Annotated in this window: 38 protein-coding genes (1 of these 38 only partly in view); 18 read left to right on the top strand and 20 right to left on the bottom strand. The window is 40.3% G+C overall.

What is annotated here, in order from left to right; all coding sequences use genetic code 11:
- The first annotated feature begins 1,005 nt into the window (after positions 1 to 1,005).
- Positions 1,006 to 1,302, top strand: a complete 297-nt coding sequence (locus tag ACHFIY_RS06665; protein WP_410845319.1) for an aspartyl protease family protein — start codon at positions 1,006 to 1,008, stop codon at positions 1,300 to 1,302.
- 66 nt (positions 1,303 to 1,368) lie between these two features.
- Here ACHFIY_RS06665 and ACHFIY_RS06660 read toward each other — a convergent pair whose 3' ends face one another.
- Positions 1,369 to 4,263 carry a ligand-binding sensor domain-containing protein gene (locus ACHFIY_RS06660; RefSeq protein ID WP_410845290.1) on the bottom strand — a complete coding sequence of 965 codons (2,895 nt, stop codon included), beginning with the start codon at positions 4,261 to 4,263 and terminating at the stop codon, positions 1,369 to 1,371.
- Between the two features lie 368 nt (positions 4,264 to 4,631).
- Between ACHFIY_RS06660 and ACHFIY_RS06655 the strand changes: the two genes are divergently transcribed.
- On the top strand, positions 4,632 to 8,957 hold the full coding sequence (locus tag ACHFIY_RS06655; RefSeq protein ID WP_410845289.1) for an Ig-like domain-containing protein: 4,326 nt from the start codon (positions 4,632 to 4,634) through the stop codon (positions 8,955 to 8,957).
- 1,109 nt (positions 8,958 to 10,066) lie between these two features.
- Here the strand turns inward: ACHFIY_RS06655 and carB are convergent.
- Positions 10,067 to 11,713: a carbamoyl-phosphate synthase large subunit gene (carB, locus tag ACHFIY_RS06650; RefSeq protein WP_410845288.1), complete on the bottom strand. Its 1,647-nt coding sequence runs from the start codon at positions 11,711 to 11,713 to the stop codon at positions 10,067 to 10,069.
- Between the two features lie 448 nt (positions 11,714 to 12,161).
- On the opposite strand from carB, the gene ACHFIY_RS06645 reads away from it, so the two are divergent.
- On the top strand, positions 12,162 to 12,491 hold the full coding sequence (locus ACHFIY_RS06645) for a winged helix-turn-helix domain-containing protein (protein WP_410845287.1): 330 nt from the start codon (positions 12,162 to 12,164) through the stop codon (positions 12,489 to 12,491).
- Between the two features lie 100 nt (positions 12,492 to 12,591).
- Here ACHFIY_RS06645 and ACHFIY_RS06640 read toward each other — a convergent pair whose 3' ends face one another.
- Complete coding sequence (locus ACHFIY_RS06640) at positions 12,592 to 13,494, bottom strand: hypothetical protein (protein ID WP_410845286.1); 903 nt, start codon at positions 13,492 to 13,494, stop codon at positions 12,592 to 12,594.
- 1,270 nt (positions 13,495 to 14,764) lie between these two features.
- Here ACHFIY_RS06640 and ACHFIY_RS06635 point away from each other — a divergent pair.
- Positions 14,765 to 17,335, top strand: a complete 2,571-nt coding sequence (locus ACHFIY_RS06635) for a TonB-dependent receptor (RefSeq protein WP_410845285.1) — start codon at positions 14,765 to 14,767, stop codon at positions 17,333 to 17,335.
- A 381-nt stretch (positions 17,336 to 17,716) separates the two neighbouring features.
- Here the strand turns inward: ACHFIY_RS06635 and ACHFIY_RS06630 are convergent, their stop codons facing one another.
- The 4 genes from ACHFIY_RS06630 to ACHFIY_RS06615 all read right to left on the bottom strand — a co-directional run bounded on the left by ACHFIY_RS06630 (position 17,717) and on the right by ACHFIY_RS06615 (position 19,319).
- Entirely contained in the window at positions 17,717 to 17,983 is a 267-nt protein-coding gene (locus ACHFIY_RS06630) for a PIN domain-containing protein (protein ID WP_410845318.1), read from the bottom strand.
- Positions 17,984 to 18,101: 118 nt separating this feature from the next.
- Positions 18,102 to 18,353, bottom strand: a complete 252-nt coding sequence (locus tag ACHFIY_RS06625; RefSeq protein ID WP_410845284.1) for a hypothetical protein — start codon at positions 18,351 to 18,353, stop codon at positions 18,102 to 18,104.
- Between the two features lie 326 nt (positions 18,354 to 18,679).
- Positions 18,680 to 19,081, bottom strand: coding sequence for a putative toxin-antitoxin system toxin component, PIN family (locus tag ACHFIY_RS06620; RefSeq protein ID WP_410845283.1), 402 nt, complete (start codon positions 19,079 to 19,081; stop codon positions 18,680 to 18,682).
- A complete protein-coding gene (locus ACHFIY_RS06615; RefSeq protein ID WP_410845282.1) occupies positions 19,059 to 19,319 on the bottom strand; it encodes a hypothetical protein in 261 nt (86 codons plus the stop codon). Before ACHFIY_RS06615 ends, ACHFIY_RS06620 begins: the two co-directional genes overlap by 23 nt.
- Before the next feature lie 200 nt (positions 19,320 to 19,519).
- Here ACHFIY_RS06615 and mqnC point away from each other — a divergent pair, with 200 nt between their 5' ends.
- Complete coding sequence (gene mqnC, locus ACHFIY_RS06610; protein ID WP_410845281.1) at positions 19,520 to 20,644, top strand: cyclic dehypoxanthinyl futalosine synthase; 1,125 nt, start codon at positions 19,520 to 19,522, stop codon at positions 20,642 to 20,644.
- Between the two features lie 65 nt (positions 20,645 to 20,709).
- Here mqnC and ACHFIY_RS06605 read toward each other — a convergent pair whose 3' ends face one another.
- Positions 20,710 to 22,779, bottom strand: coding sequence for a T9SS type A sorting domain-containing protein (locus ACHFIY_RS06605; RefSeq protein WP_410845280.1), 2,070 nt, complete (start codon positions 22,777 to 22,779; stop codon positions 20,710 to 20,712).
- Positions 22,780 to 23,463: 684 nt separating this feature from the next.
- On the opposite strand from ACHFIY_RS06605, the gene ACHFIY_RS06600 reads away from it, so the two are divergent.
- Positions 23,464 to 25,146 carry an NAD+ synthase gene (locus ACHFIY_RS06600; protein WP_410845279.1) on the top strand — a complete coding sequence of 561 codons (1,683 nt, stop codon included), beginning with the start codon at positions 23,464 to 23,466 and terminating at the stop codon, positions 25,144 to 25,146.
- Positions 25,147 to 25,184: 38 nt separating this feature from the next.
- Here ACHFIY_RS06600 and hscA read toward each other — a convergent pair whose 3' ends face one another.
- The 5 genes from hscA to ACHFIY_RS06575 all read right to left on the bottom strand — a co-directional run bounded on the left by hscA (position 25,185) and on the right by ACHFIY_RS06575 (position 35,044).
- Positions 25,185 to 27,080, bottom strand: coding sequence for a Fe-S protein assembly chaperone HscA (gene hscA / locus ACHFIY_RS06595; RefSeq protein ID WP_410845278.1), 1,896 nt, complete (start codon positions 27,078 to 27,080; stop codon positions 25,185 to 25,187).
- 101 nt (positions 27,081 to 27,181) lie between these two features.
- On the bottom strand, positions 27,182 to 27,559 hold the full coding sequence (locus ACHFIY_RS06590; RefSeq protein WP_410845277.1) for an RDD family protein: 378 nt from the start codon (positions 27,557 to 27,559) through the stop codon (positions 27,182 to 27,184).
- A gap of 9 nt (positions 27,560 to 27,568) precedes the next feature.
- The gene (gene porU2, locus ACHFIY_RS06585) at positions 27,569 to 32,662 is read right to left on the bottom strand and encodes a putative type IX secretion system sortase PorU2 (protein ID WP_410845276.1); all 5,094 of its coding nucleotides are present in this window, start codon (positions 32,660 to 32,662) and stop codon (positions 27,569 to 27,571) included.
- Between the two features lie 97 nt (positions 32,663 to 32,759).
- Positions 32,760 to 33,866 carry a putative type IX sorting system protein PorV2 gene (locus ACHFIY_RS06580; RefSeq protein ID WP_410845275.1) on the bottom strand — a complete coding sequence of 369 codons (1,107 nt, stop codon included), beginning with the start codon at positions 33,864 to 33,866 and terminating at the stop codon, positions 32,760 to 32,762.
- 95 nt (positions 33,867 to 33,961) lie between these two features.
- The gene (locus tag ACHFIY_RS06575; RefSeq protein ID WP_410845274.1) at positions 33,962 to 35,044 is read right to left on the bottom strand and encodes an acyltransferase family protein; all 1,083 of its coding nucleotides are present in this window, start codon (positions 35,042 to 35,044) and stop codon (positions 33,962 to 33,964) included.
- Between the two features lie 807 nt (positions 35,045 to 35,851).
- Here ACHFIY_RS06575 and tyrS point away from each other — a divergent pair.
- Positions 35,852 to 37,135, top strand: coding sequence for a tyrosine--tRNA ligase (gene tyrS, locus ACHFIY_RS06570; protein WP_410845273.1), 1,284 nt, complete (start codon positions 35,852 to 35,854; stop codon positions 37,133 to 37,135).
- A 289-nt stretch (positions 37,136 to 37,424) separates the two neighbouring features.
- On the opposite strand, the gene ACHFIY_RS06565 is transcribed toward tyrS, so the two are convergent.
- Both ACHFIY_RS06565 and bcp read right to left on the bottom strand, forming a co-directional pair.
- Positions 37,425 to 38,630 (bottom strand): GAF domain-containing sensor histidine kinase, encoded by a 1,206-nt coding sequence (locus ACHFIY_RS06565; RefSeq protein ID WP_410845272.1) that lies wholly within the window; start codon positions 38,628 to 38,630, stop codon positions 37,425 to 37,427.
- 308 nt (positions 38,631 to 38,938) lie between these two features.
- Positions 38,939 to 39,406: a thioredoxin-dependent thiol peroxidase gene (gene bcp / locus ACHFIY_RS06560; RefSeq protein WP_410845271.1), complete on the bottom strand. Its 468-nt coding sequence runs from the start codon at positions 39,404 to 39,406 to the stop codon at positions 38,939 to 38,941.
- 422 nt (positions 39,407 to 39,828) lie between these two features.
- Between bcp and ACHFIY_RS06555 the strand changes: the two genes are divergently transcribed.
- From ACHFIY_RS06555 to ACHFIY_RS06520, 8 genes are all read left to right on the top strand, one after another.
- Positions 39,829 to 40,320, top strand: a complete 492-nt coding sequence (locus ACHFIY_RS06555) for a hypothetical protein (RefSeq protein ID WP_410845270.1) — start codon at positions 39,829 to 39,831, stop codon at positions 40,318 to 40,320.
- 35 nt (positions 40,321 to 40,355) lie between these two features.
- Positions 40,356 to 43,325: a T9SS type A sorting domain-containing protein gene (locus ACHFIY_RS06550; protein WP_410845269.1), complete on the top strand. Its 2,970-nt coding sequence runs from the start codon at positions 40,356 to 40,358 to the stop codon at positions 43,323 to 43,325.
- An 894-nt stretch (positions 43,326 to 44,219) separates the two neighbouring features.
- Complete coding sequence (gene upp / locus ACHFIY_RS06545; protein WP_410845268.1) at positions 44,220 to 44,873, top strand: uracil phosphoribosyltransferase; 654 nt, start codon at positions 44,220 to 44,222, stop codon at positions 44,871 to 44,873.
- 242 nt (positions 44,874 to 45,115) lie between these two features.
- Positions 45,116 to 46,123 (top strand): PorP/SprF family type IX secretion system membrane protein, encoded by a 1,008-nt coding sequence (locus tag ACHFIY_RS06540; RefSeq protein WP_410845267.1) that lies wholly within the window; start codon positions 45,116 to 45,118, stop codon positions 46,121 to 46,123.
- A gap of 192 nt (positions 46,124 to 46,315) precedes the next feature.
- Positions 46,316 to 47,014 (top strand): ClpP family protease, encoded by a 699-nt coding sequence (locus ACHFIY_RS06535; protein ID WP_410845266.1) that lies wholly within the window; start codon positions 46,316 to 46,318, stop codon positions 47,012 to 47,014.
- Positions 47,015 to 47,132: 118 nt separating this feature from the next.
- A complete protein-coding gene (locus tag ACHFIY_RS06530; RefSeq protein WP_410845265.1) occupies positions 47,133 to 47,765 on the top strand; it encodes a ClpP family protease in 633 nt (210 codons plus the stop codon).
- 134 nt (positions 47,766 to 47,899) lie between these two features.
- Positions 47,900 to 49,156 (top strand): ATP-dependent Clp protease ATP-binding subunit ClpX, encoded by a 1,257-nt coding sequence (clpX, locus tag ACHFIY_RS06525; RefSeq protein ID WP_410845264.1) that lies wholly within the window; start codon positions 47,900 to 47,902, stop codon positions 49,154 to 49,156.
- Positions 49,157 to 49,217: 61 nt separating this feature from the next.
- On the top strand, positions 49,218 to 49,367 hold the full coding sequence (locus ACHFIY_RS06520) for a hypothetical protein (RefSeq protein WP_410845263.1): 150 nt from the start codon (positions 49,218 to 49,220) through the stop codon (positions 49,365 to 49,367).
- Positions 49,368 to 49,521: 154 nt separating this feature from the next.
- On the opposite strand, the gene ACHFIY_RS06515 is transcribed toward ACHFIY_RS06520, so the two are convergent.
- The gene (locus ACHFIY_RS06515) at positions 49,522 to 50,121 is read right to left on the bottom strand and encodes a riboflavin synthase (protein WP_410845262.1); all 600 of its coding nucleotides are present in this window, start codon (positions 50,119 to 50,121) and stop codon (positions 49,522 to 49,524) included.
- 223 nt (positions 50,122 to 50,344) lie between these two features.
- Between ACHFIY_RS06515 and ACHFIY_RS06510 the strand changes: the two genes are divergently transcribed.
- The 3 genes from ACHFIY_RS06510 (at position 50,345) to tpiA (ending at position 53,502) form a co-directional block, all read left to right on the top strand.
- Positions 50,345 to 51,334 (top strand): class 1 isoprenoid biosynthesis enzyme, encoded by a 990-nt coding sequence (locus ACHFIY_RS06510; protein WP_410845261.1) that lies wholly within the window; start codon positions 50,345 to 50,347, stop codon positions 51,332 to 51,334.
- Between the two features lie 49 nt (positions 51,335 to 51,383).
- The gene (locus tag ACHFIY_RS06505) at positions 51,384 to 52,547 is read left to right on the top strand and encodes a putative sugar nucleotidyl transferase (RefSeq protein WP_410845260.1); all 1,164 of its coding nucleotides are present in this window, start codon (positions 51,384 to 51,386) and stop codon (positions 52,545 to 52,547) included.
- A gap of 199 nt (positions 52,548 to 52,746) precedes the next feature.
- Positions 52,747 to 53,502, top strand: a complete 756-nt coding sequence (gene tpiA, locus ACHFIY_RS06500; protein ID WP_410845259.1) for a triose-phosphate isomerase — start codon at positions 52,747 to 52,749, stop codon at positions 53,500 to 53,502.
- Positions 53,503 to 53,557: 55 nt separating this feature from the next.
- On the opposite strand, the gene ACHFIY_RS06495 is transcribed toward tpiA, so the two are convergent.
- The 4 genes from ACHFIY_RS06495 to ACHFIY_RS06480 all read right to left on the bottom strand — a co-directional run.
- A complete protein-coding gene (locus tag ACHFIY_RS06495; protein WP_410845258.1) occupies positions 53,558 to 54,154 on the bottom strand; it encodes a hypothetical protein in 597 nt (198 codons plus the stop codon).
- A gap of 53 nt (positions 54,155 to 54,207) precedes the next feature.
- Positions 54,208 to 55,725: a hypothetical protein gene (locus ACHFIY_RS06490; RefSeq protein ID WP_410845257.1), complete on the bottom strand. Its 1,518-nt coding sequence runs from the start codon at positions 55,723 to 55,725 to the stop codon at positions 54,208 to 54,210.
- Between the two features lie 861 nt (positions 55,726 to 56,586).
- The gene (gene lptB / locus ACHFIY_RS06485) at positions 56,587 to 57,396 is read right to left on the bottom strand and encodes an LPS export ABC transporter ATP-binding protein (RefSeq protein WP_410845256.1); all 810 of its coding nucleotides are present in this window, start codon (positions 57,394 to 57,396) and stop codon (positions 56,587 to 56,589) included.
- Between the two features lie 117 nt (positions 57,397 to 57,513).
- On the bottom strand, positions 57,514 to 57,671 hold the 3' portion of the coding sequence (locus tag ACHFIY_RS06480; protein WP_410845255.1) for a type II toxin-antitoxin system ParD family antitoxin. It continues 91 nt past the right edge of the window; 158 of the gene's 249 nt are visible here — the last part of the coding sequence; its start codon lies off the right edge, out of view — the gene reads right to left on this strand; it ends in the stop codon at positions 57,514 to 57,516.

Below are 57,671 nucleotides of genomic sequence, written 5' to 3'. Positions count from 1 at the left end.
AAATAAGTTAAGGCACGTCTTCACTACATCAAAAAGTTTAAATAAGCCAGATGTAGGCTTTAAACACTACATCAACACTACATCATACCCTTTTTTTGATGACGGACACCTACTCAATACAGCAGGAATAAGTGGAAATGGCACTACAAGGCTATAATAATGGGCTGCAAAATCCGGGTTTAACCCGGATTTTGCAGTTGACTTCGTAATGAAAGGCTCAAATGCAATAAAGACAAGTATTTGAGCCGAATTTTTGGTCGAAAACATAGTGTACTATGGCAAGGCCAAAAAATCAAGCAAATGCTTGTGTTTGAAGTATTTGGGGCTTGCAATAGATTTCAACTGCAAAATCCGGGTTAAAACAACATCGTAAAATAGGAATATGAAAAAGGATATGAAAATTTTTTCGGGTGTATAAAACTTTTTCGCTTTATCATGATACCCCTCAATCTCTAAAAATCTTATCTTTGTGGTAGAAATGCACTTGATACAAACTACTTACAAAACCAGTGTCTTGGCATTCTAATCCTAGTTCTTTTTTTACTAATATTAAGATAGTTGTAGTCTCAAAATTTGGTCTTGTATGTATGACTGTAAAATACGCGAAAATCAGGCACAAAATGAGCATAAAATATGCACAAACCAAGCATAAATTAAGCATAAAATAAGCACAAAATACGCACAAAACAAGCACAAAAATTTGATGTTATTGTTGATAATCAATGACTTAAAAGCGCACTAACGATTTTTGAAAAACGAAACATCGTAAAAATTCCACAAAAATGGCAAAACTGAAACTATTTTAATATAAAATTAGGAGATATTTGCATTATTAAAAATATACATATATTGTCCTCTTGCCTTGTTCCTGCTACCTTTCCCTTTGGGTAACTTGTCCCATTCTTTCGGGGGGGGTGAAGGTGGGCTAGGTTGATTTTTTAATAAAATGCGAAAAACTTTTATGCGCCTTTTTTTTCCTTCGACCTTCAAACTGATGAAGATGTTATCATTGTAAATGCTTCCATCGAAAGAAAATATAAGTTTCGCCTTGCTCTTGACACGGCCGCAACACATACAACAATTGACAGTAACGTTTTATACTTTTCAGGCTACGAACTTAAGAATAACAAAGGCGAACAAGAAATAGAAACTTCTAATGGAATTATAGTTGTTGAAACTTATGACATTGAGGAATTGGAATGTTTAGGGAATATTAAAACCAGTTTTGAAGTACAGGTTTATGACTTCTTAGCGCATGGAATTACCTCTGATTATGACGGTGTAATTGGACTAAATTTTTAAAAGAGCATAAATTTTGCATCGACATTTTGAAAGGCGAAATCAGTGTTGACATTGTACAATAAATATTTACCCCTTTGTTTTAATACCACTCAAGTAATCGAACAGTGACATTTCAGATTGTATGGCTAGCTTTTTCCGTAGGCGGTATCGGCCTATCTCTACCCCCCTTACAGAAATATTCATCAACTGGGCTATTTCTTTGGTGGTTAAGTTCATGCGCAGGTAAGCAGAAAGCTTTAATTCATTAGCGGTAATTCCAGGGTGCAGTTCTTTTAGTTCGCTTAAAAAATCACTATGTACTTTATCAAAATGATTGGTAAAGTTTTCCCATTCTTCATCCATGTGTTCATCCTCGCTCAGGGTTTTGATCATTTTCTTCAGGGCAGCGATGGCATGTTGGTTATCTATTTCTTTCATTATTTGTGCAAGCTCCCCTTTCATTTTAGACAATAGCTCTCCCTTCTTTAGCAAGTGCATTGCAGAAGATGCGAGTTCAGAGTTTTTGAAATTAATATCCGACTCCAGTTTTTCATTCCGCAAGCCAATGAGTTCGCTATCGGTTTTTGCTTTTTCCAATTCGTAGATATACAGCAGTCTTTCCTGTTCTTTCTCGTACTTTGCTTTTTGTTGCCTAAACTTATTTTTCAGGAATAAGAATAACCCATAATTGAATAGTACAAAAGCTACTAGGCATAAAAGATAAGCCCAAATGGTTTGATACCATGGAGGCAGCATTTTAAAAGCGTAAGTAGCTACTGGCGACTCTTTTCCTAAGTTGTTCCGCACTTTCATTTCAAACGTATAGCTTCCTTGGGGCAGGTTGGTATATTCCTTTTCTGTACGTTTTGTCCATTCACTCCAGTTATTGTCAAACCCTTTTAGGTGAAAGCTATATTCTATGTTAGTTTCATAACCAAATAAGGATGCCGAATATTCAAACCTGATAGTTTTCCAATTGTGGGTTACTTCGGGGATGGCATTTGCGTTTTGCGTTTGTACTTCGTTCACTTCCTTAAAATATCCGCCGAACAACAAGCTGTCTGTTTTATCTGCAATGCGTACTTCCCTTATTTGCACCCTTAAATCGGGCATATTCTTTTTATATTTTTCATAGTTCAGGTGAAACATCCCTTTATTCCCGCCAATGAAAATATTGTTTTGGTTTACAGGATAAATAAACTCGAACCCGCTTAACAATTTATCATGGAATTCTGGCAGGTAAATTACCGTAGGTTCCTTGCCAGTAAAGTCAATCACCCCTAATGTTTTTTCATGGATAAACCAAATATTGCCCGCCACATCTTCTTTTAAGTAGCGTATGCTTTGCGTGCCCAATAAACCATTATAAAAAGCTGATGGCTCAAGTTTGTTTGCTTGTGCATTATAATTATAAATACCCTTTTCAGTGGCAAAAACAACCTCGTTCTTTACTTTAAACACATGATTATTAAGTTGGGATGGCAAGCCAGCATTTCCTTTGTATGCTACAGAAGTATAACTGCCATTTGGCTTTTTATAAATCTTGAATACCCCATGGTAAGGATGGGACACCCAGATATTGTCATATTTATCTATTGCCATAAACCGGGAAGACTCATTGAACCCTGGCACATCAGTTAACTTTGTAAATTGTTGGTTGCTAGCATTAAAAAAAGTTAGCCCATTATAATTGCCTCCTACCATTTCTGCCGAAGGGAATGTATTGGACAATGGCAGGAAATTCCAATAGCCAGGATAATTTACTACTGGCACCGCAGTGTTATCCTTTACTACAAATGCACCTTCGTGGGTTGATAGTAACAACTGATTATTGATAGTAGTAAGCCCCCACACCTGCCCGCTTGCATTGCCTACTGGCACAAAATCGCCTTTGCTAAAACTCAAGTCAGTACTTTGCTGCAAAGCCACGCTAAACAACCCGCTTGATGTACCAATGTACAGTTTGTTGTTGAATATAGTAGCCGTATAGCCCGATGCATCCTGCATGAGGGGGTATATCTGTTTAATGGCACTGTTGTAATTAATTAAATCAACCCCATTATCCAGCCCTAGCCACAAATTGCTTTGCTTGTCTAGGTATATGCTTAATACATTGTTATTCTGCAACCCAAAGGTTTTGGAAAAGCTTTGGATAATATCGCCTTTGGTGTCTATAATATAAACCCCGCTATTACTGGTAGCCAATGCCACCCATTCATCATTAATTTTTGTGGCTGCGTAAATGCGGGCATTTTGAAACAATAGGTTATTGGATGATGCTATTTTGGTTATGCCTTTTGCAGAAAGCATAAATAGGCCGTGCTTTAGCGTAGTTATCAATGCACTATCCTGGTGCAAGGGAAGAATAGCGGTAACAGGATCGTTAATGAGCAGTTGATTGGTAGGAAACAGCGGCGACCATGCACCATTTTCGTACCGTTTCAAGCCTGTTCTTTCATCATGTGCATACAAGGTGCCGTTACAAGCTGTTAAGCAAGTCCATTCAGACGAAGCATTATAGGTTTCTACGGCTTCGTTGGTTAGCTTGAATATTTTACTGGTAGACCGGAAGAAAATGTCTTTGTGAAAAGATACAATATCCCATACATCCCCAAAGGACCTGTCTTTGGGTAAAATAAACTTTGTAAGTGAATAATATTGAAGGTATCCATTAGCAGCAGGGGCAAAATAACCCAATTCATCCTGCCCACCTACATATATTCTATTATCTGTGCCTATTTCTACAGACCGTACAATGGTTTTGTTGGGCAAAGGATAGAGTTGCCAGTTTTTTCCATTAAAAGAAAGCAGCCCTTCATTATTGGCAAAGTAGACAATGCCATTATTGTCCTGCTTAATATCCCAGTTTTGCAACCCTGCACTATAAGTTTGTTTTGAATAATTAACTATATCGGGGAAACCAATGGTGTTTTGGCAAAATGACCAAAATGGCAAACAAATAAACAGCAATATTTTTTTCATATCGTGCAGTGCTAATCGTATCGGTGTAAATATATCCAAAATCACTTTGTAGTACCTATTATTATCATCTGATGTAGCAATGTAGTAGTAGCTAAACCTGTTTCAGATAAGTTTCAAAGGGTAGATGTAGTAATGAAGTGAGCAGAAAGATTGGCTTGCTAAAAATAGGGCATAGCTTTACTTTTCAATTATTTTATCTCACGGCCAGTTACTTTAAAGTATTAAATACGATTTGCAAGCAATTTCTTTTACCTAGCCTTAGCTAACTGCAACAGGTTATCATCTCCCAAGCCTTCATACTTACATCTTCATTATTGCTAAATAATCAAAGCAGTAAAATGTTCACTTTCATTAAAAATGCTTCCTCTATGAAACAATTTCTCTTTTTACCACAAGCCATTACCCGCAAGGCATTGCTGTATGCAATGGGTGTATTGTGCTTATTGCTATCCTTATCTGTTAGCAGGGCAAATGCCCAACAACTGGTTTGGCAAGATAATTTTGATTCGGCTAGCCTAAACCCAAACTACTGGACTTACGACTTTGGCGATGGTTGTGACCGCTCCCTCTGTGGCTGGGGAAATTCTGAACTGGAATATTATACCAGCAGATCAGAGAATGTACGAATAGAAAATGGCAACCTAATAATAGAAGCCCGCAAGGAAACTTTTAGCAATAGTGCCTTTACCTCTGGCCGTATAAAAACCGAAGGGCGTGTGCATTTTAAATACGGCACACTAGAAGCTAGGATAAAAGTCCCCAACATTAAAAATGGCCTATGGCCTGCTTTGTGGACATTGGGCACTGTAGGTGATGTCTGGCCTAATATTGGGGAGATAGATATACTTGAAATGGGGGCACAGGCTGCACTCGCAGCTAATCTGGCAAACAATAGGGTAAGTGGTGCCACGCACTGGAACAATGGAGGTGCACAAGGAGATACCGTTTCTACCTATGACAGCCCAAGTGATTTATCAAGCGATTACCATGTGTATAAAATGGTATGGGACAGTACCAAAATAGCCATGTATATAGACAATACTTTGTATTTCAACTTTGCAATCAATAGCCTTACTACCACAAACAGGGGGGCATTCCGCAACCCGCATTTCCTGTTGTTGAACCTGGCTGTAGGGGGTGCTTACACAGGCATATTTGCCACGAATGGCATAACAGCCACCCTGCCTGCACAGATGTATGTTGACTATATAAAGCTGTACCAAAACCCAACGGATGAGATATCCTTTGGCACCAATCATGCAGTTTCGGGCAATTTTGGCATTTTTACGGAAACCACTGCTGTTGCCGATTCAATTGTGTTTGGGAAAGATGCTACGCTGAATTACTGGAACAACCTTACTGATATTGCAGGGGCTGTACCTTTTGAAGGCAGCAATGTGCTAGCTGTTCATGCAGCAGCTAACAATTGGTTTGGCCTCGGTGTTGTAAACAGGTATGTGAACATACAGAACTTTGCCACCGGCTCTTTAAAATTCAATTTCAAATCCAGTTATAAAGGCCAGTTTAAAGTAGGTATTACTAGTGCTTTTGGGCAAACATGGATGAATTTTGCAAGTGGTATAGAAAAATATGGGTTGATAAGGGACGGCAATTGGCACCAAGTAACGATACCAATAGCCGATTTTAACAACTCACTTGCGGGTATGAACCTTGACCTTATGTCCATCAAAGGGGCATTTATGTTTGCTGGTGACCCTGCTGTGGGTGATGCTGATTTCTACATGGACAATATCTATTTTTCAGGTGGCATCTCCCCGTTTCCAGTGGCAGATGTGCATATTATATCACCTGCCAACAATGCTATATTCAGCACTACTGATACCATTGCCATCAATGCTACGGCTATCGAAGCCAAAGGGGCTATCCGCAAGGTTGATTTTTACAATGGCACTACCCTTCTAGGTACAGATAGTACTTCGCCTTACGGGTTTAAATGGATAAACCCCACATTAGGTGCAGATACATTAACCGTTATAGCAACAGACAGTTTGGGTGCGGTTGTAAATTCATCCCCTACTATTGTATTTGTTTCTTCACCTGCCAATAAGCCTCCGGTTATAACTATTAGCACCCCTGCAAACAATGCGAGCTATCTTACGCCTGCTAGCATTAGCATTACTGTCGCAGCAAGCGATACAGATGGCAGCATTTACAAAGTAGCATTTTATGCTGATTCCAACTTACTGGTTACCACCTTTGCCAACCCTTATACATTTACATGGACAGGAGCAGTAGCAGGCACTTATAAAATTACGGCAAAAGCTACGGATAACGAAGGCGCCACAACTATATCCAGCCCCGTTACCATTAAGGTATCAAACCCAATAAAGCCTACTGTTAGCATTACATCGCCACTTAATAATAGCAGTTTTACGCCTCCTGCCAGCATAGCCATTTCCGCCAATGCAGCAGATGCAAATGGCAGCATAACCAAAGTAGATTTCTACAATGGCAGCACCCTGCTAGCCAGCGATACCAGCAGCCCTTATAGTTATACTTGGAACAATGTGCCGCTTGGGAAATATACCATTATCGCCGTTGCTACGGATAATGATGGCAACACCACCACTTCAGCCCCTGTCGCTATTTCTGTTGCACCCGTAGCGTGCACAGGCACAGTAACCAATGGCGATTACAGCTATTCGGTTTATACCAATGCAGGAACTGTTTATTACATTTTTCACCCTTTGGCAACCATTAAAGGCTGTAGTTCTTCAATCCTTTATTTAAAAACAAAAGGTAACTATGCAGGCTATAATATGACTGCCGATGGAACAGATTTTACCTATAGCACCCCTATTGCCAAAGGCACGGCAACCAGTTTTTACTTTACCTATAATGTGCCATCTGGTGGGGAAAGAAATTCCAGTGCCACCCCTCATACTTACCTTGCGGGAAGCGTATGTGTGGCTGGTGCGCCAACTGTTTCTATCACTTCCCCGTTAGAGGCAGCAAGTTTTACCGCTCCTGCAAGTATTACCATCAATGCCGATGCTAGTGATATGAGCAATACCATTACCCAAGTATCTTTTTACAAAGACAGTACCCTATTAGCTATTGATACATCTAGCCCATACACTTTCACATGGACAGGGGCTGCCGCAGGCAAATATGCCCTATCTGCAAAAGCTACTAATAGCATTGGGTTGACAACCACTTCCATACCTGTAAACATTGTAGTAAATGCACCAAATACAGATGGCTATTGCGGCACCGCCTTTAGTAAAGATTACGAATACAAAGCCGAAACCAACAATGGCATTGTAACGTTTACCTTCCACCCACTTGCCCCTATAGCTGGCTGTAAATACGCCCTTATTTATATACGGGTAGGTTTAACCGGAGGTTATGCCGGATATAATACTTCCGCAGTAGGCACAGATTTCATTTACACAAAAACCATTACCGCAGGCACACCCATCAGTTTCTATTTCACCTACAATGTACCAGCAGGGGGTGAAAATAATTCAAGTGCCAACCCGCATAGCTATACAGTAGGCACGAACTGCACTGGCATTACAGCAGCAGCCCCAATAGTATCTATTGTATCTCCGCTCAACAATGCCAGTTTTACTGAACCTGCCACTATAGAAATTACTGTAAACGCCACCGATACCAATGTAAATGGCAGCATCAGCAAAGTAGATTTTTTTAATGGTGCTACCCTTTTGGGAACAGACACCAGTAGCCCTTATACATTCAACTGGACAAACGTGCCAGCGGGCAATTATACCTTATCGGCTAAAGCAACAAACAATATCGCCCTTTCCACATTTTCAGCATTGGTAAATATTGTGGTGGGTATTGATAACAGCATGGGCTTTTGTGGCACCATCGCCAATGGCGATTACAACTACCGTGCCGAGAGCAGTAATGGTATTGTGAAGTTTGTTTTCCATCCCCTTACCCCTATTGCTGGCTGTACGTATGCACTTATTTATATAAGGCAGGGACTTAGTGGGGGCTACCCCGGTTATGCCATGACAAAAGTGGGGCAAGACTTTGTTTTTACCCAGGCTATTGCAAACGGCACGCCTGTAAGCGTTTACTTTACCTATAATGTGCCTGCTGGTGGCGAACGCAATTCTAGTGCCACGCCACATAGTTTCACCGCAGGAACGGCTTGTACCACGCTACCGGTTATATTGTCCAACTATGCCGCCCGCTTATTGTCAGATGGTAATGTAGCCATTACTTGGGCAACTGCCACAGAACAAAACAACAGCTACTTTACGGTAGAAAAAAGTACTGACGGTAGCATATTTACCCCAATGGCTACCGTTTTGGCAAGTAATTTGGCCACTGGCAGCAGCTATAAGGTTTTAGACACATACCCCACAGACGGCACCAACTATTACCGTTTGATACAAACCGACAAAGACGGCAAAAAGGTTTATTTAAGTATTCAACTGGTAAATACTTTCTTAAAAAAGGAAGGCATTACCGTTTACCCCAACCCATTGACTGGCACTAAGTTCATTATCAATTTAGGCAAACCTACTACGGGTATGCAGGACATCCAATTGGAAACCATAACTGGCAAAATGCTATTTACAGGCAGTTTCTCAGCACAAGGCAGCATACTCCCTATCACCTTGTTTACAAAGCCAGCAGCGGGTGTGTATTTGCTGCGAGTAAAAGGTTATAGTCCTGTAAAAGTGCTTGTTCAATAATTTATGGACGGATATTATACATACGGCCTTATTCCCTTTAACAATAAAACAGCCATTCCAGAAGTATATTTTGGGATGGCTTGTTTTTATTTACTTGATGTTCCTTTCAAATAACCGTTGAGTGAAAGGTATTAATTTCGCGACTACGCTTTACCATAGCGGGGTGCAAGTATGCCGATAGGCATTGAGTTTGTTGTCAAAGACGAAGCCCATGTGGCAAAATGCGGCAAAATAGAATACAAAAGCAGCATAAACAAGAATGGAATATTCAGGCGGCTTGTTGCAAGCGCATCGGGTGCATTTCAAAATTTCGCTTTTTTGTTGTTTTCAATTTGGCAGAAGTACGAAATATTTATTCCTGTAATAAGTCAATCCCTGCTGTTTGCTGCCAGCAAGCATCCTATATGGGGGAATTTTGGGATGCTCATGGGGGCATATTTCCCCCATATAGGATTTTTATTTTGGGCTATATACTTATGTATCCGACTTTTACATTAAAGGAGCAACTAGGGGCATCTTGGCCTTGCCTCCTGCATCGGATATTAGTTGTCTTGGGAAAATGATAATCCACCATCAAAATCTTATAGGTTTCTTATCAATAAATTATCATTCTACTATAATAAAACTATCATTCCATTATCAACAAATTATCATAAAATTCACTTAAATTATAATAAAAAATGAGGCCAAAAAAAAAATAAACAACTGAATATCAATGAGTTAAAGGCAAAAAAGGGAAATAGCAAAAAAAATAAACCACCGAAAAACAAAAAATAACCCAGTTGAAGTATTCGCTTAAGCCTTCGCATTCCCCTCCTTTGTTCTTGCTCGCTTTCCCTTGTTCTTGCCCTACTCTCCCTTTGGAGAGGGTTCGGGTGAGGTCGGGATTTAGGGTGGGGCTTTCACAATCAAATAGTAAAGCCTCTTCAAAAAAAAGCCCATAAAAAGCGAAGATTTGAAATGCACCCAGCGCATCCGACAGGCTATGGTTACTGAATGCATACCCGAAATCTTGCTTCGAATCAGATATTTTTCACCCCCTAGTAGTATCTTCATCTTTTTCCTTCATCCCTTTGTGGCAAAATAATACCTGAGTAGTAATATTAACCTTAATTCTCAAAAGTGCTATAGAAGTAAGGTGTTTTTGCTTCAAACTCGGCACTACATGTGTCCACCATTTTATATACACGGGTAATGCCCAAGCTCTTGCGTTTTTCATATACCTGCTCATCGGTATAGTTGCCTTGCAATATCTTGGCAATCTGCTCGTCGCTAAAGCCGTTTTTCTTGGCTTCTTTCAACAAGTCGTTGGGCAAAGTATCCAAGCGGTATTGGGCAATGTCTTTTTCTATCACGCATATTTTTTGTATCTGGTATAGAAACCAACGGTCTATACCTGTTGCCTGAGCTATGCTTTTAATAGTGGATCCTTGCATCAAGGCATCTTTGATCCTGAAAATCCTGTCCCACTTCGGCGTTTTGATATACTCAACTATTTCCTCGCTTTTCATCATGCTTTTGCCATAATAACCAAGCCCAATGGCATCGTTTTCAAGGCTTACACAGGCTTTTTGCAAGGCTTCGGTAAAGCTGCGGCCAATGGCCATTACCTCCCCTACGCTTTTCATTTGAAGGCCAAGGGTATCGTTTGCCCCTTTGAACTTATCAAAGTTCCAGCGGGGTATTTTTACAATTACATAATCCAGCGCAGGCTCAAAATAGGCCGATGTTGTTTGTGTAATCTGGTTTTTCAATTCGTCCAACGCATAGCCAATAGCCAGCTTGGCAGCTATTTTTGCAATAGGGTAGCCAGTGGCTTTACTAGCCAATGCAGAAGAACGGCTAACACGGGGGTTTATTTCCACGGCTATCAATTCTTCCGTTGCAGGGTTAAGGGCAAACTGCACATTGCAACCCCCATGGAAATTGCCAATGCTGCGCATCATCAGCATGGCTTTGTTCCGCATGTCTTGGAATGCGGTATCGCTAAGTGTCATGGCAGGTGCCACGGTGATGCTATCACCTGTATGAACGCCCATGGGGTCTAGGTTTTCAACGGTGCAGATAATCACCACATTGTCGTTTTTATCCCTCAATAGCTCCAATTCATATTCTTTCCAGCCCAGTACTGCTTTTTCTACCAGCACTTCGTGTATGGGGCTAGCTTTTAGACCACGCTCTAGGGCTGCATCCAGTTCGTCTTTGTTGTGCACAAAGCCGCCACCTGTTCCGCCGAGGGTAAAAGAGGGGCGGATTACCAATGGGAAGCCTATTTTTTGCGCAAACTCCTTCCCTTCTAAAAAGCTATTGGCTACATGGCTTGGTGCCACGGCAATGCCAATTTTCACCATCAACTGGCGGAACTGCTCCCTGTCTTCTGCCGTGTCTATGGCTGCCACGTCCACGCCAATCATCCGGCAATTGTATTTTTCCCAGATACCTTGCTCGTCGGCTTCCTTGCACAGGTTCAAGGCTGTTTGCCCACCCATGGTAGGCAGCACGGCATCTATTTGGTTTTCCTGCAAAATCTGCTCAATGCTTTCTGTGTTCAGCGGCAGCAAGTACACACGGTCGGCCATCATTGGGTCGGTCATGATAGTAGCAGGGTTGCTATTAATCAATATCACTTTTATCCCTTCTTCCCTCAAGCTACGGGCGGCTTGTGTGCCGGAATAATCAAACTCGCAGGCCTGACCAATGATTATTGGCCCAGAACCAATGATAAGAACCGATTTTATTGAACTGTCTTTAGGCATAGTATAAAAATAAAAATCGTGCAAATGTAAGTATCGGGGTGGGATATGCCATTATTTAGTTGTAAGTGCAGGCTGATTTTTAGGATATAGCAAAAATGGTAGCTAGGGATGCCAATTTTTGAAAAAAAAGTAGTTTTGGCTTGTTTTAATTTAAAGATATTTTAGAATACGCTAAGTCATAGCTTCATATTGTGCATTCAAGTTCTTTATTTTAGCAATGCCTCCCTTTATTTTTCATATCAAGATAACGCATACGAACAGGCATGGAGGTCTGCTCGAGAGAGGAAGCGGGTTTTTAATGTATCCACAAGGATAATTACTTAGATTTTATCTGTGCGTAAATGGGGAAATTATCTTGAAACAAATACTCAATTTCGCCAAACCCATCATTTACTGTTTGATGGCAGCTATATAATAAAGTAAGGTAATTTTACCCAAAAAAGCAACTATGCAGCTTATACCAAATGGAAGGGTATGGATAGACACGGAAAAAGGCTCATTCCTTGGCAATGGGCGGATAGAATTATTGGAAAAAATACAAGAAACAGGCTCGCTAAGGCAAGCCGCATTAGCCATGAAAATGAGTTACCAGCAAGCATGGAACATGATAAAAGAAATGAACGAAGCTACCTCTGCCCCATTGGTATTGATGCAGCGTGGTGGAAAAAATGGGGGCACTACCCTGCTATCCGATAAGGGCCTGAAGGCAATAACCCTTTTTAAACAATATAATCAGGCATTCCATCTTTTTTTGCAATCGCAGGATTTAACGATATAGGCTTATTATACTAAAGAAGGGCATCCCCAATTGAGAATACCCTTCTTTTAAACTGAAACAGTATAATTAGCTAATTCTTCCACATTACCCTAAATATCTTTTAATACGTTATAGTCGAAATGCCAATGCCCTTTTCGCTAACGATACCATTGCTTTTATAACTAATATTTTCTATTACCGTAACCACCCTGCCATTACCATCGAAGGAATATGTACCCTTAACTGTGCCATTCTTAATTATATTATTGAAAACAGAGTTATCGGTTTCAGTATCAGTAAGGTTGAAAGATTGTGGGCGATAGCCATCGCTTACCCATAATGCCTTGATATTATAGACAGGGCTAACATAATTGGTGTATGTATAAGTACTTGCACGGTTATAACTGTAGCCAGCACTGCCATTATAATATGTATAGGAGCTTTTTACATAGTTGTTGTTAGAATAAGTAACTGAGTCGCTGCCATGTACAAAACTATAATTGCTGCTTGTGGCATTGGGCAAATAGATAATGGTATCGGTGTAGCCATTGCTTGTAATGCCAGTTAGTTTGCCTAAGGGATTGTTGTAACTGTACGTTTTCACTGTTGTTACGCCTGTTGTGTTGCTTGTGTTGGTTGACGAACTTGGCCAAACTGAGCTTCCATTGTAACTAAATTGGATAATATACGATTCTAATGAACTGTCAATAAAAATATTGCTCGCCGACCTGCTCCACGATTTATCAATATTCGTTTCTGAGGTCAGCCTGCCTTGTGCGTCGTAGCTATACGTTTGAATAGTGGTGTCGTAATTATACACGGTAGCTTTAGTACCCGTGGTAGTGTCATATTGTGTGCCTGCATAATAATTATATACTGCCTTGGGCAAATTGGATGCTCCTTTGTATGTGGTAGAATCCGTTGTGCCAGCAGGAGCAGCATCGGATGAGCTTTTTTTACACGATGTGCCAACAATCATAATCATTGCCCAAGCGGCAATAGAGAAAATAGTAATCCGTTTCATTTTGTTTACAATTTAGTTTTTTGCCTACTCTAATCCGTTTTCGGCTTCCCGGGGCTTTTTTTTATGTAAGTGGTAGCTACACTTTTCTCATTTTCAGCTTCACTATAGTTTCCAATTTCTAGGAAGTTGGCTCACAAAACAGTGGTATGTAAACGGTTTGAAAACAATTGAGACGTTATTAAAAAAAGCTATTTGCTGCTGCAAAGTTTTAAGGTTCGGTATTTCGATATTTATAAGTTCTAATAATTCAAAGATAGGGGAACATCGTTTTATTAACAATTTTTTTCTACTCTCCATATAGGTTGTATAAAAGTTTTTTGCTTTTTTATAAAAAATCAACCCAGCTCAACCTCACCCCTCCCGAAAGACCGGGGCAAGTTACCTAAAGGAAAAGCTAACAGGAACAGGGCCAGGAGTCAATATTTGCATATTTTTATAATATATTTTTATCTTGCTTTATATTAAAATAGTTTCAGTTTTGCCATTTTTAGGGCTTTTTTCTTGTTTGTATGTTTTTCAAAAATCGCCTTCACTCATTTAAACCATTGATTATCAACAAAATCGACAAATTTTTATGAGTGATTTGTGAGTGTTTTGTGCGAACTTTTTGAGTGATTTGTGCGTTATTTATGAGTGATTTGTGAGAAAAAGTGAGTAATTTTATGCCTATAAAACAAAACCAAATTTTGGCACTACAACTATCTTAATATTAGTAAAAAAAGAACTACGATAAAAATGACTGGACACTAGCTTTGAAATTAGTTTTTATCAAGTACATTTCTAAACAAAGATAAGGTTTTTATAGATTGAGGGGTATCAGGACAAAGCGAAAGAGTGCATAAAAGTTTTTCGCTTTTATATGTCAGATTTGGCAACTTTTGGAAAGTTACCAAATCAAGCTGCCCAATAAAAAACGGCAACTAAGCGAAAAACTTTTATGCACCCAAAGCGAAAAAGTTTTATGCACCTCATCATATATGCTATAATTTTTTCGCCGATAAGGTACAAAAACACAAAGATGCACAATGAAAAGTTAGATAAAAAAATATTGACTACACAACTCTTCTACTTTTTTATTTTATTCGTCTTCCCTTTATCCCAGATTTTGCACCTCTTTGTGACTTCGTGCCTTCTTGGCAGATTAACCAAACTTGCATCTTAGTATAAAAAAAGCAATAAATACAACATTTTTTAAACTATTTTCACTTTTCAGGGCTAGAAACAAGACTTTTTTGTATTTTCATTATTCTATAAAATAGATAACGAAAAGATGAGAACTGCTTTACTTCTATCCATGGGCTGTGCATTATTGTTTGCCGGCATAGCAATCGCTCAAAAAACGGCAAAAAAAAATACGGATACTCTAACACAAAAAGAAGCCTTTCAGGAAGTAGTAGTTAGCGCCACAAGGACGGCTGAAACAAGGATGCAATCGCCAGTAAGCATTGAAAAATTGTCTCTAGAAGATATACGCAACAGCTCCAAGCCTTCTTTTTTCGATGCCATAGAAAACATAAAAGGGGTGCAGGTAATTACGCCAAGCATGGGTTTTAAGGTAATCAATGCCCGTGGCTTTACCAACACCACCAATGTGCGCTTTGTGCAGATGGTAGATGGGGCAGACAACCAAGCCCCACATATCGGCGCGCCCATTGCCAACTCCATGGGGCCAACTGACTTGGATATGTTAAGGGTAGAAGTGATACCCGGATCGGCATCTGCCATGTACGGCATGAACGCCATCAATGGCACGGCCAACTTTATTACCAAAAATGCGTTTGACTACCAAGGCTTTGGCATTGCCCAAAAAACAGGCGTGAACCATGTGGGCGATGCAGAAACAGGCACGCATATATACACAGAAACCAACCTACGTTTTGCAAAAGCATTTACGTCTGCAATAGCTTTTAAAATAAATGCTACTTACGCCCAAGGCACAGACTGGTTTGCCAATAACACAACCGACCTGAACCCTAATGCCAATGCCTCTACTGGCATTGCTGGTGGCTTGGACAACCCCGGCAAAGACTTGGTAAATATGTATGGCGACGAATCCTCTGACCGACAAACAAAAAAACTTGGCACCAAACAATATGTAATTAGCCGCACGGGCTATGCCGAAAAATATGTAACGGACTATGGCCTTAAAAACTGGAAAGGCGATATATCCCTGTACTTCCGCCCAGCAAAAAACATAGAGGTATCCTATACTTACCGCATGGCCAACCTAAACAATGTATATCAGCGCACCAACCGTTTTAGGCTAGATAACTACCTTACCCAGCAGCATGTGCTGAACCTAAAAAGCAAGAGCATACAATTGAAGGCTTATGCCACGATAGAAAACACAGGAAACTCGTATAATATCCGCTCGATGGCGGAGAATATCAATAAGTACTTTAAATCGGACACTAAGTGGTACAACGATTTTACTACCGGGTACAACAATGCTATTAGCAATGGCAAAACCATAACCAGTGCCTTGGCAGATGCAAGGGTTTTTGCCGACAATGACCGCCCACAGCCTGGCACGCCTTTATTTGTCCATTTAATAGACACGCTACGCCGCATCAACAATTGGGATATAGGCGCAGCATTAAATGTTCATGCCAATATGTACCATGCAGAAATGCAGCACGACCTTGCTGAAACTTTATTGCCACAGTTGAAACAAAAACACAAATTGAGCCTGATGTATGGCCTAGATTATAGGGATTACTCCATTGTGCCAGATGGCAACTATTTCATCAACCCAGCAGACCCCAAATCTTTTACCGACAACCTAAATTATTGGAAATTTGGGGGATTTGCACAGGCAACCAAGCTTTTTGCAAAAAATAAATTAAAATTGAACCTAGTATTGAGGGTGGATAAAAACCAATATTTTGCTGCTACGTTCAACCCACGCTTGGCATTGAATTATTCGCCCACTGCGCACCACAATTTCAGGATAGCCGTGCAAAATGGCTACCGCTTCCCCAGCATATTCGAGGCTTTCTCCAATATCAATAGCGGTGGCGTAAAACGGGTTGGCGGCTTGCCAATAATGTCGCATGGCATATTTGAAAATAGTTATACCAATGCATCTATCAGCAGTTTTCAGGCAGCCACGCTGAAAGACCTTAACAATGGGGTGGATACGCCAACAGCTATACATAAAAACCAAGGCTTGCTTCAAAAAAACACCTATACTTACCTTCGCCCCGAACAGGTAAGCAGCCTAGAAATGGGGTATAGGACAAAATTGTTGGATGATAAACTTAGTTTGGATATAGATTTCTACTACAATATCTATAAACACTTAATGGCACAAATAGATGCCAATGTGCCAAAGACAAGCAAGCTAGACAGCATACCTTTTTACCTGTATAACAAAGGCCAGCAAGACAAATACCGCTTGTGGACCAATTCTAAAACGGTAAGCTATAACTATGGTGGAACTTTTGGCATTGCATACCAACTGCCGAAGAAATATTTGGTAGCAGGTAATTATACCCTTACTAAGCTGGCCAAGAAGGACAATGAGGACGGGTTGGAAGATGGCTTTAATTCGCCCGAATGGATGTACAACCTATCGGTAAGCAACCCTAATGTATATAAGTACATCGGCTTTTCTGTTAGTTTCAGGCAGCAAGCAAGTTACCTTTGGCAATCATCTCTTGCCACTGGCACTGTAGCCAGCTATTCTACCATTGATGCACAGGTAAACTACCGTTTGTTGCACGACAAAGCAAACATTAAAATAGGTGCAAACAATGCGTTGAACAAATATTACTACACATATATAGGCGGTGCTTCGGTAGGTGGGTTTTATTATACAACGCTTAGCTTGGAATTGTAGCAGAGGCAAGGAGGCAATCAGGGCAAACGCATCAAAATTTAATCTGCGCCTAATTGCCTATTTTATTCAAAAATGCCTCTTTTCAGCCCTTTTGCCTCATAGCCGGCGGGCTTCAACCTCACCCCCAGCCCCTCTCCAAAGGCGAGGGTAGCTTTGGCACCGCCACTCTATTTTATCCTTTAAAAAAAATACGCTGCGCATTTTTTTCAATCAGCCTGCGGCTGACCGGATAAAATAAGGTGGCTTATGCCAGGACTGGTGTCAACTCGAAGTTTCGAGCAAAATGAATTTTGATGCGTTTACACTGAGGAGGCAATAGGCATTGAGGCAGTGAGTAATTTGCCCTTATTCCCAAACATCCTTGTAAATATAATTATCACTTTAAGGTATATACAATTGAAGACCCTTTATAAACTTATAGTCTTCATGATTAAATGTAAATAATGGAATATCCATTAATAAACAGCTAGCCGCAATAATAGCATCAGGTATTTTTAAAGAATGACTTTTTGAATATTGGGTTATCAATCTAAAAGCTACCTCCCCAATTGAAGAAGATAGCTCAACACTAGCAAAATTGTGGATTTGGCGTATTATTTTTTCAACTTCTGCTTTATTTTTGTGCCTTGTACTAATTCCATTTTCGATACCACAGATAGTAGCAATTAAATTTGCTGTTCTTCTAAGTTTATTAAGCTAGCCAATACCAAAGAATGCCTATGCTTAGTATTGTCCAATAACTCAATAAAAACATCTTCATCAAGAACTATTTGTTTTGATTCCATGCAATATGTCTTAGCTCCTCGGCCTCTAGATTAATGCCTGTTAAAGCACCTGCCATTTGCCCTACGGTTTGATGATGAATAGCTTTTGTAATTTTTATGCCGTTTACAAAATAGAATGAAGATTTTGTTGATTCGGCTTTATTCTCCTTTACCTCGGCATCAAAGGCAGTTGCAACAGCTTTAATTGCTCTTAATGCTTTTTTATCTTTAGATATAATTGTAACTGCTGCCATACCTTATTTTAATACTAAGATACGGCTATTGCTAAATATGTATATAAAATTTTCATGACCATGTTTTATACTGTGCTAGGCGGCACGTTCAGCAGGGCATGTCGCCTTAATAGATAAAAGGGATTTCTAATCCCTGAAATATGTTTTAGTTCAGTTGTTCTCGGCAAGCCTAAGCTTTTTGTAGCTTAAAAATGGGTTGGTTGCGGGAACATTTGGAAAAAAGGATTAAAAATCCTGTTAATCTGTTGAGGCTAGATGCGCTGAGCTAACACTTAGCCAAGCGGGATTTTATCAACACAAAACTTAAAACAGGAAACCTAAAACAATTACAATGGCACGGGGTAATTTTCCTTGAACCATTTTATGTCGTGGATAGCTATTGGGCTTTCGCTAAATTCAAGCAATGCTTTTTCTTTGGTTACAATTACTTCGCTGTTGGTTTGTATGGCAAGGTCGAAAAGGAAATTGTCTTTGGGGTCGGGACTATTGGAGAATTTAGGGGTTGTAGGAAAATGAAACGTAAATTCCTTTATTTCTTGTATTATTTGTTTTGCAATACCAGGGTCTTGCGTTATTTTATAAGCATTCCTTTCTACTTCTGCTATTAGCAAATCATCTACAAAAACAACAAGATTATAAGTAAGCACTGCATCGGCTAACCTGTATAATTTGCCGTGCTTGGCATAAGTAAAGTAAACTGAAGTGTCAATCACGAGTTTTGTTGGCATAAAATCCCCTCCTGTCTTGGCTAATCATGTCCGTAATTTCATTTTCGGTTAATGATATATTTAGTGCCTCTAATTTTTTGTCAAGAGCTTTCACGGAAGCTAGTATTTTATCTTTACGCAAAGATAAAAGTAGCTGGTGCTGTTGTATTGCATCCATCATGTCCACTTCATCCACAATCTGCCGCAACAGTGAAGGGCTGCTTATGGCTGCTGTTTTTTCAATCAATAGTTCTTCCATAACCATACATTTATAGTTGCAATATAATTTAAAAAACTACAAAAAGGCACAAGATAACACGAATTAAGGCGAATTGCACGAATTTTACCAACACACAAACCCTAAACCCTAAACCCTAAACCCTAAACCCTAAAACACAAAACTTAAAACAACCACAACCTTACACTCCCTACCTTTGTTATTATTTAAAACTGGTGAATATGCAATTGGGAGAGTTATATAAAAAAGCACTGGCTTTTGAATTTTTAAGTATAGAGGAAGGATTGTTTTTGTTTGAAAATGCGCCATTGGCCGAGTTAATGTTTGTGGCAGACGAGCTGCGTAAGATACAAGTGCCACATGGCAAGGTAACTTGGCAGATAGACCGCAATGTGAACACCACCAATGTGTGCATAGCCAATTGCAAATTCTGCAATTTCTACCGCATACCTGGCCATGCAGAGGCATATATTACAGATATGCCTACCTACCGCAAGAAAATATCGGAAACAATCAAGTGGGGCGGCGACCAATTGCTGCTACAGGGCGGCCACCACCCGGCATTGGGCTTGCAATTCTATACAGATACCTTTAGTGCAATCAAAGCAGAATTTCCAACTATCAAATTGCACACACTTGGGCCACCCGAAGTGGCACATATTACCAAGCTGGAAAAAAGCACGCATGTAGAAGTATTAAAAGCTTTGAAAGAAGCTGGCATGGATTCTTTGCCAGGCGCAGGAGCCGAAATATTGGTGGACAGGGTAAGGCGATTGATTAGCAAAGGTAAATGTGGCGCAGACGAATGGCTGGAGATAATGCACCAAGCGCATAAACTAAATATCACTACCAGTGCCACGATGATGTTTGGGCATGTGGAAACTTTGGAAGAACGTTTTATACACCTAGTACGCATCAGGGAAATACAAGCCAAAAAGCCTGAAAATGCCAAAGGCTTCCTGGCTTTTATACCATGGACATTTCAGGATGTGGACACATTGCTTACTAAAATAAGGGGTGTGCAAAACCTGACTACCCCAGACGAGTATATACGCATGATTGCCATTAGCCGCATTATGCTGCCGAATGTAAAAAACATACAAGCAAGTTGGTTAACCGTGGGCAAACAAACAGCACAAATGTGCCTACATGCCGGTGCAAACGATTTTGGTAGTATTATGCTGGAAGAAAATGTGGTAAGTGCCGCAGGTGCGCCACACAGGTTTACTTATAAAACCATCCAGGATGCTATTAGTGAAGCTGGGTTTGAACCACAGCTACGTAACCAACAATACGAATGGCGCGAAATACCTTCTTTGATAGAAGAACAGGTGATTGACTATTAATCTATTTTTTCGCCACAAAGGCAAGAAGAAACACAAAGCCAAAACATTGTGTTTCTTCCTGCTATTTATTGCTTGAAAAACTTACTAACAGTAGAAATATCATTGCTTCTACAACGAATGAAATAAATGCCTTTTGAAAGATTAGCAATATTAATTGTCTTTAAATAAGTTCCCACAGGAATAGAAGCACCCACTACCTTAACGGCTTTCCCTTCTACAGAAAGAATTTCAAACACGGCATTGTTCATTATTTTATCACTCGAAACATGGATATTTAAATAATCGGCTACTGGATTAGGGTAAACAGCCATTTTAAAAACAGATTTAGTGCCATCTACTTTTAGTACAGTACTATATTCAAACTTACCATCCTTATCTACGATCCTAAGCCTGTAATAATTTACGACAGCCTCCACATTCATGTCTGTGTAAGTATAATTACTCCCATTTGCAATGTTGTTGCTGCTTACCTTACCAATACCAACATAGTCTTTACCATCCTTACTTTTTTCAATTTCAAAATAGGCAAACCCTAACTCGGTTGCAGTAGACCATTTTAAAACGTTAGCATTGTCATTTTGTGTTACACTAAAGGTTGAAATTTTTACGGGCAGCGGGGCTGTAGGTGCAAAACGGAAAAGGCTTCTGCCAAGTGAAAAATACCATGTACTATCCTGGTAAGTATAACTATTATAGCTAAAACTAGGTGCAAGAATTGGAGTAGCATTTAACCTTGCTAAATAATAGCTTTGCGAATTATTGTATATAACATCTCCTTTTTCATTTAATGCAACAATGGAACTACTGCTATTAAAAAAAGAGATTTGTTTACTTACACCTAAAGTATCTCTAAGCCACACTTGCATTTGGCCTGACGCCCCCAATTTCAAGTAAGTGATAAATTTATTTTTAATACTATAATTTAATATGGTTATGTAGGCTGAAGGATAATTAGTACTTGTACCCAAATTGCTTAGCTGTGTTTCCGTTACCCCATCGGACATATAAACATAACTTGTCCAAACATTATTCGAAAAGACTGCCTTGATATATACAGAATAATTTCCATCAGTAACAGGTAAGAAATTTATGGTATCGATACCATTATTATTAGTTAAAGGCGTTATGATGCCATTTTTATAAATAATGATGTTATTCTTAGGAACACCAATATTGTTATTGCAGTTTACCGTACTTACAATAGTTCCATTATCAGCTACATCAGCAACAAAATATCCGACAGACGTATTTAAGGAAAGAACTGTATCTACCCGGGTAGCTAAATTTCGTAAAGTCAAATTGCAATCACCTTGCGCAACGAAACATGCATAATTTCGGGAAGGAGAAAAAGTATTAAAGTCAAATGTACGCAAAGAATCCAATGTGCCGTTATTCCAATCATAAGTTGAATTTGATGTAGTTTGGTAAATGCTATCAGCAGTAAAGGCTGCAAAACTTGCCCCATAGGGCGTAAGGACGGGATTAGGGTTTGTAGGTTTAACAAATCCAGAAATTGGTATTTGTATTTGTGTATTAGATAAAGCATCAACGATATTCAGATTAGTTTTATAAATATATCCAATGAAAGAGCTATCGGAATAAGTGAGAATTTTATTATATTTAAAGTCTGCTATTTCTTGGTTTGCTTGATAAACTTCGCTTACAGCAGGACTTCTGAATATATAAATTTTGCTGGATGTATATGCCGCTTGATTTTTCTTATCGCGTACTTCCACATAAAAATCACTCCTTAAAGTATCAGGAAAAGATGAAAAATCAAAAGTGAACAGAAGCGAATCCTTTACTTTTCCGCTAAAAATAAGTCTGCCTCGATAATATGTTGATTCATTGAGCAAACTACCGCCAAAAAAAATACTCACCGAGCAACTGTCAATATCTTTACAGATTAGTTTAACAGGAAGGGATGTCCTAGATGCAGTTAGTACGCTGTAAGGTAGTGGGCTTTTGAGGGTTATTAGGGGAGGGTTATCATAAATAACTTTTCTGGTGGTGGTTCCAGTATTACCAAAAAAATCTGTTGCTGTTGCCAGCAAAGGAATAGTGTCTCCTTCGTTAAAAGAATTATTTAGCAAAACAACCCCTTCGAAGTAATTTGTGCTATTATTATAAGCCAAAGTTTGTACTACGGACCCCACGGTTAAAGTAACAGTAGATATTTGGTAGGTAGAACCTACACTAACTGTAATTCTAAAGGATTTTTTTACGGGTAAATAATCACTGGCTGGGTTAATAAAAGAAGCAGTTATGGCGCCAAAACAACAGTTGCTGGTGATAATGTAGAAAGCTATCAAAGCTAAAAACTTAAGTACAAAATTTTTCATTAATTAAAGTTTTTTGATTTTATAGTTTAGGAAGTTATTTTGTTTTTAATACGTCAAGAAATTGAAAGTTCTTACATCCTAGGAAAAAAGTGTAAACATGATATGTAATAGTGTTTGAGTTTGAATTTAAACTAATTGTCTAAAGTTGAATAAATAAAAATTTAATATTTTAGAGATAGTTGTTATTCACATCTATTCCTAATTAATTATAAGCTTCTTAAAAATAATATAAAGATAGCTTGCCTTTTTTATTTACAGTAAAAAAAATTACAAACGGTAGAACGGCCAATATTTGTAAAAATAGCTTTATATAAAACCACGTGCTTAAGTGCCATTGGCAGGAGGAGATATTGTAGCTATCGGTTAAAACTCGCTCTGGACCTTCATTCTTAATGTACTTTTCCTGGCATTCGTGCCTATGTGGTGAAAAAATCATTTGGATTATGACAGCTGCCGTCCGTTCCTTACCTTCGCCGCATGAAAATCTACCTGGCCCAGCAGAATTATCATATAGGCAATTTTGAAAGCAATGTTCAAAAAATAATTGTTGCTATCAACAAGGCAAAAGCCGACAAGGCAGACCTGATTGTTTTTAGCGAGATGAGCGTTTGCGGCTACCCCGCAAGGGATTTTGTAGAATTTTCAGACTTTATCAACAAATGCTACGATGCTATTGATGAGATAAAAATGCACGCCGATACTATTGGCGTGCTGGTTGGCTCGCCAGCCCGCAACCCCAATGTAAAGGGCAAGCCATTGTTTAATGCGGCATTTTTTCTTTACGAGCAGAAAATATTGGCAGAAGTACACAAAACATTGCTGCCTACTTACGATGTGTTTGATGAATACCGCTATTTTGAACCCGCTTTTGAGTGGGACGTTGTGAAATTTAAAGGCAAAAAAATAGCTATTACTATATGTGAGGATATTTGGAACCTAGGCAACAACCCCCTGTACCGTGTTTGCCCGATGGACTTGCTGATGCACCAAAGCCCAGATTTCATGGTAAACCTTAGTGCCAGCCCCTTTGACTATACACACGATGAAACAAGGAAAGCAGTGGCCAAGGCAAACGTTGCAAAATACCAATTGCCAATGTTTTACTGCAATGCAGTGGGTAGCCAAACCGAAATAGTATTTGATGGTTCGTCCCTTGTTTTTGACAAATATGGCAACCTCTGCAAACTGTTCCCTGCTTTTAAGGAAGCAGTAGAAGGTGTTATTTTAAACAACGATGGCACTATTAAGTCATCTGTATTAGAGCCTTATTCCCCCATACCTGAACCTGCCATTAACGATGGCACATTGGACGAAAACTTAAACACCCATGAGATATACGATGCCCTGATACTTGGCATAAAAGATTATTTTGTAAAAATGGGCTTTACCAAAGCTATTTTAGGAAGCAGTGGCGGCATAGACTCGGCAGTGGTGCTTGCCTTGGCTTGCGATGCCTTGGGCAGCGAAAACGTAAGGGCTATTTTAATGCCTTCCCCCTATTCTTCAAGCCATTCGGTTGATGATGCAGTGGCATTGAGCAAAAACTTAAACAACCCCTACGATATTATACGCATAAACGATGTGTATGAATCGTTCCTGCATACGCTGGAGCCTGTTTTCAATGGCCTTCCGTTTAGCCTTGCCGAGGAAAATGTACAAAGCCGCACAAGGGGCAACCTGTTGATGGCTATTGCCAACAAGTTTGGCTATATATTGCTAAATACGTCCAACAAAAGTGAACTATCTACTGGTTATGGCACTTTGTATGGCGACATGGCCGGTGGCGTAGGCGTATTGGGGGATTGTTATAAACTGCAAGTATATGCCTTGGCTAAGTATATTAACAGGGAAAAAGAAATAATCCCTTCGCATATTATTGCCAAAGCACCTAGCGCAGAGCTAAGGCCAAACCAAAAAGACAGCGACAACTTGCCAGACTATGAAGTGCTAGACAGGATATTGTTTCAATACATTGAAAACAGGCTAGGGCCAGCCGAAATAAAAGCACAAGGCTTTGATGCTGCCATTGTAGATAGGACTATTAAGCTGGTAAACAACAATGAGTATAAACGCAACCAGTTTTGCCCCATCATCCGTATTAGCCCAAAAGCATTTGGTGTGGGCCGAAGGGTACCTATTGTAGGTAAGTATCTAAGCTAAGTGCGTCCATCATTTTTGTTTTTGTAAACTTACATTATTTATTCCAAAATTTTCTGCCCCTTCATGGCTGTACTGATAGCTGCGTCCATCACCCGTTCTGCAAAGGGGCGGGTTATTTCGTTTAGCTCTTCTGTCTTGGCTTGTATCAGGTTTTTATCCTCCATTGTAAGGGCTAGTTGCAATGCCTGCATGGCTGCTGCGGTGTTTAGCATTTCTTCATGGGTTATCAAACTTGAATTTTTTGTAAGGAACTTTTCAGTTACACCCAATATTTGCTCCCCTTCTGTTCGGGCTTCTACCAATGCACGGGTTTTTATATCGTCTTTTGCATGGGTAATGCTGTCCATCAGCATTTGCTCTACCTGCCCATCCGTAAGGCCATATTGTGGCTTCACTTCTATGCTTTGCTGCACGCCGCTTCTCAGTTCTTTTGCCGTAACCACCAATATGCCATCGGCATTTATCAAAAAACTTACTTCTACCTTGGGCATACCTGCTGGCATACCGGGTATGCCAGTAAGGTTAAACTCCGCTAGGCGGCGGTTGTCTTTTACCAAATCGCGTTCCCCTTGAAAAACAGATATGCGCATACTGCCCTGCCCATCTTTATGTGTAGTGTATTGTCGGCCAACTTTGGTAGGTATTTTAGAATTTCGGGGTATCAACACATCCATCAAGCCGCCCATTGTTTCTATGCCAAGGCTTAGTGGCGTAATATCTAGCAATAAAAAATCTTTGTTGTTGCCCGCCAAAATATCTGCTTGTATGGCTGCACCCAAGGCTACTACTTCATCTGGGTTTACCATGTCGTTTACAGGCTTGCCAAAAAAAGCACTTACTGCATTTTTCACTGCTGGCACACGGGTGCTGCCGCCCACCATTACAATGGTATCTATTTCCGCTTTGTTTACCCCCGCATCTTTTAGTGCATTGCTGCAACTGGCAATGGTTTTATCTATGAGTGGCTGGATAAGGGCGTTGAAGTCTTTAGTCGTAAGGCGTAAGGCGTAAGGCGCAATCGGTGAGTGGTGAGTGGTGAGTGGTGAGGTAATAGATGAATTAAATTCATCATTGCTGCTTAAATACTTCTTGGCTTCTTCTGCTTTCAAGCGGAAAGTTTGCGAAAGCTGCTTGTTATTGTGCAGCAAATCCTCTGAAAGGTTGTTTTGTTGTAGCCAATGCTGGATAATCAACCTGTCAAAATCATCACCGCCAAGATATGTATCGCCATTAGTACTTAACACTTCAAATATGCCACCTGTAATGCGGAGGATAGACACATCGAAAGTGCCGCCACCAAGGTCGTAAACTGCAATTGTTTTTTCTTCGTCCATCTGCAGGCCAAGGCCATAAGCTAGGCTAGCGGCTGTGGGTTCGTTTACAATCCTCAACACATCTAGCCCTGCCAGTTTGCCCGCATCCCTTGTTGCTTGCCGCTGCGCATCGTTAAAATAGGCTGGCACGGTAATAACGGCTTTGGTTACAGGTGTTTTTAAAATATGTTCCGCCCGCTGTTTCAATTCCTTTAAAATAAAAGAAGACAATTCAATGGGCGAATAAAAAGTATCGCCCACCTGCACTTTTACCAAGCTGTCTGTGTTATCGTCAATTACTTTGTATGTAAAAAAGCCAGCGTTGTTTTTTACATCGTTAAAGCTTTTGCCCATCAACCGCTTGGCACTGAAAATGGTGTTTTGAGGTTCTGTTTCCAAGTATTGCTTGGCTTCCTCCCCTACTGTTGCATTGCCGTACTGGTCAAAATGCACAATGCTGGGTACTAAACTACTGGTGCCATGCTCTTTTAAAGCAACTGGCTTTTTTGTTTCAGGATGAATGATGGCCACAAGACTGTTGGTTGTACCAAGGTCTATGCCCACTATCATTTCGGCCTGTTGCAAGCTGCCTGTTGCTATGTTGATTGAAATTTTTGCCATAATTCATAAGTCGTAAGTCGTAAGTCGTAAGTCGTAAGTCAAGGAAATCCATTACTAAGGTTTACTTATGACTTACGACTTATGACTTACGACTTATGCGTTTACGCCTGCACTACTTCTGTGTTGCTGAAATAGTCGTGCAAAGGCTTGTCTAAAAAAGGGATAAAAAAGCTATCTATTAATAATAGCCTTGTGATGCTTCGCAATAAAATATGGATAATAGACGGCTTTTTGCCTTGTTTGTTTACTACTTTAGTATAACTAAACCATTTGCCAGGCGTACGGGAAAAAATGCCCTCGAACAAAGCATAGTAAACAAAAGTACCCCCAAAGAAAAACCATCCATAATTATAACCTTGATAGCCATAAAACTGCACATACACATTCCAGCCATGGAAGCATAAGGCGCTTATGATGAAAATAATAATGGTATCAATCAAATAATTCAGCACCCTTGTGCCTATCCCTACTGTTTGCATGGTGCAAAGTTACCGCATCAAATACATCTTTCCATAACCAGATTTAAAATACATATCTGTGCCTGTATCGTATTTGTCTATCCCAATGCCATTTAATCGGGTAACCACATGGTACAGGTACACACCATTGCCCAGCTTGGCTCCATACATATCGGTGCCATCCCATTTGAAAGAGGTAATATTATTGCCTATATGCAAACTGCCTAGCTCCTCACGGGTTATTTCGCGTACAATTTTTCCGGTAACCGTAAGAATTTGTATCTTAATATTCTGCGGCACTTCGCTACCCGTGAGCGTAAACACAAAGGCAGTAGAAGTAGTAAACGGATTGGGATAATTAAACACATTGCTTATCATCGGCTTGTTGGTTACCTGAAACGATACCCTGTATTGTTGGCTGCCTGATGGGTTGCCGCTCCTGTCTTTTCCTGTTACAATTAATGTATAAGTGCCATCGTTTACCAGATAAGGCGCAAAGTCCACAATAGCCGCATTTTCTGTTGCACTTGGTGTGGCAGGCGTAAAACGCAGCGTGTCGCCATCAAACTTTACTTGCTTCACCGTTTTGTCAGGATACATTAGCTGCACGGTTACAAGCGACGTGTCGTTCAATAAATAATACCGTGCATCGTCCTTCATTTTAATGCGTATTGCGGGCTTGCTAGAAACAATATCGTTGTTTAGTATGTGCAGCCCATCAAAGGTTACATCTAGCACCGGATTTTTATTGTCGTTCGTTACCACAAAACTTTTGTAAATAAAATTGTTGGCGTGGTACTGCTCGGGTTGGTTATTATCTGGGTTTACCTCTATAATAAACGTATTAGCCCCAACATATTTTTTTGCATCAATGGTAGTAAAAACAACAGCCGTGTCGCCCGGTGCTAGCTTTTTCAACTTGCCAAAAGGTATTACCGTAGTATTATTACTATTATCAATAATCTCCATTTTCACGGTAATGCTATCCCTGAAAGTTGCATCACTGATGTTTTTAAATGCAATGGCTGCTTTTATATACTGCCCTTGCTGGAAAGTATCGGTAGAAGCATAGCTAGGATTCACGGTATCGTTGAAGCTGAACTTCACATTAGGTGCCATGCCACCTTCGGGCACCAAATTGCCAAACAACCGCCAATACCTTAGCTGGTAAGGCGTTTGGTAAATACTGTCTGCATTGCGCATTGCTAGTTGTATGTTAGGGTATTTAACAGCATCTATCGAAGACAAATCCACGTCTTGATCCGTAACCCCTAACGATAAAAGAGGCGTTTGATTGCCTGAGCCATCTACCCCCAGCACAGTTACATTCACTGCATCTCCTGGTTTGCTATCGGCACTTGCCCCCCTCCATTGTAGCTGCTTCCAAGCAGTAACGGGGCCAAACACCGGGGATGTTATATACCCAAGCGTATCGATAGATGCAATATTTAGGTTCAATGCAATGGCATCGTACAATCCATTGCTAAATTTAGATTTCAGGACAAAAGAAGGGGTGTTTTTCTTATAAATAAATACAAATGTCCTTGGCCTGTTAAAAGAATCCACATCAGCAAGGCCAACTGCCTTTAAATGGCTATAGAGCGTGTTAGTGCCATAATAGGCAGCATCCGATTTCCATGTATCCACAAAAGGGATACCGTCGTCATAGTTGAGCCGTGCACTAACAATATAGCCCTGGGGTATCCAATCCATAAAATCCCTTGCCGCCCTTCTTCCTGTGGTATCTGTCATCGGGAATTCAAAATTATATTCAGTACCCGTATTGCCGCAATAAAAAGCACTACCCATAAACAACCCAGTTGCACCTGCCTGTACCGGAGATGGGTTTGGCTGATTATAAAAAGGTTTTAAAGTAACAGGGTCGAAAATGTTAAAAATCAGGGACTTGCCCACACATGCCCCTTCGGGGCCAATTAACCCATTAACTACGGTTGCAAAATCAGAACCTTCTGTTCCACTAGTTGGGTAAATGGCCTGGCGTATAATAATATTATTTGAGTCGGGCAAATAAGTCCACTTGCGGCTAAAGCTATCAAGGTATAGCCTTTGTGTACTTGATTTTAGGTGTTGGTACAAATGTGACTGGTTGAAACCACCACTTGTTGCGCTTTTTAAATAAACAAAGCTGCTGGAACTGTAAGCATATACCCCATTTGTTGGCACCTGGGCAACACGCCAGTAATAAACAGTGCTATCAGTAAAAGTAACACCGGGGTCGAATGACAATGCCCCACCTATGCTGGTAAGGGTTTTGGTTACTTTGAAAGGAGAATTGAACAATTCCGTGGTATCAAAATCCATTGCATAGGTATTCAAGGGCGCAATCGGGTTGGCCGTTGAAGCAATTAGCTGGATGCTTGGTTTGTTTACAATGGCAAATTTTTGTGGGTATATAGGTAGCACCCCATTGTCAAAAATGGAAAAAGATTTTGTAACCGAGTTATTCGTCTCGCTTATCTCATCAACTTTATTGTTATTGTCTATAGTTACAATAATCTGGTTTGTACCCTTGTCCCTCGAAGCAAGAATTGGCACATTGAGTATTACAGAATCTTCATAAATGATGTTGGGGATTTTTTTATTAAACAACTCAACAATTTTGCCATCTGGGTATTTCCGTTGTATCAATACATTTACAAAAGAATCGGTAGTTGCCTTTCCAAGATTGTAGATATAGGCTTTTACCACAAACTGGCTGTCAGCTACCGAGATAACGGAAGGGCTTGTAACAACAGTTTGCTGCTCCACCACAAAATCTGGCTTGCCACTTGCATTTATTTTCAGTACTGGGTCGCCTGCCAGTATGGTTTCCTCGGCATGGGTGCGTGTAAAAAAATTATCAAACTGGTTGCCAGCCCCTGCTTTCAAGGCGGCAGTGCCAGCTATCATGTTTTTGCACAAAGGAGCATTATACCCAGTTCCATCCAAGGAAGTATAAAATGCCGAGGAATACGTATCTAAATAATTGGTAAGGCCAAAATGAGAATTGCCTATAAAAGCAATAGCCCCTTTTTGCTGTGCAAATACATATTTTTCCGTGATGGAAGAAAGGTTGTTAAAACGCGATTCGTCATAATCAAAGAAATTGCCGATGCTGCATCCGTTTGTTAAAAAAACCGGGTATTTGCCTTGGTTGTTAAAAATAAGTGGATCGTTCAGGTTGGCATAATCTAAAAGCGTAGATGACCCATGCCCAAAGTAGGTCAACAGGCTAAAGCCACTTGCGAACAATGCATTTAGCTGTGCATTGGCAACTGCTGTTACAGGGCCTGTGGTTGTTTTATTAAAGTTGGCAACCACGCCACTAAACAATGGTTTTTTAATGATGTTTTCATACCCTTGCAAATAACCCATTAGCAAGCTGTTTAAACTAGGATCGTCTGCTCCAGCCACATGTATTAGCTGTTTCATCCATAGCTTGCCGCTTATTGTCTGCGGGCCTGCTGCCTGGGCTTCATATTCTTTCACTTTGGCTAGGTAAGTATTTACTTCGCTTTGCGAAATGGCAGACAAACGACCAACCCCAATGGTACTTTCTGGTTCCATGGCTGGTGAAACCAACATTACGTCAGAAGCTGGCCAGCCCCAAGTAGGCACCAAATTCAGCTTGTCGGCGTTTGGCGTACTTTGGATGCCTCGGTACTCATCGTAAGTTACCCCCTTCCCAATCAAGAAAATATAAGCAGGCTTATTTTTAAACGCAGCTGTTGCGTAACGAACAAAGTTTTTAATGCTTAGTGGGTATTTTTTTATGCCATAGCCAAACTGGTCTACCAATTCGTCTATATCATACACTTTTGCGTTGTATTGGCTGCTACGGTATGCCCTGTATTGATCCACAGCCCCGCCATTGCTTAGCCCCAAAATTTTATTGGAGATAATCATGTAATCGCCTTGGTTAGCATCTAAGCCATAATTAATAAAGTTCCGCTGCTCAAAGTTGGCAACGTAGGTAATTGCATTTACATTTCCATCTTCGCTCACCAGTATAAAATCTGTTGCAGCACCACTTACGGGCAAGGCAAATTGCAATATTCCCGCTATTGACGTATTGGCTAGATACCTAAGGTTATTTGTAATATCGTAGAGAACTGGGGTGTTATTGCCTGATTTAAAGTTGGAGATTTTCAAATAGTAGCCTTGGTTGGTTGCTGGCAAGCTAAACTTGAAAGTTGGCTGCCCACCAAAATTGAATAGGCGAGGGTATTGCAGTTCAATATAGCTGCAAACAATGCGGTCGAAAGTGTTTTGGGTAACAATATTGATGTTGAAATTTTTGGGGCTGGCATTCAACGTACTAAGCGGGATATTGTTATTGGTAAAAACAGCCACAGACAGACCACTTATTTGCCCCCCTACGGTATCACTGCTATTGTTATCAAAACCAAGGCGTATGTTACGGGTAGATTCGCTGTTTGCCGCAAAACCGGCCTTTAATATAGCCGTCGGCCCTGTAGTGGCTGCAAATAAACTTCCTATAGGTACTGCTTTTGGCGAACCCAATTGTACTTCTGCCGTGCTCCAAAATTCGCCCATGTCGTAAGAGGAAGAATATACATACTCTCCTGCATTTTGCGCATAGCCCCTGTTGATCATCTCTTGAAAATTGTACCGCTGCTTATATATAAAGTACGGTTCTGGTGAAGGCAGGGTTTCTGGAAGTGCATTTGGGGCAACTGCAAACCTAAGGTTAGGGTTTGCAGCGGTTGGCACATTCACTGTAAGGAAAAAAGCAGCCGTGTCTGTTTGCAGGCTTAGCTGGTTGCTTAGCTGGTAGGAAGTATCTTTATACAAATATTTATCGGGCAAGCCATCATTTTGTTCTGCCCAAAATTCGATGTAATCACTTGTACCCATTGTATCTTTAGGTATGGTAGTATAAAGCGGCACTTGCTTGCCATTCCTCCATAGCTGGAATTGCTCCACAGGCGTATTTTGGAGGTTTATGCCCGACAAGGCAGTTGGATAAATACGGCAAAGCCCAGTTTGCCCAACCTTAAATTTGTAGTAAGTATTGTTGTAGTTGACCCATTCATTGTTTAGTGGCTGCGCAACAGACCGCAACGCAAAAAAGATGAACAATATAAAAAAAAGTGTACGCATTGTTTTGTTTGAGTAGTGTATTTACTTAAAATATTTATTTAGAATCGCAATTGCTTTAAATATCACTGCATAGGCATTACTACTAAAAATAGTTTTTTTATCTATGGTTTTTTACCAAATCAATCTTTAATGAAAAAATATGTGTGTACAATGGGTTCGACTGGTTGGCCAAGTTGGTAAACGCATAATCGATACCTACATTGCCCACTTTAAAGCCTGCCCCAAGGCTGGGCTGATATATCCATACCTTCTTTTGGTTGTTTAGGTCGCCATCGCTCAATGCCCTTTGGAAATTAGAAATGCCAGCCCTTAAAAACAAGTGGCTATTAAAATTGGCTTCCAAGCCCACATTGGGGTCTATGCTTATTGCATTGGTGCTTACCAGCGTGTTCCGTTTGCCATCAAATGTAAAACTTAGGTCTGCCTCGGCCAACAAATGGAATTTTGAGTTAATGGTAAAATTATACCCCACGCCACCCACAAGGCGGGGTGCCGTGTTTTCTGTGCTTTTTACGGGTATATCGTTGTTGGTCAGGTACAATACTTCCTTTTCCTTGTCTGTGAAGCTAAAACTCCATGCATTGAACGTGGTAGTAGCATCCCTTAATACAGCCCCAAGCCGCCAATTGCCCTTGGTTGCTTGCACCCCTAGGTCTATGCCAAAGCCCCATGCCTGGGCAAACGTGCCTACTTTCCGGTAAATAATCTTGGCATTGCCGCCAACATTTATTTTAAACCCATGGAAGTCTTTTACCTTTTCGGCGTAGCTGAGCAGCACGGCATTGTCGGCCGAGGAAAAACTGGTAATATTATTATAATTAATGCTTCCGTCTGGCTGCACCAAATACAAGGTGTTGGGTATATCATCTACCCCAAAACGCAAAAAACTAATGCCCAGCACCCTTTTGCCATCTTTGGTAGGCAATGCAAGGCTTGCAAAATCGTATTTGGCAATCCCTGAAAAATATTCTGCATGCATCAGGCTTAGCTGGGGATTGTTTTTTATATACACTAGCCCTGCGGGGTTCCAGTATCCGCTGGTGCCGTCCTGCACACTAGCTATTTGCGCCCCGCCCATGCCTAAGCCCCTGGCTCCAGCACCAATGTTTAAAAACTCGTTGGAGTATTTCCTAAACTGGGCAAAGGATGCATTGCATAGCAACAGCAAAACCATTAACCCAAAAAACAGTTTTTGTAGCTTCATGCTTTATGTTAATAAAAACGAAAGTAAATTAATCCTTTTAACGAGAGAAAAAGAATGCAGTTGTTGCTGCCTTGGCCTTGTTAAATTTTCAGGTTTCATAACTTTCTAATAGCTTTATGTAATGGCTCTTCAATATACATAAACAATAAAACAGAAAGCAACACCAAAACAGGAAAATTGTAAAAATAATTATGCGTGCAGTATCGAAACAATAACTCACTAAATATACCTGTATGGATAAGGTAAAAACAATAAGAGCTTTTGCCAGCCAATTGAAAAAAAGGGGTTTCCAGCATAATGCGAAAAAAAGTTTGCTCGGTTAAAATACCCCATAACATGGCGCCAATGGCAAAGGGCAACAATAGGTTATTGGCTAGTAAACGGTTTGTGCCCAAAAAATCGCTATCATCATTGCCTTTTAGCATCGCCAGCAGTACGATGGTTATGAAAATGGATGCAATGCCCATGTAAGTGTATTTTTTACTTGTAATGGCGAAGGCCTTCCTGTTTCTGTACCAAATTGCTATTTGGATACCTACATAAAAATCTAGGCACCTGCCAAAAAAAGTAGCATATACTACAAATGGGAATGCTGCAAAAAAGCCATAACTGCCCGTATTCTTAAAAGTTAGGAAAAGAGAATACCCTAAAAAATAAAAAAACAATACCTGAAAGCCTAGCTTTATTTTTCTGGTAAACAGCATAATTGCTGGAGCAAGCAGGTAAAAGGTTTCTTCCACGGTCAGAGTCCAGCCCTGCACTACCCCAGTTAATAAGAAATTAGTAAAAAATCCACGCAGCAATGTTAGGTTCATTATTAGGGTGAGCCAAAAATGACCTTCATAAATAACTTTTACATTGCCACTTTGGTTGTGTAGCAAAAACGTAATTACGGTTACCAAAAAGTACATGGGGTAAATGCGTGCAAACCTGTTTTTAAAATATGCCATTAACCACCCTTTCCGTTTCTCAATGCTTTCATTGTATCTCGTGTATATTAAAAAACCACTCAACACAAAAAAAACGCTTACGCCAATGTATAACTGATTGCAGCATGAAAACAAAGTACGGCCAATTAATTTGTCAGGAATAGGTACATGGTAAAAAAAGACCATGAAGGCAGCAACAGCCCGCAAGCCAGTCAAGGCTGGGAAATAAGGCTTTTGTGTATTTTCCATGCCCTAAAAATAAACGCTGGGATGATAGGTTCTATAAAAAAGTGTGCTATTCAGATGTTCTTTTGCCACAAAGCCACGAAGTCTCGAAGAAGCACTAAGAAAAAAAGAAAAAAAGGATTCTTAATTCCTAATTCGGGTGCATAAAAAGTTTTTCGCTTGGGCTGCCTTTTTTGATTTGCCCAGAAACATGCCCTAATTTATAAAAACCTTATCTTTGATGTATAAATGCACCCGATACAAAGCATTTACAAAGCTAGTTTCCCGGCAGCAGTATCGCAGTTCTTTTTTTACTAATATTAAAATAGTAGTTTTTAAAAATTAGGGTATTATAATTCCTTATCAAAAAATTATCACTTTATTATCATGAAATGATTAGTTTATAATCAGTTTGTTATCAATAAATAATCAATAAATGATAGTAAATTATCATAAATCAATACGTTTTTTCTACTAAAAAATTCGCTAATATTATTGATAATCAATCGTTTACAAAAATTACTAGAATTTAAAAAAAAAAGCATGAGCGGCAAAAAAGACCAAAAATTGGCAAAACTGAAACTATTTTAATAAAATAACCCGCGAAAAGGATATTATAAAAAACATACAACTGTTCTCGTTTTGCCCTCCCCCCTGCTTACCCCTCTCCTGTGCAAGAATTTGGTGCTACCTTTCTGGATAAGTAGGGCCAGATGGGAGCAGCGTTGAACTAAGGTGAATTTTCACTAAAAAAGCGAAAAACTTTTATGCGCCACCTAATTCATAATTCCTAATTCCCTAGTAGTTACTTTTGCAGCAAACATTAGTACAATGGCTTTGATAGATGAATTGCGTTGGCGGGGGATGGTGCAGGACATAATGCCGGGTACCGAGGAACAACTAGCTAAAGAAATGACCAGCGCGTATATTGGCTTTGACCCAACAGCTGACAGCCTGCATATAGGTAGTTTAGTACCCATATTATTGTTGGTGCATCTGCAAAAAGCAGGGCATAAGCCCATTGCCCTTGTTGGCGGCGCAACTGGCATGGTGGGCGACCCTAGCGGCAAAAGCGAGGAACGCAACCTGCTTAGCGAAGAAATATTACAGCACAACCAAGCGGGCGTGAAAAAGCAACTGGAACGCTTCCTTGATTTTGACGCTAGCAAAACCAATGCTGCCGAGATGGTTAATAACTACGACTGGTTCAAGGGCATTGATTTCCTAGGCTTTATCAGGGACGTGGGCAAGCACATTACCGTTAACTACATGATGGGCAAAGACAGCGTGAAGAAAAGGATTGAGGGCGAAAGCGGCATTAGCTTCACGGAGTTTACTTACCAACTGATACAGGGCTACGATTTTTATTGGCTATACAAAAACAAGAACTGTAAGCTGCAAATGGGCGGCAGCGACCAGTGGGGCAATATTACCACTGGCACAGAGCTGGTACGGAGGAAAGCGGGCGGGGAGGCCTTCGCCTTTACCTGCCCACTGGTAACCAAGGCCGATGGTGGCAAATTTGGCAAAACCGAGAAAGGCAATATATGGCTAGATGCCAGCAAAACCAGCCCTTACCAATTTTACCAATTTTGGCTGAATGCAAGCGACACAGATGCAACAAAATGGATAAAACTATTTACCCTGCTGCCGCAAGCTACCATTGAGGCATTGATTACTGAGCATGAAGCAGCTCCACACCAACGTCTTTTGCAAAAAACATTGGCCAAGGAGCTAACCGTGTTTGTACACAGCAGGGAAGATTATGAATTTGCCGTGAAAGCAAGCGAGATATTGTTTAATAACGACACGGCCGCCATTTTGCAAGCGTTGAATGAAGAGCAATTGCTTCAAGTGCTGGAAGGCGTGCCTACCGTTCAAATAGAAAAGCAACAGATAGAATATGGGTACGATTTAATTGGTTTCCTTGCCGATGTAGCCATATTCCCTAGCAAGGGGGAAGCTAAAAAAATGCTGCAAGGTGGCGGCATAGCCATTAATAAAATAAAAGTAGGGGCAGAAAAAACGGCGATAAACAACGCGGATCTACTGCAAGGCAAATATATATTGGTGCAAAAAGGGAAGAAAAATTATTATTTGATAATAGCCGGGTAAAAAAGTAGCCACGAAGGCACAAAGACTCAAAGTTGCACTAAGAAAAAAGAAGGAAGGAAGCCATTTTATTTCTTGACTTCCCTTAAAACTTTATAAACTTTTGTGTTCCTGAGCCTTCTTTGCAAGTTTGTAATAGAGTTGCCAACCTTTTGAAGGTTGGCAACTCTCTGCTGAGTGGGAAAAGTTTATCACCAAATACAAAGCATGTAATACTTTTCTTTCTTTTTTCTTCTTGATGCTGCTTAGTGGCTAAGTACCTTTGTGGCTATATAAATTGGTGCGTAGCAACCTACGCTTTTAGCTCTATATAAAAAGTTGTGCCTTTGCTTTTTGTGCTTTTGATGGTAATAGTGCCGCCAAGCATATCAATAAAATCTTTTGTAAACAACAGGCCAAGACCACTGCCTTTTTCTTTGTGGGTGCCAAGTGTAGAACGCTTGCCGCCACCATCAAACAGGCGGTTGCTTGTTTTTTCATCCATACCAACGCCCGTGTCGCTTATAGATATAAGCACTTTGTCTTTTTCGCGCTGGGCATAAATGGTAATAATACCTTTCTCGGTAAATTTGTTGGCATTGCTCAAAAGGTTACGGATAATAAAACGGAGCGCATTGGGGTCGGTACATATTACTAGGTCTTTGTCAACCAGATTTACCAGTTTATTTTGTTTGATAGAAGACCCAGCATACAGTCTTTGGAACTTTTCTTCAATCATTTTGTACAGATCAATCTGCTTATACTCGCAATTATGTGCATTAATTTGCAGCCTTCCCCACTCCAGCAAGTCCGACAATAAATCTAGCGTGCCGTCCAAATGCACTTCGGCAACCTGCATTAGCTCTTTCGCTTCCACGTCAGACAGTATATTGTTGTTGTTAAATTCTACAATTTGCTTCAACGATGCCACGGGGCTCCGTACATCGTGCGCAATAATGGAAATAATTCGGTTCTGCATCTCGGCCTGTTGTTTTAGCCGTATTTTCTGTGCTGTCAATGCTTTGTTGTTCAGCCTTAAATCCAATAGTTTTATTACCTGCCTAGCCAAAACCTTCAATGCAAAAGATTGGTCGTCTGTTAAATGCTGCGGTACAGAATTGATAACGCAAAGCGTACCCAATTTAATGCCGTTTTTGTTTATCAAAGGAACACCTGCATAAAAGCGGACATTGGGTTCATTTGTAACAAACGGGTTGTCGAAAAAGCGATAGTCCTGGCTGGCATCTCCCACTTCAAAAATCTCCTCATTGCTAGCAATGGCATGGCCACAAAAAGAAATTTCCCGTGCGGTTTCCGATGCTTCTATACCCACCTTGGCCTTAAACCATTGGCGGCTGGTTTCTACCAGCGATATAAGCGATATAGGCACATTGCAAATTTGCGAGGCAAGTTTTACAATCTCGTCAAATTCTTCCTCTGGCGGGGTATCCATTATTTCGTAATTGTATAATTCCCAAAGGCGTTGTTGCTCGTTTGAAGGTATGGGTGCTTTTAGCATAAAACAGTATTATAACAATGAAGAAATATAATTTGCACCATAAAACTACATACATATCCTGTTACAAAAAGCCATTAAAACCATTGATTAAGCCATAATTAAAGCTAATCCCAATATTTCATCAAAGTACTATTGCCTACCTATCAATGGTACTACTAAGGGTATAATCATAGTACTACATATTAGTCGTAAGTAGTAAGTAGTAAGTGGTAAGTGGTAAGTAGGGGGCCGGGCTTGCCCCTGCCCTTTTTCACAAAAAAAAAGGGGCAAAGCTCACGCCTTATCCCTTAGACCTTATGCCTTACCCATTACCCCTCATTCCATGCCGCCAATATCTCAGCAGTATGGTTTTTGGTGTCGGGCTTGGCGATGATTTTTTTAATCTTCCCCAATTCATCAATCAGGAAAGTAGTCCTTGTGGTACCCATATAGGTTTTGCCCATGAATTTCTTTTCGCCCCATAGGTTGTACGAGTCAACAATTTTCTTGTCTTCATCTGCCACCAATGGGAAAGGCAATTCGTATTTTTCTTCAAATTTTTTGTGGCTCTTCACGCTGTCAACGCTTACGCCTACCACCTGAAAGCCTTGCGCAATCAGCTCGGTATAATTATCCTTCAGGTTGCAGGCCTGTGCCGTGCATCCTGGAGTATCGTCTTTTGGATAGAAATAAAGGACAACTTTTTTGCCTAAAAAATCTTTCAAGGCTATTGTTTTCCCGTTTTGATCTACCGCTTTAAATGCAGGGGCTTTGCTCCCCTCTTTTAATACCGCCATTGTAGTAAATTGAAATTATCGAGTAATAAAAAGTAAAAATGAGTGATTGTGGCGAAATATAGCCCTTTTGGCCTTACCATGGCACTTTTTAAAGCTTTCACCTGTAAAAAGAACATTTATTATATATTAATTAACAAAGAAAGGGGAAGATAGTTCATTAAATATTACTTAAACCTAATTAGCCCCCATGTTGGCTTCTACTCAAAAAAATGCCACTTTCAAATTTATTTTTATACTTTAGAAGGTTGAATGAAAAAAAATTCTTAATCTTGTTTTCTTAAAGAAAAACAGGGCAACTGAAATTTATCAATTCCAATACTTTTTGCTAATACTTGAATCTTAATGTGTACATAGGACTTAATTTTTAATTTACAAAGCAGGCTAAGCATCCAAACAGAAAACATAAAAGACTAATCAGTAATATGAAAATATTTGCAATTCACTTTGTTGTACTTATAATGTGCAGTTGTGCTAATACTTACAGTACTGCCCAATTGAAGGATGGTGTGATAGATAAAAATATTGCACTGTTAAACGCTACCGCATCTTCATGGGTGCCTGGCAGGGCCAATGCCACATCTGGTACTAATTATTTGTTTAGCTTTTTATTGAAAACAAACAAGCCCCTACGATTTGATTCTGCATGGCTTAAAAACGGGGCCATTAAAATGAATGTTTATTCAATAAAAGATAATGAAGCAAATACGCAAGGCCCCTTTAAAAAAGGCGATACCCTTTATGTAAAGGGCGCAAGCATTGTAAAATATGAAGGCAAGGCTAAACAAACGCACAACGTAGCCAATCCACCAAAGAAATTCAAGGGCGAGGCACTCTTGCGTTATTGGGTAGGCAAACACCCAAATTATGTGGAAATACAAACAATTGCTCACAAGACAGTAACACGCCTCTTATAATTTTTTTCAATCATCAAAATAATAACTATTCACTTATGAGAACATTAAAACCAGCAACGACCCTATTCTTATTATTATCTATTGTTTCTAGCCCTTTTTTTAGCAAGGCGCAGCCATGGATGCAACCCTTTAAGAACTCAAACCCTACTTTCCAGCAAATGAAGCAGGCGGGGGATGCCTATTTCGCTACCACCAAAGGAAAAGAGAACAAAAAATTATACAACCGTTATAAACAGTGGGAATGGCAAAACCAAGGCAGGGTGCTTCCTAATGGAACTATTGCCTCGCAGTTTCTTACTCAAATGGAGCGTGAAAAATATACAGCAAGCCATCCAACTGCTAATAATAAAATAGTTGCTTTTGGCACAAACACACCTTTTGGAACTGTTACTCCAACTGGCAACTGGGCAAGCAAAGGGCCATTCACGGACAACGGAGGAGGATATATAGGGGCAGGAAGGCTAAATGCAATTGCTTTTCATCCCACGCTGCCCAACACTTTTTGGGTGGGCGCTCCGGCAGGCGGGCTTTGGAAAACTACAGATGGCGGTACTACATGGTCATCCAGCACCGACTCACTGCCTGTTATTGGCATAAGCGCAATAGTGGTAGATAGTACCAACCCAAATATATTGTATGTTGCCACGGGAGATGGCGATGGGAGCGACACTAAAGGTATTGGCATATACAAATCTACCGATGGGGGCAATACATGGAAGGTTACTGGCTTGTCAGCTACACAAGACAATCCTATTTATGTTTTCAGGCTTATTATAAACCCTAAAAACCACAATACGCTACTGGCTGCTACAAGCCATGGTGTTTATAATAGCTATAATGCTGGTGCAAGTTGGATTCGCAGTGCTGCCAAAAATTCGTACAATAAAGTTACCGATATAACGTATAAACCGCTTGATAGCACTACTGCTTATGCTTGTTATCAAGATTTTAATTTCACCACAAATACGTGGGAATGGAAAATTATCCGGTCGAAAAACGGGGGTAAAACATGGTCAGTTGTAAATACTTTTACCGATGCTAGTAGGGTTAGCTTAGCTGTTTCGGCCGATTCATCAAATGTGGTAGAAGCACTTGTAGCTTCATCTTCCTATGCTTTAGCTGGCATTTGGCGTTCTAGGGACGGGGGCAGCACATTTAGCCAGTACTTAGACGGCACATTGCCTTTTAAAAACTACCTTTCCAATACTTATGATGCGTCTGGTGCAGACGGGCAAGGTTTCTATGACTTGGCTTTTACCATTAATCCAAAAAATTTCAATGAAAAATGGATTGGTGGTGTAAACACGTGGCATACGATAGACAATGGGCTAACCTGGCAGCTAAACAATATATGGGTCCACAATTTCAATACACCAAAAGTTCCTGAAGTACATGCCGACAAACATGCTTTTGCTTACCACCCCTTGCTCTCCAATACTTTTTTCGAGTGCAATGATGGAGGCCTTTACAAAACAACTGACAAAGGCGCAACCTGGACAGATTTAAGCAACGGGTTGGTAATTAGCGAAATGTATAAAATCAGTGCTGCACAATACCGAGCGAACATGGTGCTATGTGGCTTGCAAGACAATGGAACCAAAGGATGGGATGGCAGCACTTGGAATAACATAACTGGCGGGGATGGCACACAGTGCATAATTGATAATGTAAACACAAATATTATCTATACAGGCTATGTGCAAGGTGTCATTTATAGGGACAGCTTTTATACGAAACCGCTTGTGCTGGGTAAACCCTTCTATCAAAACACTATTTCCAACAACATACCTGTTGACCCCAACATACCGGAAACAGGGGCTTGGGTTACCCCAGTGGCGATGGACGCAAAAGCAACAAGCACATTGTACACCGGCTACAGCAGGGTTTATAAAACAACAAACGGTGGCTATGACTGGAAGGCTATTTCACCATACTTAACATCATATACAATAAACAAGCTTGCTGTGGCACCATCCAATTCAAATTATATATGGGCTACCAATACAGGCGATTCTTTGTTTTATACCAATGATGGAGGCAACACTTGGAGCAACCTCCCTGCTACAACAATTTCAAATACCACAATTTCAAATTCAATTATATCTTACATAGCATTTAATGCTACCAACCCCAATATTGTGTGGGTAACTTTTTCAGGATACGATGCTGGTTTAAAAGTATTTAAAACCACCAATGGTGGTATTAGCTGGGTCAATATGAGTGGCACGCTGCCCAACCTGCCTGTAAATTGCATCGTGCTTGCCAAAAGTGCTAGCGACACTGCTTATGTAGGAACAGACATGGGCGTGTTTTATAGGGATGCAGGCATGACAGACTGGGCATTGTACAACACTGGGCTTCCGCACGTGCCAGTAAAACATTTGGATATTTCGTATAGCAACAGGAAACTTTATGCAGGCACTTTTGGAAGAGGCCTATGGGTATCTGATTTGTATGCAACATTGCTTCCCTTATCATTTTTATCCTTTACAGCTTTGCAATCGGGTGATGGGGTATCGTTGAAATGGCAAACTACAGCCGAAGTAAACACAAGTAAATTCATTGTTGAAAAAAGCATTGATGGAACCAATTGGCAACAATTGGACACTGTAAAAGCAAAAAATATAGCAGGTACTAATGGCTATACGGCCTTAGACAAATTTCCAGCTGCTGGAATCAATTACTATCGTGTAAAATCGATTGACGTTGATGGTGGCTATACCTATTCAAAAATTGCATCTGTAAATATTGAAGCACCTATTGCACTTAGTATTGTACCCAACCCAGCGTCGTTCAGTACAACTTTGCGTTTTAAAGAACCTGTTAGCGAAGCTGCCATAACTGTATTTAATGTAGCTGGGCAAAAAGTAATGGCAGATGCTTTTTCAGGATTGGCAAGGAAGAGCTATTTATTGGCCACAAATTCGCTTGCAAATGGCACATATTTTGTTCAAATAAAAACCACAACGGCCAGTTATAGTGCTAGACTGATTGTGGCAAAATAGTGTTTCTGCAAATCTGGGTTTAAGAAAGTTTTAATCTTTCGGGGGTTTTGTAATTCCAAAGGAAGACGTTTTTTAAAGAAACAGATGTCAAATATTCATATGCTAAACTCCGAAGGGGTGACATTGATGACAATGTCACCCCTTTGGAGTTTTTGGAAAACTCACAATATTCTATGTGCTATAATAATGATATCCCGCTGGGATAAGAAATTATAAAAGCGATTTCCCTCATTCCCCTTGGGTGCATAAAACTTTTTCGCTTTGTCCTGATCCCCCCCTAATTATAAAACCTTATCTTTGTGTTAGAAATGCACTTGATACAAACTACTTACAAAACTAGTGCTTGAGCATTCCAATCGTAGTTCTTTTTTTACTAATATTAAGATAGTTTTAGTCGCAAAATTTGGCCTTGTATTTATGGCTGTAAAATACGCAAAAATCAGGCACGAAATATGCATAAAATACGCAAAAAATAAGCACAAATCACGCAAGAAATAAGCACAAAATGCGCACAAAAATTTGATGTTATTGTTGATAATCAATGACTTACAAGGGCGGTAAAGATTTTTGAAAAAAAGAAATAACGTAAAAACACCACAAAAATGGTAAAACTGAAACTATTTTAATATAATACTAGGAGATATTGATATTATTAAAAATATGCAAATATTGTCTCCTTGCCCTATTCCTGTTACCTTTTCCTTTGGGTAACTTGTCTTAGCCTTTCGGGTGGGTGAGGTTGGGCTAGGTTGATTTTTTAATAAAAAAGCGAAAACCTTTTATGCCCCCTTCCCCCTTCTTTAGCTAATATTTATAAACAAAAACCTATAATTGCAATAATTATCAGTTTTATTCAAATTCTATATTTAATTTGACTGCCAAACAAACCGCATTATGATTATTAACTTGAGTGAAGGGCATAGCCTTGTAAGCAACTGGGTTTCAGAATTGAGGGACGTGAATGTACAAGCCTACAGGCTCCGCTTCCGCCGCAACTTGGAACGCATTGGAGAAGTTGCTGCTTATGAAATAAGCAAACTGCTGCAGTTTGTAGAAACGGATATCCAAACCCCATTGGGCATTCATAGCAGCAAAGTATTGCAGGAGCAGCCGGTTTTGGCTACTATATTGCGGGCAGGCCTGCCGTTGCACAATGGCATGTTGAATTATTTCGACAAAGCCGACAATGCTTTTATTTCTGCATACAGGAAACACAAGCATGATGGCAGTTTTGAAATAAGCCTGGACTATATGAGTTGCCCCGCCTTGGACAACAGGACTATTATTGTTAGCGACCCTATGCTGGCAACAGGGGCTTCCTTGGCAAAGACCATACAATTCTTAAAAGAAGAAGGCAACCCAAAGAATATTTTTGTAGTTTGTGCCATTGCCAGCACCGTTGGGATAGAATACCTGCAACGCGAGTGTGGCAACGACCTGTCTATTTGGTGTGGCGATATTGACGATGAAATAACAGCAAAAGGCTATATAGTGCCAGGCTTAGGCGATGCGGGCGACCTTGCATTTGGCAGCAAAGTGCAATCTTAGCAGCACTTTTATTCACCAAAGGGAACATATTAAGGTTCTTGTGTTTTTAGCTTCCTTAAGCGCATAAAAAAGTTGGAAATAAGGTAAATAACTATGTTTTCTTTCTTTTCCTAGCTAAAATCTATATGCCTATGTGGTGAAAAGGCAAAAGATTTGCATAATTGGCAGGAAAATCTGTTAAAAACAAAGCTTTTTTTATTTGGATACAGCATTTCCGTTATTTTAGAAGTCAATACATACAAATGAGAAAAATATTTACCGTTATATGTTTCCTGGCTATTTGTGCACTGGGAAATGCTCAGGATCCGCATTACTCGCAATTCTTTTCATCGCCCATGACATTGAACCCAGCCTTGACGGGTAAATTTGACGGCTCCGTACGGCTAACGGGCAATTACAGGAACCAATGGCCTAGTATCAACAATGCTTTTATTACCACTACAGGTGCTGTTGATTTCCATATTGGAGAGCATATCATACCAAGCAACGATAATTGGGGGCTAGGCGCAGTTTTTTTAAGCGACAAAAGTGCTGCTGGTGCTGTAAATGCCAGCTATTTTAGCCTATCAACAGCATACCACAAGGGGTTGGATGATGATGGTTTTTCACAATTGAGCGTAGGTTTGCAAGGCACATATTCCAACACTTATATTAATGTTTCTGACCTTAAATTTGGAGACCAGCTAACTTCTATAGGATTTTCAGGTTCAACAGCTGAATTTCTCGGTTCAGGCAGCTCACTATCTTCGCATTATTTTGACATGAATGCCGGTGTACTATTTAGCGGCAACACTAGCGAAAAAAATAATTTTTATGGCGGGATTAGCGTGTACCATATCAACAAGCCTACACAACAATTTGGGGGCGAAAAATATACCATCAATCCAAGAGCCACTGTACATGCAGGTGGCTATTTTGCCATGGGGCCTGCTGCTAACATACACGTAAGCGGCATTCAAACCTTCCAAGGCGGTGCCAGCGAAACTGTAATAGGTGGGGCAGTGCAGTTGATAGCCAACCCAGATGAAGACCGCCCAACAAGCTTGTATGTGGGTAGCTGGCTACGTTTTCACGATGCTTTGATACCTTATTTGGGTTTGGAATTTAGCGATGTGCGCATGGGCATCACCTACGATGTAAATACTTCTTCTTTAAAAACAGCTAGTGGCAAACAAGGCGGCATAGAGCTATCGCTTGTTTACACCTACCACTCAGACACAGATAGGCCTATCAAATGCCCGAAATTTTAAAAAAGTCATAAGTCATAAGTGGTAAGTCGTAAGTGGTAAGTAAAAGAGATGTTTACTTCCTATTACTTGCCACTTACGACTTACCACTTACCACTTATGACTTTTTGTCGCATATATTTATTTGCACAGATTTTGAAAAGAATTGCCGTATCCTAGAAAGGATATATAAATCGAACGCATAAAAAATAGCAAATGAATATTGGAAAAGAATTTCAGCAGTACGCTGTAAAACACAAGGGCATCAGCAGTGCTACCTTGCACAACTACCAAAGCCACTTTAACCCCACCAGCCTCACCCCATACATTATAGAAGAACGGCCGATGAATATTGCCCAGATGGACGTATTCAGCCGCTTGATGATGGACAGGATTATTTTCTTGGGAGAAGGCATCAACGACTATGTGGGAAATATTATTACTGCTCAGTTGTTATTCATGGAAAGCGTTGACCGCACACGTGATATACAAATGTATATCAACAGCCCCGGTGGAAGCGTTTATGCAGGTTTAGGGGTGTATGATACCATGCAGTTTATAAGCCCAGATGTTAGTACTATTTGCACTGGCATAGCTGCAAGTATGGGACAAGTGTTACTTTGTGCTGGCGTAAAAGGCAAGCGTACTGCCTTGAAACATAGCCGCATAATGATGCACCAGCCAAGTGGCGGCATTGGTGGCCAAGCAACCGACATTGAAATTACCGCAAGGGAAATAAAAAAATTGAAGTACGAGTTGTACGAGATTACCGCATTGCATACTGGCAAAACGGTAGATGAAATAGCAAAAGATAGCGACCGTGACTACTGGCTCACCTCTGCCGAAGCCAAGGAATATGGCTTTGTAGATGAAGTATTGTTCATCAACCCAAGAAAAGCGGCTGCTTTGAAATAATTTTGAATTTTAAGTTTTAAATTTTGAATTAAAAAAATCAAAGGAATTGTATCTGCAAGGGTTTTAAAACTTATGTAGTTAGAATTGCCAATTATTAATTATCAATTATCAATTATTAATGATACAATCGATATATAAAAATCCATTTTTGATGGATGACGAGGAAGAAGAAAAAAACGACAACAAGCCAGAACCCATTGGGCCGGGCGTGATGAAGAAAATGGAAAAAATGTTCTTTGAAAAAAGGGCAATTTACCTATGGGGCGTGGTGGACGACAAAAGCGCAAGGGAAGTGGTTTCTAAGCTATTATTGCTGGAAGCCGACAAGCCAGGGGAAGAAATAAAATTGTATATCAACAGCCCGGGCGGCGTGGTAACTAGCGGCATGGTAATGTATGATACGATGCAGCTTATTTCAAGCCCAGTAAGCACCATTTGCATGGGGTTGGCAGCAAGCATGGGTTCTATTTTGCTAAGTGTTGGCACAAAAGGCAAGCGTTTTATATACCCTCATGGCGAGGTAATGATACACCAACCAAGCATTGGCGGCCATTTCCAGGCTACCAGCGCAGACATAGAAATACATGCCGAGCAAATACGGAAAACCAAGGAACTAGGCGCAAAAATATTGGCCGATAACTGTGGAAAAACCGTGGAGCAGGTAATGCAGGACTTTGACAGGGACTATTGGATGAACGCCACCGAGGCAGTTGCCTACGGCATAGTAGATGGCATAGTAGACAAATTGTAAGGGCTGAAATATGCATCTTACCAACAAAATACACGCTATATTAAAATGTAGCGTGTATTTTTGTCTTACAGCCAATGATTATCCTTAATTAAAAATTAAGATTTTTATCTTTTTAAAAAAAATTATTAAAAAAAATGCCCAAACAAACTCATTTGCATTGTTCATTTTGCGGCCGTGGCCGGGATGAAGTAAAAATCCTGATTGCGGGGCAGGAGGGACATATCTGCGAAAATTGCGTGGAGCACGCACAGGACATCATCACACAGGAACTTGGATTGAAGCAAGAACCACCAGCAGCAGCAACTGCCAATTTGCCAAGCAATTTTAAATTGAACATCCGCAAGCCTTTCGAGATAAAGAAATTCCTTGATGAATACATCATTGGGCAAGACGATGCCAAGAAAGTAATAACAGTGGCGGTTTACAACCACTTTAAACGCATCAACCAAAAGCCACAGGCAGACGATGTAGAAATTGAAAAAAGCAACATTGTGATGGTGGGCGAAACAGGCACAGGCAAAACCTTGCTTGCCAAAAGTATTGCACGCTTGCTAAACGTGCCTTTTGCTATAGTAGATGCCACAGTGTTTACTGAAGCTGGCTATGTAGGCGAAGATGTGGAAAGTATGCTGACCCGTTTGTTGCAAAACTGCAATTATGACGTAGCAGCTGCAGAGCGTGGCATTGTGTATGTGGATGAAATTGACAAAATTGCCCGCAAAGGCGACAACCCATCCATTACCCGTGATGTAAGCGGCGAAGGCGTGCAGCAAGGGCTGTTAAAGATGCTAGAAGGTACAGAAGTACTTGTACCCCCTCAAGGTGGTCGCAAGCACCCCGAGCAAAAAATGATAAAACTAGATACCAAGAACATCCTATTCATTTGCGGCGGTGCTTTCGACGGCATAGACAAAGTAATAGCCCGCAGGGTAAACACAAATGCAATTGGTTTTAATGTAAACAAAGAAACCCAAGAGTACCAGAAAAAAAACCTGCTACAGTTTATCAATGCGCAAGACCTTAAAAAGTTTGGGCTGATACCTGAATTGCTCGGTCGTTTGCCTATTGTTACTTACCTAAACCCATTGGATGCAGCCACTTTGCGTACTATTTTAACAGAGCCTAAAAATTCCTTGATAAAACAATACCAACGCTTGTTCGATTTTGAGGGCATTGCCTTGACTTTTGATGAAGAAGTGTATCATTTCATGGTAGAAAAAGCCTTGGAATACAAATTAGGCGCAAGGGGCTTGCGTAGTATATGCGAAGGCATACTTACCGATGCCATGTTTGAATTGCCAGGTACTGGTGAAAACAAGTTGCATATTAGTTTAGACTATGCAGAAGGCAAGTTCAACAAGAGCAAGTTGAGCTTGTTGAAAGTAGCTTAAGACAAGTTATTTTGAATTTTAAGTTTTAAATTTTGAATTAAAAAGAATTAACAGAAAAAAGATGAATGAATTAATAGACAAATTGGTTGCAGAAGCAGGGCTTACACCCGAGCAAGCTACTAAAGCAGTTGCTACTATTGCAACTTTTGTAAAAAAGAAATTCCCAATGTTGTCTGGCGCAGTAGATAAGATTTTCGACAAAGGCAAATAACAATTCCAATTTAGGCAATTTGCCACAAAGGCACTAAGACAAAAAGAGGCACAAAGTTTTAAGGGGGGAGGAAAATTCAAAGTATGAAATTTTTTCTCCTTTCTCTTTTTCTTAGTGCCACTTTGAGTTTTAGTGCCTTTGTGGCAATAAATTATTACAACTCTCCTTTCTTCAAGCTGGCCATGCGGCTGATATATTTACCAATAATATCAAATTCAATATTTACCAAATGCCCAGCTTCTAATTCCTTCATATTGGTATGCTGGAAAGTGTAGGGGATAATGGCCACGGTAAACGTAGTATCCGTTACATTAAAACAAGTAAGGCTAGTGCCATTTACAGAAACAGAACCCTTTTCTATAACTAAATGGGCAAACGACCGGGGGAATTGAAACGTATATTCCCAACTACCTTCCAACACCAGTTTTTTAATACAAGTTGCAGTTGCATCCACATGGCCTTGCACAATATGCCCATCCAAGCGGCCATTCATTTGCATGCACCTTTCTAGGTTTACCAGTGTGCCAATTGCCCAGCTGCCAAGGTTGGTTTTCTTTAAGGTTTCGTCAATAGCCGTTACTTCGTGCAGCCCATCTTTTATAGCTTCTACTGTAAGGCATACGCCACTATGGCTAACGCTTTGGTCTATTTTCAATTCTGCAGCTATAGGCGACGATACCCAAAAAGTAACATTCGAGCCTTTGTTTTCAATAGCTTCCACAATGCCGATGCATTCTATAATTCCTGTAAACATGGATGCAATTTATATTGAATTTTTGGGTTTGCTGCTACTAGGCATTTATTTACCATATAGGCAGATACGCCCATAGTTTTAAGCGAAAAAAAGAAATCGCTAATGGTTGCCAAACTTCAAAATGGTCGAAACCCCATTATAAAAGCCTAGTACCCCTAAAGTAATTATACGCCTTGTTTTATAAGGTGCTTACTGGGTAAGCATTTTTCTTTATTTTGCGGCAATGAACTACTTGCAGTTATTGTATTATTCGCTAGGGTACTGCTTCCGCATTTACCGCCAGCTTTCCTTTATAAAATCTTTTTTACTGCCAAAAGTAGATGCCGCATGTACTGCATTCAATTACCACCCCAATAAAAGGGAAGCACAAAAAATAAAGTTCTACTACCCTCTGTTCAACCATGTGGTCAACTGCGAAAACTATTTAACCATCAAAAACCGGAAACTTACCCTGCTTGAAACCAAACGCCTTGCGTTTATAAGCGTTTGGGCTACTTTGTACGACGATTTTATTGATGAAGAAAGATGGGGCAAACAGAAATTGCAGGAAATTTTCGAGAAAAAACTGCCCGTGGCCGAAAGGACACCAAAGATGGAGGTTTTCATGGCAATGGACGATGCCTTGAAAGCAATATTTACCCCAACACCGTTTTACAAAAACAGTTTAAAACTAGCAATAGACTGGCAAGTGGTATCGGCAAAGCAACTGGAAAGTACGATTACGCTGGAGGAAGTACTGCACATTTCAGAGGAAAAATGTGGCAATAGTTCTTTGCTTTGGGCAAGTATCATGGACGAGGGCTGGACAGAGAAAGAAAAGCAGTTTATCTATCAAAGTGGGCTGGTTGGCCAGTTGGTAAACGATGCTTTTGATGCAAGAAAAGACATACTCGATGGCGGTTATACCTATATAAGAAAAGCAGCATCCATGGCACAGGCCAAGGAAATTTTCCTGAATGCCTGTCGCCAGCTGAACCAGGACATCATGACTTGCAATGCCCCGACAAAATTTAAAAAGAACACCATAAGGCGGATGGCCTGCATACATGCTTTTGGCCTAGTGGCAATAGAACATTTGCAGGCCATTGATAAAAAGTACCCTAAACCTATTGATTGGCAACAGGTAGATCGCAGCGATTTGATTACAGACATGAGCTTTTGGCGCAATAGGCTAAGGACAGTGAAATATGCCATTTTGCTGGCAAAATTGTAAATTAACACGAAGGCTCAAAGTAGCACTAAGAAAAAGTAAAAAATAATATATGCCCATCGTATTGTTCGACAATAAAGACCGCAAGCAATTCTTCCCCCTTGCTGCTACAAAAGCAATTGCAGGCCTGCGGATGGGTGTATTGACCATACAAGAAAGATGGAAATTGGTTACTGGGCAAAAAGTATATATCCATACAGAAAACTACCTGATGCCACTGTATGAAACAATACCGCTAGAAGAACACATTTGGATAGACAGTACCGTGCAGATAACAGACGAATTGTTGCTAGACATTCAAAACTTACAGCTTAATGAAGCCATAGTAGATGAAAAAGGGCTGGTAGCTGGCAAAAGCAACCAACCAGCAAACGTTTTTGACATTAACAATACTTTACACTGGTTTGCTGTCAAAACCAAACAAGTGCAGGTAAAGCGCTTAGAACACGCCCACCAGATTTTTCAATGGAACGATGGTTTTATACGGGCAGATTTTGCTTTGCTTACTACTAACCGCACCTCCCAGCCTTTACCGCTTTCAAACCAAGTAATCAACCCAGACCAAGTTTTTCTGGAAGAAGGGGTAACAATGGAATGCTGCACACTGAATGCCAGTTCTGGGCCCATTTATATTGGCAAAAATGCCTCCCTAATGGAAGGCTGCCTTATCCGTGGCCCTTTTGTATTAGGGGAAAATTCGCTATTAAAAATGGGCAGCAAAATATATGGGGCTACTACCCTTGGCCCCAACTGCGTAGGGGGTGGCGAGATAAAAAACGTGGTGATGCAAGGCAATAGCAACAAGGCACATGATGGCTACCTAGGCGACAGCGTAATAGGTGAATGGTGCAATTTCGGGGCAGGCAGCAGCAACAGCAATATTAAAAATACAGGCGGCGAAGTACATATTTGGAACTTTGCAGCAAACGGATATATAGAGGCAGGGCAAAAATGTGGCTTGCTCATGGGCGATTACAGCAGGTCTGCCATCAATAGCTGCATCAACACGGGTTCAGTAATAGGTGTTTGCTGCAATGTGTTTGAGGCTGGGTTGGTACCCAAATTCATCAACCATTTTAGCTGGGGCGTAAAAGACAAATACCTGTTTGAAAAAGCCCTTATCGATATTGCCAACTGGAAAAAAATGAAGCACCAGGCATTGGGGGATACTGAAATTGAAGTGCTGAAATATATCTTTGATGAAATAGGCGAATAATTTATTACTATTATCAAGATAATTTAGCCACAAAGGTTCAAAGACTCAAAGTGGCACTAAGGAAATAAAGAGAAGAGAAGAAAAGAAAAAGAAGCTCCTGTATTGTATTCAATCCCCTTTAAACTTCTTTTCTTTGTGCTTCTTAGTGTTTTCCTGCCTTTGTTGCAAATAATTCTTAATTTCTAAATAAAACAAACCCATGCGTAAACAAATTGTAGCTGCCAACTGGAAAATGAATGGCACTTTAGAACAGGCAAACAGCCTTTTAGATGCTTTTGCAGCAGCCCCATTAACCGTAAATGAAAATAAAATTGCCGTGTTTGCCGTACCTGCCCCTTACCTGATGCTGGCTAAGGAAAAACTAAGTGGCAACCCCTATTTGCAGGCAGCAGCCCAAAACTGCTACAGCAAAAAATCTGGTGCCTATACGGGCGAGATTTCTGTGGAAATATTGCGGTCTATCGGTATTAGCTATGTAGTGCTTGGCCACTCCGAACGCAGAGAATATTTTGCAGAAAGCAATGCTTTTTTAGCTGAAAAAGTAAATATTGCCCTCGCATACAATATTACCCCTATTTTTTGCTGCGGCGAGCCTTTGGCAATAAGGGAAGCAGAGACGCAAAATGCCTATGTGGCTACTCAATTAGAAGAAAGTTTGTTCCACCTTTCGGCAGAGGAAGTTGCAAAAATTGTTATTGCTTACGAGCCTATCTGGGCCATAGGCACTGGCAAAACAGCAAGCAGTGCACAAGCACAAGAAATGCACGCATCTATCCGCGAGGTATTGGCAGCAAAATATGGTGCAGCAGTGGCCGCTGGCATATCAATATTATATGGCGGCAGCGTAAAAGCAAGCAATGCAGTAGAAATATTTGGGCAGCCCGATGTTGATGGCGGCTTGGTAGGCGGTGCTTCATTAATTGTGGATGAGTTTATTCAAATTATCAACGCATAGTAACTACAATAACTCAATGAAAAAAGCTACCAATATATTTTATTGGTAGCTTTTTTCATTCTATTTCGCCTTGCCTAAAAAAAATCTTGTACCCAGTTTTGATTAGTTCGTCTTTCATCAACATAAAAGATACCGTATTGGGAAAATAGGTAGGGCTTGGGTTTTCATATACAGCCGTAAGGCTAGTTCCTGTTTTTTCCAATTTATTTTGCTTGCCAACTTTGGCAAACATGCTGCACAGAACATCAAACCCTTTTTGTGCGGCACTCAAATCCGCATATTTAAACCAAAGATGAATATCCCTAACCCATACTTTACCTGAATCTGTCTCCCTTGTTAAAAAATCAATTTGCCCTTCTTTAAATGGTACATCTATAAATGGGTGCGTGTAAAAAACCAACGAATGCACTATATTTTTTTCACGAGGAAGCACAAAATAATTTGGTGGGTATGCTTTCCATTTGCCCTTAATTGGCTCTGCAATAAATGGTACGTACCTTTTTAAAAAAACTTTTATAGAATCATTGCTTTCATATTCCCATATCCTAAACATTACTTTAGAAGTTAGGCTGTCAAATGCCTTCATCTGGGCATTTGCATTTACGATTGGTAATACAAACAGGCTTAATAATAAAATATAGCTTTTCATCATTTAAACCACAAAGCCCTGCATTGCTGCAAGGCTTTGAAATATTTTTTTAAAAATTATTGGATAGGTAAATCGAACACACCAGAAGTAAGCTGTTTTGTTTTGCCACTTGTGCCAAATGTGTCGCCCAAAGTACAACTAAATGTACCTTTTACCCTAGTAGCTGTGATACTGGTGATGGTAATAAGCATAGGGAGCTGAGTTGTGGAGGTTGTAGAGGTAGTTGGCCCCCAAGTGGTGGCATTTCCATCCGTATAAGCTCCTGTAACAGCATATTTGCCTGAGAATATACCATTTTGATCGTAGCTGCCAGTAGTTACAGCAACTCCATCAATTTTTGTAATGGAGAGGTTGAGGGTTCCGCCACTAGATGTTGAGCTTGCAGCTCCATCTAATTCCAATACTTTAGTGTTACCAGTTGTAGCAGATGTAGCAGACGCATTGTAGCCAAAATTTGTTGCAATACCGTCAATACTACAGGAGAATACGCCAGTTGGCGCAGCGGCAACCACTACATCAAAAGAACATCCAGCAATACCAGTTGTACTAGTTGGCGTAAAGGTAAAAGTGCCTGCTGCGCTCGGCATTCCAGCGCCTATTAAAATTACATTCTGTTTACCAGTGCTGGTGAACGTGCCAGTGCCTGAAAAGCTAAAGCCACCCACAGTTTGTGTTTGTATAGAATAAGCCCCAGTAGTTGCTACGCTTACTTGCACCGATACTGTGCTGCTGCTGGTAAGTGCAGTGTTAATGACAAACGTGCCGCTTTTGGCTGCAAGCGTACAAGTATTAGGCGACCCATCAAAAGTGAAAGTTGCTGGTGGCGGTGCTGCCGTGGTGATAGCAACGATACAGTTAGTGCCATTGGCAGATACGGCATAAGTATTAGCTCCTGCGGCAGTTGGCGTGCCAGCACCTGCAAGCGTTACAGTTTGCACCCCTAAAACAGTAAATGAACCAGTAGCGGTAAAACTGACCCCGTTTGTAGTGGACGTATATATTTTGTAGGTGCCCAATGCAGTAACATTTACCGAAACACTGATGGTGTTGGAAGCAGACAAAGCCACGCCTTGTGTATAAGTGCCATTGGCTACTGTTTTTGTGCAATCGAATGTATAAGCAGCCGAGCCTGCAGCAGGCAAAAAAGTAATAGATTGACTGCAAGTACCGGATGTGCCTCCTATGGTATAGTTATAAGTGCCGCCATCGGCAGGGGTACCACTTGCTAACAAAGTTATGGTCGTTGCACCCTTTGTGGCAAACGTGCCTGTTGCGGAAAAACTTACCCCGTTTACAGCCCCAGTACTAATAGTATATGTACCCACGGTATCTATATTTAGTGGTACTACAAGATAATTGGATGTGTCAACAGCTTTGGCAGCAGTATAAGTGCCTTTTAAAACAATACCACCGCAAGTAATGCTAAAACCAGCTTTTGTAGAGGTGGGCGTAGTACCCGTTCCCCCAGTAGAAGGCGTAGATGCTCGAGGGGGTTCAAAACTAGTAGCTTTTTGGCAGCTATACAAGCACGATAAAATTACAAGGGTTGTAATAAGAGTTGTTAAAATGCGCATATTTGTTAATTGTTTTCTTTTTATTTAGCTTTCTTAAAGCAGTTTTTGTTTGTTCAGGCCTTATTTTAAGGTTGTTTGCAATGATAATAATTTTTAAGATACACCGTTTATTTTTGGGGCATAAAGTTTTTCGCTTTTTTATCGAAAAATCAACCGAGCCCAGCCTCACCCCTCCCGAAAGACCGGGACAATTTACCCAAAGAAAAGAGTAACAGGAACAAGGCAAGAAGACAATATTTGCATATTTTTAATAATATCAATATCCCGTAGTGTTATATTAAAATAGTTTCAGTTTTGCCATTTTTGTGGAGCTTTTACGCTGTTTCTTTTTTTCAAAAATCGTTACCACCCTTCTAAGTCATTGATTATCAACAATAACATCAAATTTTTGTGCGTGATTTATGCTTATTTTCTGCTTATTTTCTGCTTATTTTGTGCTTGATTTGTGCGTAATTTATGCTCATTTTGTGCGTGGTTTTTGCATATTTTACAGCTATAAATACAAGTGCAAATTATGAGACTACAACTATCTTAATATTAGTAAAAAAAGAACTACGATTAGGATGCCAAGACACTAGTTTTGTAAGTAGTTTTTATCAAGTGCATTTCTAGTACAAAGATAAGCTTTTTTTGAATTAGGCTCTGTTTTTGGACAAATCAATACAGGCAGCCCAAGCGAAGACTCCTATACAACCAATTAGCCACCAATGCACGCATAGCACTAATTTTTAATATTAATTGGTTGTTTCAAGTTAAACATCAGTTGCTTGTAGGGAGACTTTTATGCACCCCGTTTATTTTGGAGGCATAAAGTTTTAGATACTGCCTGTTGTTACAAGCGGCAAATAAAAGGGGCATTAATTATTGGGTTTCAGTATTTTCTACTGCCTTTTCCTTTTCTTGCTCGGCGTGTTCACGCACCATGTCAATGATCCAGTCTTTGCGTTTTAGCACAAAGTTGGTACCTAGGTACATCCTGCGCACATGCTCATCGTCGGCTAGTTCTTCCGCAGTGCCATGCTTGAATATTTTGCCTTCTATCAATAGGTATGCCCTGTCGCAAATAGACAATGTTTCATTCACATTGTGGTCAGTAATCAATATGCCGATGTTCTTGTATTTCAATTTGGCTACTACTGCTTGTATATCCTCAACCGCAATCGGGTCAACCCCAGCAAAGGGTTCGTCCAGCAAAATAAACTTTGGATCAACCGAGAGAGCACGGGCTATTTCGGTACGCCTCCTTTCGCCCCCACTAAGGCTGTCGCCATTGTTTTTGCGCACATGGTGCAGGTTAAACTCGGTAAGCAGGGTTTCTAACTTTGCGTTGCGTTCTGCTTTATTCAGTTTTGTCATTTCCAGCACGGCCATAATGTTATCCTCCACGCTTAGCTTCCTGAAAACGCTTGGTTCTTGCGGCAGGTAGCCAATGCCCATCTGCGCCCTTTTGTACATTGGCAGGCTAGTAATATCTACCTCATCTAGAAAAACAGTGCCTTCGTCTGGTTTTATCAACCCCACCACCATGTAAAAACTGGTGGTTTTGCCAGCACCATTAGGCCCCAGTAGGCCTACGATTTCCCCTTGGGACACATCAATGGAAACCTTGTTTACAACGGTACGGCCTTTGTAGCTTTTAACTAAATTATGGGTATGTATGGTAATGCTCAATGTTTGCGTTTTGGGGCAAAAGTAGTGTGTTGTTTTAAGTTTTGTGTTTTAGGTTTTAAGTTGGCTTCCTAAAGCTTGTTTAAAGTTGTAAGGCGGAAGCATAACACTAATTTTAGGTCATTTACCTGTGTATTTTGCATGAAGCGTTTCTACAAACTTTTTACGGTTAAAATTTTTAACGAACCCTGCGTTTTCTCCTTTTTCAAGCTCGCTATTTACTTCAGTTTTCAGTTTTTCTTCTTGTTCAAACTGGCGCAAGGCCGCCCTTATCACTT

Origin of the sequence: Parasediminibacterium schistidii (assembly GCF_046546515.1) — a bacterium.
GTDB lineage: Bacteria > Bacteroidota > Bacteroidia > Chitinophagales > Chitinophagaceae > Parasediminibacterium.
This window is presented reverse-complemented; position numbering and strand designations above follow the sequence as displayed.

Excerpts from the sequence above, each read along its gene's own strand:
- ACHFIY_RS06660 (WP_410845290.1), bottom strand. The coding sequence starts at position 4,263 with ATGAAAAAAATATTGCTGTTTATTTGTTTGCCATTTTGGTCATTTTGC.
- ACHFIY_RS06655 (WP_410845289.1), top strand. The coding sequence starts at position 4,632 with ATGAAACAATTTCTCTTTTTACCACAAGCCATTACCCGCAAGGCATTG.
- carB (WP_410845288.1), bottom strand. The coding sequence starts at position 11,713 with ATGCCTAAAGACAGTTCAATAAAATCGGTTCTTATCATTGGTTCTGGG.
- ACHFIY_RS06645 (WP_410845287.1), top strand. The coding sequence starts at position 12,162 with ATGCAGCTTATACCAAATGGAAGGGTATGGATAGACACGGAAAAAGGC.
- ACHFIY_RS06640 (WP_410845286.1), bottom strand. The coding sequence starts at position 13,494 with ATGAAACGGATTACTATTTTCTCTATTGCCGCTTGGGCAATGATTATG.
- ACHFIY_RS06635 (WP_410845285.1), top strand. The coding sequence starts at position 14,765 with ATGAGAACTGCTTTACTTCTATCCATGGGCTGTGCATTATTGTTTGCC.
- ACHFIY_RS06625 (WP_410845284.1), bottom strand. The coding sequence starts at position 18,353 with ATGGCAGCAGTTACAATTATATCTAAAGATAAAAAAGCATTAAGAGCA.
- ACHFIY_RS06620 (WP_410845283.1), bottom strand. The coding sequence starts at position 19,081 with ATGCCAACAAAACTCGTGATTGACACTTCAGTTTACTTTACTTATGCC.
- ACHFIY_RS06615 (WP_410845282.1), bottom strand. The coding sequence starts at position 19,319 with ATGGAAGAACTATTGATTGAAAAAACAGCAGCCATAAGCAGCCCTTCA.
- mqnC (WP_410845281.1), top strand. The coding sequence starts at position 19,520 with ATGCAATTGGGAGAGTTATATAAAAAAGCACTGGCTTTTGAATTTTTA.
- ACHFIY_RS06600 (WP_410845279.1), top strand. The coding sequence starts at position 23,464 with ATGAAAATCTACCTGGCCCAGCAGAATTATCATATAGGCAATTTTGAA.
- hscA (WP_410845278.1), bottom strand. The coding sequence starts at position 27,080 with ATGGCAAAAATTTCAATCAACATAGCAACAGGCAGCTTGCAACAGGCC.
- ACHFIY_RS06590 (WP_410845277.1), bottom strand. The coding sequence starts at position 27,559 with ATGCAAACAGTAGGGATAGGCACAAGGGTGCTGAATTATTTGATTGAT.
- porU2 (WP_410845276.1), bottom strand. The coding sequence starts at position 32,662 with ATGCGTACACTTTTTTTTATATTGTTCATCTTTTTTGCGTTGCGGTCT.
- ACHFIY_RS06580 (WP_410845275.1), bottom strand. The coding sequence starts at position 33,866 with ATGAAGCTACAAAAACTGTTTTTTGGGTTAATGGTTTTGCTGTTGCTA.
- ACHFIY_RS06575 (WP_410845274.1), bottom strand. The coding sequence starts at position 35,044 with ATGGAAAATACACAAAAGCCTTATTTCCCAGCCTTGACTGGCTTGCGG.
- tyrS (WP_410845273.1), top strand. The coding sequence starts at position 35,852 with ATGGCTTTGATAGATGAATTGCGTTGGCGGGGGATGGTGCAGGACATA.
- ACHFIY_RS06565 (WP_410845272.1), bottom strand. The coding sequence starts at position 38,630 with ATGCTAAAAGCACCCATACCTTCAAACGAGCAACAACGCCTTTGGGAA.
- bcp (WP_410845271.1), bottom strand. The coding sequence starts at position 39,406 with ATGGCGGTATTAAAAGAGGGGAGCAAAGCCCCTGCATTTAAAGCGGTA.
- ACHFIY_RS06555 (WP_410845270.1), top strand. The coding sequence starts at position 39,829 with ATGAAAATATTTGCAATTCACTTTGTTGTACTTATAATGTGCAGTTGT.
- ACHFIY_RS06550 (WP_410845269.1), top strand. The coding sequence starts at position 40,356 with ATGAGAACATTAAAACCAGCAACGACCCTATTCTTATTATTATCTATT.
- upp (WP_410845268.1), top strand. The coding sequence starts at position 44,220 with ATGATTATTAACTTGAGTGAAGGGCATAGCCTTGTAAGCAACTGGGTT.
- ACHFIY_RS06540 (WP_410845267.1), top strand. The coding sequence starts at position 45,116 with ATGAGAAAAATATTTACCGTTATATGTTTCCTGGCTATTTGTGCACTG.
- ACHFIY_RS06535 (WP_410845266.1), top strand. The coding sequence starts at position 46,316 with ATGAATATTGGAAAAGAATTTCAGCAGTACGCTGTAAAACACAAGGGC.
- ACHFIY_RS06530 (WP_410845265.1), top strand. The coding sequence starts at position 47,133 with ATGATACAATCGATATATAAAAATCCATTTTTGATGGATGACGAGGAA.
- clpX (WP_410845264.1), top strand. The coding sequence starts at position 47,900 with ATGCCCAAACAAACTCATTTGCATTGTTCATTTTGCGGCCGTGGCCGG.
- ACHFIY_RS06520 (WP_410845263.1), top strand. The coding sequence starts at position 49,218 with ATGAATGAATTAATAGACAAATTGGTTGCAGAAGCAGGGCTTACACCC.
- ACHFIY_RS06515 (WP_410845262.1), bottom strand. The coding sequence starts at position 50,121 with ATGTTTACAGGAATTATAGAATGCATCGGCATTGTGGAAGCTATTGAA.
- ACHFIY_RS06510 (WP_410845261.1), top strand. The coding sequence starts at position 50,345 with ATGAACTACTTGCAGTTATTGTATTATTCGCTAGGGTACTGCTTCCGC.
- ACHFIY_RS06505 (WP_410845260.1), top strand. The coding sequence starts at position 51,384 with ATGCCCATCGTATTGTTCGACAATAAAGACCGCAAGCAATTCTTCCCC.
- tpiA (WP_410845259.1), top strand. The coding sequence starts at position 52,747 with ATGCGTAAACAAATTGTAGCTGCCAACTGGAAAATGAATGGCACTTTA.
- ACHFIY_RS06495 (WP_410845258.1), bottom strand. The coding sequence starts at position 54,154 with ATGATGAAAAGCTATATTTTATTATTAAGCCTGTTTGTATTACCAATC.
- ACHFIY_RS06490 (WP_410845257.1), bottom strand. The coding sequence starts at position 55,725 with ATGCGCATTTTAACAACTCTTATTACAACCCTTGTAATTTTATCGTGC.